The sequence below is a fragment of the Rahnella sp. CG8 genome, assembly GCF_023701875.1.
In the GTDB taxonomy this organism is placed as follows: domain Bacteria; phylum Pseudomonadota; class Gammaproteobacteria; order Enterobacterales; family Enterobacteriaceae; genus Rahnella; species Rahnella aceris.
Window position 1 is genome coordinate 70,212 of record NZ_JABAED010000001.1, and the last position, 57,257, is coordinate 127,468.

Here is a 57,257-nt window from a genome sequence, read left to right on the forward strand (position 1 = left end):
TAACTCGAATAACTCGAATAACTCGAATAACTCGAATAACTCGAATAACTCGAATAACTCGAATAACTCGAATAACTTAAATGACTTATATCTTATGATTTAGCTCAAGGTTTATGGTTTTATATTTATTGTTCGTTGTGGGTGTTTATTTTAGCTGATTATCATACCGGCGAAACTCACCTCAATGGACGGAAAATAAATATGGAAATGCAATTCACTAATGAACTGAATCAGGAATTACTGGATGTCATCAATACCCCACCTTTCACGGCTGAACAACTGGCTGAAATGGATGAAAGCGCGAGGGCAGTTGTTGAGGAACAGGCAGCGTTTGCCCGTCAGCATCCTGTTATTGCGATTTACCGGCTGGCAGTTCCAGGCAGCCTGACTGCCCGCGGTGGCAAAGTCACCAAAGCCAGCAGTACGGGTAAAGTCACCCTTGAGAATGGCACTGAAGCGGCGTTTGCCCTTGAGCAGGATGAAGTCACTTATGCCGATGGCAGCACGGCAAAGATTACCACCAGCGCAGGCCAGCAGTTTTGTGAGGGGAATCGTGGATTTGCCTTAGTCGGCAGCATGCTGGATAACGGCGATAAAATTATCAGTACGCCGCAGGGCAGTTGCTACCTGGTTGCCCGAAAAGATGTCCCGATGGCAGTAGATTTTCTTGCCGTTACCGGCGCGTAACGGATGGGGTATCGCTCAAATTGTTATGGTCGCGGGCAGGCGCTGCACGGCGACAAAACCACGACAGGCGCGGTGTGCCTGACCTCTCTGCCCAATGCGACGGAACACGGGCTTGGCGTGATCCGCATCGGTGATGCTACGACCGACTGCCCGAAATGCGGTCGTCGCGGAAAAATCACCAGCGGAGAACCGCATTCCACCTATGACGGCCTCGCTTCTGCCGTGGACGGTTCGGATGTTTTATGTGGTTGCCCGCCGGGGACGAACCGGGTTATCGCGCCAGCCGGACAGTGGATGGGGAGAGGTAAATCACCTGCCGAACTGGCGCGTGAAAAGTGGGAAGCAGAGCGTGCCGCGGTATTGCTGGTTCAGGCTGAGAAAGAAGCGGCAGAACAGGCCAGACGTTCGATGCCGGTGTTTGCAAAATCGGCTGAATGTGGCGCAGGGAATACCGAAGCACGAACCTGCGAGGAGCAGCATCATAACTTCGGGCGATTGTCTTACGGGGTGCCGACGCCGGTCGCAGGCATAAAGCCCGAAGTTGAGCAGCACGCGCAGGCGACGAAGCGCAAGAAGCCAGCCGGTGATAAAAAGCCCTGGTACAAAAAGATATTTGGCGCGAAGGCTGATGCACCCGCTCAGTCTGGTATGCCGCTGGCAATACCCGTAGCAACGGGCGGTGGCGCTGAGCTCATTGCGTCGGGCATGAGTGCACTGCGCGGGGTGACGTCGATCCGCCTCGGCAGCCTGTTCGTGAATCCGGTCACCGTCGGTGTTATCGGGACGTTTTACTCGAACAAGCTGAACGCCGGTGAAGAGGATATTTTAAGCGACAGCCAGCTTGCGGCGCTGGCCGGAAAGTCCGCCCCGACGCGGATCCGTTTTCAGTGGGTGAAGGATAAATATGGCCGGTTAATTCCCGTGGCTTATCACACCGGCGCTGACAGCGGTCTGGATCAGGTTCGTGTACGCGCCATGCGGCGGAACATATTCACGGGTAACTATGAGTTCTGGGCGGATGGCGCGGAAAAGCCCGCCATCATCTGGACGCCCGACGAGCTTGAGTTTAAAGCGCCAGGCAATACCGGTAATCGTGATGAGCCGTATTTACCTTCGACCATCACCGTATTACCGTTACCCGGCGCGGAAGAAATGGGCAGCACCTCAACCTCGCTACCGATCCCGGATGAACAATCATTTGATGATTACATCCTGGTCAATCTGCCGCACGGCATGCCGCCGATTTATATTTATCTGAGTAATGACCACAAATACCATGTGGCACCAAAAGGAAATCCTCCATTGCCAGCATTTCCTGATGCTAAGAAAGCAGTAAGTAAGACCCTAATCAAGGGCGGAGGAAAGTTCCGGTATCGTTGGAAAGACTCAAAAAAGACGATCTACGAATGGGATTCTCAACATGGAATTGTCGAAGTTTATGATAAAAGCGGGCGTAATCATTTAGGTGAATTTGATCCCGTAACCGGCAAACAAACGAAACCTGCAGATCCAGCAAGAAAGGTAGAAAAATAATGATTATTTACACGATTGATTTGTTTGATAAGCAAACAGAAGACTTGATTTTAGAGGTAAACATCCCGAAAAAAAAACTGGACCCTATTTCAAAAATAATGGGTTGGGATGAAGAGGATAAAATGGATTTCATCAATGGTGTTGCGGTGTTTAACGTGAATAAGGTGCAAGCTGCATCCCTCGGTATACTATTTGAAACAATATTTGATACTGATAATTACGTTATTCAGATGTCTGCAGGTGAAGACAATGACTGATGACTATCCTTGCCCATGCTGTGGTGAAAAGGTATTCGAAGCTTTGGGTGAGCATGACATCTGTCCCACCTGTAATTGGGAAGATGACCCTTTTCAGTCTAAAAATCCTGACAGGCGTGGTGGAGCGAACAAAATGAGTTTGAATGAAGCTAAGGAGGCTTTTAAACAAGGTAAAATAATACAGTAGCCACAAAAAGCTAACGGTATAAAGCCCTACTCTTAGCACAGTATTACCGTTACCCGGCGCGGAAGAAATGGGCAGCACCTCAACCTCACTGCCGATCCCGGATGAACAATCATTCGATGATTACATCCTGGTTAATCTGCCGCACGGCATGCCGCCGATTTATATTTATCTGAGTAAACCGCTGGTGAGGTTTTTGGATGTTGAGTTATACAGTGACTTTAAGCGGCGTTCGAAAAAAGGAAAGTTTGAGGCGGATCATATGCCGTCTAAAAAATAATGAATATTCAGGCGGCAGATCATATCTCTGTCGCCTGTGATTTATCACTACTACGTTATATTCCGATAACCTGCACTTACCCTCGTAGCCCTTCCACGCTTTCCGGCGTCAGTTTCATCACTGTTTTAATGCTGGTTTCGATACTACGAATGATGTTTTCGCGTGGACCGTTGCGCCAGTCAGCGCTTGCATAAAAGGCATCAAGAGCCGTAGCCATGCTTTCAGGGCTGTCAAAGGCACGGATCAGATAGTAGCAATCCGGGTCATGCAGCGAGTTGCCGAACGAAACAACGTCGATCCCGTGGCATTGGTGCAGGGGAACACTGATTTCCTGCATGATGGCGTGAAACGTGGCCCCGGTGCCTTTGTGTAATGTGTATTGCAGTATTTCGACGGTTCTCAACGTGTTGTCTCCGTTTATTTGTCAGCGGCATAGAATTCATGGCGTTTTTGAGATCGCGACACATTATTACTGGATAGACTCAGTGAAGTGGCTCACATCTCGCCATTTCATTTCCATCGTCAGTTTTGTAGTTATTGTGGGATGCCACCTGGCCGTTAACGAGTCCTTTCCTGATAAACCTGCTGATAATTCAGACTTATTTCCGATGCCGATACAACATCAATTATCATTATTGTCAGTAACGGGGCTAAAATGATTGTGTTTATGAATACCCTTCATGAGTGAACTATGGGGGGAATGCTTCAATAAGGAAACCGCTAATGCTTAAAGAAAACTTCAACGAACTCCAAATCTTTCTGATGGTAGCAAGAGAGCGAAGTTTTACCAAAGCCGCGGGCAAACTCGGTGTTTCTCAGTCAGCACTCAGCCACGCGATGAAAGCGCTGGAAGAAAGGCTGAACATCCGTCTTCTGACGCGAACTACCCGAAGTGTTGCCCCCACAGAAGCGGGTGAGAGAATTATTGCCTGCCTTGAGCCCCGTATTGCTGATCTCGAGCAGGAGCTGGAATCGCTTGTTCAACTGAACGGCACCGCCTCCGGTAATATCCGTTTATCTGCCGGGGAGCATGCCGCGCGAAATCTGGTGTGGCCGAAGCTAAAACCCTTCCTCAGGGAATACCCGGAAATTAATCTCGAGCTGGTGGTAGATAACGGCTTTGTCAATATTGTTGAGGGGCGTTTTGACGCCGGGATCCGTCTGGGCGAAAGCGTGGATAAGGACATGATCGCGGTGAGAATTGGGCCGGACATGCGAATGGCAGTCGTTGGCGCACCGTCATATTTTGCTGCTAACCCCGCGCCTGAAACGCCTCACGAGCTACAAAATCATCGGTGCATCAATATGCGTCTGCCCACTGCCGGTGGACTTTACCACTGGGAGTTTGAGAGGGAAGGGAAACCGTTACGGGTCAGGGTTGAGGGGCAGGTAACGTTTAATCTGCAGGCGGAAAGGATTGATGCGGCTTTATCTGGCTTTGGCATCGCCTGTATACCTGAGGATAGGGTGCTGGATTATATAAAGTCAGGAGAGCTGATCCAGATTCTGCAGGACTGGTGTCCGTCTTTCCCCGGATATTATCTTTACTACCCCAGCCGTAAGCAGCATCCGCCCGCTTTTGCGCTGATGATCGATGCACTTCGCTACCAGGAATAACGGGTCCGCCAATCGCAGCGGACCCGTCCGGGTATTAACGGCCTGTGCGAGCCTGATGCTCAGGAGAGTAACGTTCGCCGACGATTTTAATCGTTTCAAGCGCCTGGGTTATCTGCTGCGAGTCATCCTGCGAAAGAATGATGTCTGCAGCCCCCAGGTTTTCCTCCAGCCGGTGTAGCTTAGTTGTGCCAGGGATAGGAACAATCCACGGCTTTTGTGTCAGCAGCCATGCCAGCGCGATTTGTGCAGATGTCACGCCTTTCCCGGCAGCCAGTTCACCTAATAAAGAGACCAGCTTTTCATTGGCTTCAATCGCTTGCGCGGCGAAACGCGGCACGGTGCTGCGGTAATCATCCTTGCCAAACGTCGTTCCTGGTTTAATCGACCCCGTCAGGAAACCTTTACCCAATGGGCTGAAGGGGACAAAACCAATGCCCAGCTCCTCCAGCAACGGCAGGATCTCCTGCTCAGGCTCGCGCCACCACATGGAGTATTCGCTTTGCAGCGCAGTGACCGGTTGTACAGCATGCGCACGACGAATGGTTTGTGCGCCAGCTTCGGACAGACCGAAATGTTTAACTTTGCCTTCTGCAATCAGATCTTTCACCGTTCCCGCAACATCTTCAATCGGGACATCCGGATCGACACGGTGCTGATACAGCAGATCAATAACGTTTGTTTTAAGACGGCGTAATGAGCCTTCAACGGCTTCACGGATATGCTCCGGACGGCTGTTTAAAATCTGCTGCTTGTTGTCGTCGCCAAAAGTAAAACCAAATTTGGTGGCGATAACGACGCGATCGCGAAAAGGTTTTAAGGCTTCGCCGACAACCTCTTCATTCAGAAATGGGCCATACACTTCGGCGGTATCGAAGAACGTGACGCCACGTTCAACCGCAGCACGAATGAGTTCGATAGCCTGACGGGTATCTGTCGCCGGGCCGTAGCCGTGACTGAGCCCCATGCAACCGAGTCCAAGAGCGGAGACTTCGAGTCCGGATTTACCCAGATAACGTTTTTGCATTGAATGAATACCTCTTTTATCGCGGTTTAAACGTCAAGTTTGCGACCAGTCAGCCATTCCACCCTCGCCGGGTCGCGGTGAGAGAAGAAGGCGCTGGTTGCGGTATCAAGGGCGGCAATCTGCAACATATCCTCAGGACTAAGTTCAAAATCGAGGATGTTGATATTCTCTTCCATACGTTCTTTTCGCACCGATTTGGCCAGAGAAACGATGCCTCGCTGGAAGATCCACCGCAGGACAACCTGGCCCACGCTTTTGCCGTACTTCTGACCAATTGCAGTTAACACGGGATGCTGGAACAGGCCATTTTTACCCTCAGCAAACGGTGCCCAGGCTTCTGGCTGAATGCCACGGCTTTGATTCCATGGAACGGCATGCAGCTGCTGGTTGAAGGGGTTAACTTCAATCTGGTTTACCGCAGGGGCAACCTTGTTGAAGGCGATAAGGTCGGCCAGTCGGTCTGGATGGAAGTTGCTGACGCCAATGGCGCGAATTTTGCCTGCCTCATGCAATTCTTCCATGGCTCGCCATGCCCCATGGACATCACCGTAAGGCTGGTGAATCAGGTACAGGTCAACGTAATCAAGTTGCAGCCGATTCAGAGAGCGTTCGAACTGTGCTTTAGCACCTTCGTAATGGGTATCCTGCAGCCACAGTTTGGTCGTTACAAAGAGGTCGCGACGTGCGATACCGGTCTGTTTCAGAGCGTTCCCGACCTGGGTTTCATTCTGGTAAGAAGCAGCGGTATCGATCAGGTGGTATCCCGTATCAATGGCATCAATAACGGCTCTTTCGCATTCAGCGGCATCAGTCATCTGAAACACACCAAAGCCCAGCAGGGGCATTTCAATACCGTTGTTCAGATTTACAGTTTGCATGACGTAATCCTTCAGCTGTTGTGTAGAAAAAGGATAACGCAAAGTGATTTATTCAATTAGAGGGGGTAATTAGCTAGGGTTTATTAGATTTATTCATTAATTTGAGGGGATCTGATGCTCGGCTTTGTGCCAGCAGCGGACATAATCACCCGCCATATTGCGGGTGTGTTTTTTCGACGGTTCACTCTCAGCCGTCCGTAGCTGAGCTACTTTTTGCTAACAAGATAGGTAGCAATGGCCGTTAATCCATCTATAAGGGGCATAGACCCGGCGCCTGCCATGAAGTCATCGTGATCTATCTGGTTATTTCGGCGAATGTCAGCAAAGCGTGCAAGCGCATTTTTTTCATTTGTGGCACTGATCTCTTCAAACTGTTTTTCGTAGCCATGTTCAATCAGCTGAGAAGCTTTGCCCACGTCCGAGCTTTCCAGTACAACAATTTGCTTACCCTTTTGAAAAAAAAAGTAATTCAGCATTTCGTGCTCCACATAGAAAAGGTGATATTTAAAAGAATATATCCAGTCTGAGAGGATCCTGAAAACAATTTCAAGTTTATTTTTTAATCCGGTAAGAACTTCCTTTTTTACTGGCGATCCTTTGGCCTCGTGAGCGTTATTCACTCATAACCGCCCCTGCTCGTAGCCTCGGCAGCTTTTTTGCCGGGAGCGGATATTGCTGACACATGGGTGGACTAATTAACGGAGGCGGTTAATTTAACTGATTAATTTCCCAATAATTAATCCTTTTACCTGTCTCTTTAGGGATCGAACGGCCCTGTATTCGGGGTCATCTGGCGGAAATAACGATCCTCGCCTATGGCAAATAACCCCATACCGATGAACAGCGGCAGACGTCGCCCGAAGCGATCGCACAATTAGTTAATGATCGTTAAATAAATTGCTTGCACAACCTCCCGGCGACGCTTAGTATTTACTTATCGAACGTTAATTAATAAGTGACGTTGACCTTAAACCGGGGCACCTGCAAAAGGTTTCCCAATCAAAATTCGAAGAACAGGAATTAACCTCATGAAAACTATCGCAATGACTATCGCCGCTCTGACACTGGCAACAGCTTCTTTCTCAACCCTGGCAGCGACTGAAGTGCAGTCAGCGCCGGCAGGTCAGCAATCCATTGGTGTAGTCGGTGCATCAACCACCGGTTCACTGTCAGGCCTGCAATCAGAATTGAATGCAAAAGCCACCCAGGCGGGTGCAAGTTCATACCGTATTATCGGTGCATCCGGTAATAACCAGCTTTACGGTACAGCAGAAATGTACAAATAAGCTGAGCAGTAACAAGCAGTAAGCAGAAGAGGCGGCGGTTGCCGCCTTTTTCGTGTCTGCGATTAGCGGTATTTATGGAAGTGATTATTGCGGATCTTTCGGTTGATATAACCATGCAATCCGCTGCCAGCTTTCGCCATGGCGATCATATGGTCAACGTCTGTCACCCCTGGCCGGATGGAATTATAGATGTAATGCCAGCCATCTTTGAACTTCACGGTAATTGAATCTTCCGTAGTCGTGAAAGCGACGATACCCGAATTGCCCCCCCGGTTTTGGTACTTTTCCATATTCCCCTTCCTGATTGATGAAGCCATTCACGACCTGAATAATAGTAGCCATAAATTTTTGCCGGTTGTGTGAGTAGAAAAGCTTTTTTTAAGCTGTTCTGGCAAAACGTCCCGGCGGAGCTGATGCCGTGGCCCTTTCCTGAAAGTTTAACGCCTGATAAACGAAGTAAAAAGAAGAAGCTTTTTAAGAATATGGGAGTAGGTCACGGAAAGCGACGGGGAATAGAATTCCCCGTCGTTTTTACTCTCATTACGAAGGTGCAGAATGAAAAAGTTCTTCCTCATTATCATGGTCTCAGCGCTGGCAGGTTGCGCGGGTTATCACCATAAACCAGAAAGACACCAGAGCGGGATGGCAAATCCGGCTGCGGTATATTGCCATGAAAGAGGCGGAAGATCGGTGAGTGTGCAAACACCACACGGCGTTCGTGCAGACTGCGTATTCCCTGATGGACGCGGTATCGACGAATGGGAGTTATACCGTCGGGATCATAACTAAAATCCGTTTCACGCAGGCTGAAAATAACCCCGTGCGTATCACCAGTCCTTTATAAAATTTACGACGACCTGCGCTTTTCTCTTTTACCTGTTTGCGGACTTAGTCTTTTCCAAAGGATGTAATGGCGGGAAAAACACCGATCCGGCGCGGGTTTTTCATTCAGGCAATAGTGAAGGGTTCAGCCAATATTGGGTAAATTCCGAAAGTGTGCTCACCGCCGAAATCTCACTCACGATAAAGGGCAAAGGAAGCCGATTTCCCGTTTATCGGTTCACTGCGGGATGTGATACTTTGGAGCAGTAACGTGCCGGTGAGAGCATTTCACCGTGTTGAATTCAGAACAGCACAGAGGGTTTATGGCGGTCATTTCCGGACAGATTATCGAGCAGGCGAAGCAGTGGCGTCGCGACTTTCACAGGCGACCTGAACTGGGTCTGAATGAGCATGGCACCGCAAAAATAATCAGTGAACTGCTACTGTCTTTTGGTCTTGAAGTGTATACGGGCATTGCCGAAACCGGCGTTATTGCCACACTGCGAAACGGCGAAGGCCCTTCAATCGGACTGCGTGCAGATATCGACGCATTACCCATTCAAGAACTGAATGAATTCGAGCACCAGTCACAAAACCCGGGCCTGATGCATGCCTGCGGGCACGATGGTCACACCTCCATTTTGCTGGGCGCGGCAAAACATCTGAGTGAGAACCGTCATTTTCGCGGCACTGTCCATTTCATCTTTCAGCCTGCTGAAGAAAACTTAGGCGGTGGCGAAATGATGGTGAAAGAAGGGCTGTTTGACCGTTTTCCGATGCAGGCGGTTTACGCGCTGCATAACTGGCCGGGATTGCCGGTTGGCGAGGTGGCGGTCAGCGAGGGGCCGATGATGGCGTCGCAGGATAATTTCTATATCACCCTGACCGGCAAAGGTTGTCACGCGGCGATGCCGGAACAGGGTGCGGATCCCGTGGTGGCTGGCGCGCAGCTGATTTTGTCATTGCAAAGCCTGATTTCGCGCCACCTGTCGCCGCTGGAACAAACGGTGATCAGCCTGACGCAACTTCATGCGGGCGAAGCCATTAACGTCATTCCTGAAACGCTGCATATGTCGGGCACGCTGCGTTGCCTGAGCAACAAAACCCGTGAGACCTGCTGGCGGCTGATTGAAGAATACGTCCATGCGGTGCCGTTACCGTACGGTGTGAAAGGGGAAGTGCGCTGGGAATTGGGTTATCCGGTCACGCAGAACCATGCAGCGCAGGCAGAGATTGTGCGCGACGCGGCGAAAAACACGCCGGGTATTCAGAAAGTGCATTTCAATAATGCGCCGTCGATGGCTGCAGAAGATTTTGCTTATCTGCTGCAAGCGTGTCCGGGGGCCTATTTCTGGCTGGGTGCCGATGGTGCCACACCTTCTGACTCACTGCATAGCCCGCGCTACGACTTTAATGACGACATTATTCCGCTCGGCATCGGTGTGCTGACCACGCTGGTGGAGCGCGAGCTGAAAGCCTGATCGCATTTTTCATGGCATTCCTGACCGGACAACAGAGGCGTTACGCATTGTCCGGTCTGGTTTTTTATATTTCTGCCAGCTCTTGCGCAATATTCACCACTTTATAGTGATGTTCGCTGATGACCTTCCGGCGTATTTTATCTTCCATCTCATCGGCGAATTTTACAATATCATCAGCCGCTGCGAAGTCGGGTAAATCAGTAATTTTATAATTCCACCATTGAATAGATTGTAAACGATTAATAATACTTTTCTCAAACCGGTATTTAATCACTCTGGCCGGAATACCCGCGACAATCGCGTACGGAGGAACATCAGACGTGACGACGGCATTGGCGGCAATAATTGCGCCATTGCCGATAGTGATGCCGCCTTTTAATACGGCGTGTTCGCCCACCCAAACATCATGACCTAATACCGTCGCCTCCGGCATATAGTCGAACCCGGCAATATTCAGCGTTTCTCCGAATTGTTCCTGCGCCACTTTGGGGAAGAAATCATGATACGTCAGCGGACTGGTCGTAAACCGGTGTATGGGATGTTGCGGCCCCATAACCCGCACTCCTGCTGCCAGGCTGCAAAATCTGCCAGTTTTGAGGTTATTGGGTAATTTACTGCACGCGTAAGAATACGCGCCCATTGAACAGAAACTTTTTCGTGGCATTGAGGCGTACTCTTCAACCCAAACATCCTCGGTAAATTTTATTCTCTCCCCTTTTTTAAAAAGGAATATATTTCTCTTTTTATATATTCCTTTCACTATTTCCGGGAATTTAAGATGGATCTTATGGCGTAAACAATAATCCTCATGTTTTTGAGCCCATCGAAAGTTAACGGGATACTTCATTCATTGCTCCTCAAAGGTGACATGCTGTTTTTATATATTCTTGTCTAAATCCTAGCATAAAACAGACATTACAAAATCTGAGGTCGGCGGAAAATACGTGAGGAGGCGATGAAGTAAAGCAAAAAACGCCCGGAGGATAAAGTCCGGGCGCTGTGATGAACATCTTACTCAGGCGGCGCGATCAGACCCGGAAATGCCCGACGGCAACCGCCAGACCGGTGGCTTGTTCCTGCAACGCCGACGCCGCACCCGTGGATTCCTGAACCATCGCTGCGTTCTGCTGCACCATGCCGTCGAGCTGGGTAATGGCACGGTTGATTTCGTTAATACTCAGCATCTGCTCTTCAGATGCATGGGTGATTTCCAGCATGACACTGCTGACGTTCGACACGTTGCTGACGATTTCGCTCATGCTGTCGCTGGCGAGGCGCACCTGCGCTGAGCCGGACGCCACGCTGCTCACCGTTGATTCGATAAGCACTTTGATCTCTTTCGCCGCCTGCGCACTGCGTTGTGCGAGGCTGCGCACTTCGCTGGCGACGACCGCAAAACCGCGCCCCTGTTCACCTGCGCGCGCGGCTTCGACTGCGGCGTTCAGCGCCAGGATATTGGTCTGGAAGGCAATACCGTCGATCACACTGGTAATGTCTCCGATTTTCGATGACGCGGTTTCGATGCTTTCCATCGTTTTAATGACTTTAGTCACCACTTCGTCACCGCGTATGGCCGCCGCAGAAGCGGATTTAGCGGTTTCGGATGCTTGTTTCGCCGAGCTGGCCGACTGGGAAACCGTCGCCGTGATCTGCTCAAGGGATGCGGCGGTTTGTTGCAGGCTGGCTGCGGCAGAGTCTGTACGACCGGACAAATCGTTATTCCCTGCGGCGATTTCATCGGCCGCGATTTTAACGGATTCACTGGTGGTGCGGATTTCAGACATCACTTTGCTGAGCTTATCAACGAAGGTGTTGAAGGCGTGCGCGATTTGCGTCACTTCATCATGTCCGTCAGCTGGCAGGCGCTGCGTCAGATCATCCTCACCGGAACTGATCGCATTGAGCGTATCGCGCACCACCGACAGGCGGTGGAACGATTTGCTGATAATCAGCCCGATGACGACGGCTGAAATCAGCACGATCACAATCAGCGTAATCACCGACGAGGTCAGCAGGGATCGCATACCCGCAGTGGACTCTTTCTTATCCTGCGCCACCAGCGTGAACCATTCCGTGCCTGCTACCGGCATCGCACGGACGCGCTTGACCGCACCGTTCAGACGGATATCCACCGGTGCATTGGCGGCAAACACATCCTGCAAATTCACCCCTTCCGCCAGTGCGGTAATCGGCTTCAGTGCCAGGCTGGTATCCGGATGCGCGATGATCACACCGGATTTATCCACCAGCATGCCGAAACTGCCCGGCGTCGGATGAATGGTATTAACGTTGCTCACGACGCTGTCCATCGAGACATCGCCCGCCACAACCGCTTTCAGCGTGCCTGCTTCCATCACCGGTACGGCGAAAGTGACCACCAGTTTCCCGCTACCGGCATCAATATAAGGCGGTGTGGCCACCGGATGTCCGGCGGCTTCAGCCTGCTTGTACCACGGGCGGCCGGTCGGATCGTAATCCGCAGGCACACCGGTCGGATCGGAGAACTTCGCGCTGCGGTTTGCATAACCGACATACACGTTGGTAAACCCACCTGCACTGGCGATCTGCTTGAGAACCGGGATCGGATCTTCTGACATCGCGATCTGTTGCAGTGAAACGATCATCCCTGTTTTCGAGCTTACCCAATCGCTGATCCCTCGCGTGTGGCTGGCCGTCAGCGCGTTCAGTGTGCTGTCTGTCGCCTGACTGTTGTACTTGTTGGCAACGGTATAACTCAGGAAGGTATTGATAATCAGCGAACAGGCCACGATGACGATACAGGCCGTGATAATGCGCGAACGGATGGTTTTAAGCATGAGCGTTTCCCTGGAAGGAATCTTAAGTTTTAGTTATCGGCAGGGAAGGGAAAAACTTGAGACCCGTCACAAAAAACAGAGGCTTGTCGGGGCGAAAGGACGTCCCTGTTTATTTCAGCGCGAAATTAAAGGCCTTCCTAAACCAACCCGCTGCTCATTGTAACGTCCGCCGCGCTTTCTCTAAATTTCGTGAAACGCCTCCCAAATCTGATCACAATTCCACCAGGGGATCTTGCGGCTTTTATCCGTGGGTGATAGTAATGCACTACTTCACAAAATAAAGTGAAGAAGGAAAGTACATCACGAATCAGTTTACAAAGGACATCCCATGTCAGAACTTAAATTTGCCACACGTCTGAACTCGTTTGCGTCGGGGGCACATCTTTACTGGCCTGAACAGAAAGGCAAACCTTCAGTGCTGCAAATGATCGAACGTGCAGCTACGGTTAAAGGATTGACGCATCTGGACCTGAATTATCCGCAGCACATGACCGGCGATATCACTTTGATGCGCCAGAAAATCGAAGAAGTCGGGCTGGCGGTGAACGGGATGCAAATGCGCTGGGATGCTCCGGAATTTAAAATCGGCGCATTTACTCACCCGGATCCAAAAATTCGTCGTCAGGCGATTGAATTGACCAAACGCGGGATCGACGCCGGTCGTGAGTTTGGTGCCAGCATTATGACGTTGTGGATGGGACAGGATGGCTTTGATTACTGTTTCCAGGCTGACTACAAAAAAATCTGGGAAGACGCAGTCAGCGCTGTGCGTGAAGTGGCGGAATACGCCCCGGATATCGACGTCAGCATTGAATACAAACCCAACGAACCACGCGCTTACAGCATTTTCCCAAATGCCACTACCTGTCTGCTGGCGGTTGAAGAAGCCGGTTGCAAGAACTTAGGTATCACACTGGATTTCGCGCATGTGTTGTTTGCCAACGAAGTACCGGCGTTTGCGGCGGCGATGGTAGCCCGCCGTTCGCGTTTGCTGGGGCTCGATCTCAATGACGGCTGGGGCAAACGCGACGACGGCCTGATGGTCGGCTCCGTCAACCCGCGTGCCACGCTGGAATTCCTGTTGCAGATGAAACGCGACGGCTATAAAGGCGCGTATTACTTCGATACCTTCCCGGACGCCAGCGGATTGGATCCGGTGCGTGAAGCAGAAACCAATATCGCGACCGTGATCCGTTTACTCAAACTTTGCGAAAAACTCGAGAATAACCCGGCGCTGAATGAAGCCATCAGCAGGCAGGACGCCGTAGCCACACAGCAAATCGTCAACGACGTGATGTTGGCGCAGTAAAGCGACCCGCCACAGCGCGTGTCGCTGTGACACCATAAAAATAACAATCGAAGGCCAGATGATGAAAAAACTCTTACTGTCTGTACTCACCTCTACACTGCTTTGCACCAGCGTTTATGCCGCCGATCTGCCACCGTTGCAATCCGATACCGAACCGGATCGCACTGACTGGACGCAACTCACGGCCAAATATGGCCCGCTGCCGGCAATCGACAAATCCCTCAAAATCGGCGGTGTGTCTAAAACGCTGACCAATGAATACTGGCGCTCACTCGGCCAGGGATATAAGGAATTCGGTGATAAGCACGGCATCACCGTCGAATATCAGGCTGCGGCTAACGAAGACGACCAGCTCGGTCAGCTTTCTATCGCCGAAACCCTCATTTCACAGGGCTTCAACGGTTTGCTGGTGTCGCCGCAAACTGACGCCAACCTGCAACCGGCGTACGAATCGGCTAAAAGCAAAGGCATTGCTGTCGTTAACGTGAATGATGCGGTGATGCCGAATGCGGCGCATTACGTCGGTAACGTACAGAAAGACAACGGCGTACGCGTCGCCAACTGGTTTATCAAAAAACATCCTGAAGGCGGCAAAGTGGCCGTCATCGAAGGCCAGCCGGGGGTGTATGCCGCGGCGCAGCGTACCAGAGGCTTCAAAGAAACGATTCAGACCAGCGGGAAATTCACCGTAGTCGCCAGCGTTCCGGCCAACTGGAGCCGTGAAAATGCCTATAACGCAGCGGCGACAATTTTACAGCAACATCCTGATCTGATTGGGTTCTACGCCAACAACGATGGCATGGCACTCGGTGTGGTTGAAGCCGTGGCGGCTGCCGGAAAATCCAAACAGGTGGCGGTATTTGGCACTGACGGTATCTCCGATGCTTATGCCTCTATCAAGCGTGGCGAGCTGACCGGCACGGTGGACAGCTTCCCGGTGCTCACAGGGGAAGTGGCGATGGAAGTGGTCGTACGCCTGATTAACGGACAGAAAATCTCCCGCGTGGTCTCCACTCCGCAGGCGCTGATTACCCAGGACAATGCTGATGCGTTCTCCACCAAAGATAACGCGAAACTTCGCCAGCTGCTGGCTCAGCAACAATAAGTCAGACGTGTGAAAACGGGTCAGGAGAGTGTATGGAACAGTACAGTTTGACGATGCGCGGCATCAGCAAAAGCTACAGCGGCGTGGCAGCAGTTCAGGGCGTTGATTTCTCTGTGAGGCCGGGCGAAGTCCATGCGCTGATTGGAGAAAATGGCGCGGGAAAATCGACACTGCTGAATATTTTGTCCGGTGTGCGGGCGGCAGATTCCGGTGAAATTCTGGTGGAAGGGCAGGTTATTCAGATGAAGAATCCGCTGTCTGCCCGTCATGCCGGTATCGCGATGATCCACCAGGAATTGCAGCACGTTCCTGAACTCTCCGTGGCACAGAATATGTTTCTTGGCCGCCCGTTAACGAAACTCAAAGGGTTGTTTGTCGACAGAAAGGCTCAGTACAAAAGGGCAGTGGCGATCCTGCGTCGTCTTGATCCCAGCATTGATCCCGATGAGCCGATCAAGAACCTGAAAGTATCTCAGCAACAGATCGTTGAAATCGCCCGCGCTTTGCTGGATGAAGCGAAGATCATTGCAATGGATGAACCGACTTCCAGCCTGACGCCGACGGAGTTTGAGCGCCTGGCAGAGCTGATTTCAGATCTCAAATCGATGAATGTGTCGCTGATTTATGTCTCACACAAAATGAACGAGATTTTCAAAGTTTGCGATCGGGCGACGATCTTACGTGATGGTAAACAGGTCGGCGTGGTCAATATCTGCGATGAAACCGAAGAAACTATTGTCACCAAAATGGTCGGACGCAAAATCGAAAAAATGCACCATCACTCTTATGCGACCGGCAGGGAAGTGCTGCGCGTCGAAGGATTGAGTCGTGATAATGCCGTGCGGTCGGCGACTTTTTCCGTCGGAGCAGGTGAAGTGCTGGGAATTGCCGGACTGGTCGGTTCCGGGCGTACAGAGTTGCTGAAACTCATCGCCGGCATTGATGCCAAAACCGGCGGCAGCATTGAGGTGGAAGGCGTCGCGGTGAAAAATCACAATGTCAGTTCTGCTATCCGCGCCGGGATCGGACTGGTGCCGGAAGATCGTAAAAAAGAGGGCATCATTAAAGAGCGCGCAGTCAAAATGAATATGGCGTTGCCGTCAATGGGGCGATTTACCCGATACGGTTTACTGAAAAGAAATCAGCTGGATAAAACGGCGCTGGACGTGATGACCGATCTGCGGTTGCGTCCGCTTAACATAGAAAAACCCATTGGAACACTCAGCGGCGGAAACCAGCAAAAAGTCATTATTGGTCGCTGGGTCGCAGCGGACAATAAAGTCTTTCTTTTTGACGAGCCAACCCGGGGAATTGATATCGGAGCAAAGTCTGAGATTTATAATCTGATAGAAAAACTGGCGCAGCAGGGAAAAGCCATTGTGGTGGTTTCTTCCGAGATGCCGGAAATAATTCGTATCTCAGACAGAGTCCTGGTGATGCGTGAAGGGAAAATCACAAAAGAACTTAACGGTGATGAGATTACTGAAGAAAACATTGCCCGTTATGCGATTAACGATGTGAATTAAGCGGTCTGAAAACTATTTCTCCGACACCTACAAAGATTAAAGGCCATTATTATGACGACTCAAGGTAATGTTCAGCCCAAGGTTATGCCTTCGGCATTATTTAAATTCAACGTACGCGATGCCGGTACGCTGATTGGCTTAGTGATTATTGTGATCACCTTCTCTTTTTTGTCGCCGGTATTTTTTACCGTCCCTAATTTACTCAATATATTACAGCAGTCCTCCATTAACGGAATTATTGCGCTGGGTATGACGCTGGTCATTATTTCCGGCGGTATCGATCTCTCCGTCGGGCCGACGGCGGCACTTTCGGCGGTGCTGGGTGCCACGCTGATGGTGTCCGGCGTCCCGGTTCCACTGGCAATAATGGCGACGCTGGGTGTCGGCGCACTGTGCGGCGTGTTCAGCGGCATGCTGGTCGCGTATGCCGGTTTACAGCCGTTTATCGTCACCCTCGGCGGACTCTCGCTGTTCCGCGCGCTGGCGCTGATTTTTACCAACGGCAACCCGATTTTTGGTATCCCGATGGAGTTTCGCACCGTCATTAACAGCACGATTTTCGGGGTTCCGGCACCAATCGTGATTGTTATTGCTATCGCGGCGATACTCTGGACGGTGATGAACAAAACGCCGCTGGGGGAATATATTCTGGCCGTGGGCGGTAACGAAGAAGCCGCACGAGTCGCGGGGGTTCCGGTCAAAAGAACCAAGGTCACGGTCTTTGTGATCTCCGGTGTGCTGGCCTCTTTAGCCTCACTGATTTTGATTGGTCGCCTGGGTGCCGCTGAACCGACCATGGGGAATTTATGGGAGCTGGATGCTATTGCTGCGGCGGCAATTGGCGGGGCTTCGCTGATGGGCGGGAAAGGCAGTGTGATCGGCACACTGATTGGCGCGGTTATTTTAGGTTCATTGCGTAATGGTCTGACACTTCTCAATATTCAGGCGTTTTATCAATTGCTTGCTACTGGCCTTATTATTATCATAGCGATGTTGATTGACAGAGCGACACGAGGCAAGTAATGAATCAGGATCCGCGAGCCATTGGTGCTCAAATTCGTATGAAATTGCCACATCTGACGCCGCTGGAAAGAAAAGTCGTCGAAGCGATTACGTCTAAAAATGATTTTTCTGAGCAAACTTCATTAAAAGAAATTGCGCTGGAAAATAATGTTTCTGAGGCGATGATTGTTAAACTGACCAAAAAATTAAACTTTTCAGGATTCAGAGATTTCAGAAGCAGTTTGATTTATTACAACTATTCTGAAGTGGCAAATTTACATGCGGAAATTGAGCCGGGAGACTCGTCGGAACAATTACTTGAAAAAGTATTCCGTACTTCTATTCAGGCAATAGAAGAAACATTATCTATTGTCGATGTTTCGGAATTTAACCGGGCTGCTGACATTTTATTTAAAGCCAGGCACATCGATTTATATGCTGTCGGCGGCTCTGCTGCCGTCGCCAGAGATTTGTCGCATAAATTGCTGAAAATTGGCATTAAAACGACGGTCTACGATGATGCGCATATCATGCTGATGTCGGCAGCGGTCTTATCGGACGATGATGCGGTGGTGGCGATCAGCCATTCCGGTGCCACCCGCGCGGTGAATGATCCGATCAAACTGGCGGCGCGCAATGGCGCCAAAGTGATCGCCATCACCAATTACGCCGAGTCGCCCATTGCGCGCAATGCGCATGTGGTTCTCAATTCAACCTCTCAGGGATCGCACTTGCTCGGGGAAAATGCTGCGTCGCGGATCGCTCAGCTGAATATTCTGGACGCCTTATTTGTGGCGATTGCCCAGAAGGATCTGAAGACAGCAGAAAAAAACCTGATGAAAACCCAGCAGGCGGTTCAGGACCTTCGGGAATACTAAAATGGGTAAAATTTTAGTCACGGGCAGCCTTCATTATGACATCGTGATCCACGCGCATCATCGTCCGGAAAAAGGCGAAACGGTGATCGGCAGCGGCTGTTCATATAAATTCGGCGGCAAGGGCGGGAATCAGGCCGTTGCCGCTGCCAGAGCGGGCGCCGGTGTTCGTTTTGCCGGTGCCGTGGGCGCCGATACGCAGGGGGAATTCCTGCGTGGTGTGCTAAATGAAAACGCGGTCGACAGCAGCTTTATCGCGGTTAATGAAAGCGTACCTTCCGGCATGAGCGTGGCGCTGATGGATGCAGAAGGGGATTACGGCGCAGTGGTCGTTTCCAATGCAAACAACCACATTGATGCCGCGCAGTTTGATGATGATGCCTTGTGGCAGCAGGTTGACATGCTGTTGTTACAAAATGAGGTGCCGGAGGCGGTGAATCTGGCGGCAGCGAAACAGGCGAAACAGCGCGGGATCCGCGTTTGTCTGAATGCCGCACCGGCGCGGACACTTTGTGCTGAGATGCAGTCTGCTGTCGATTTGCTGGTGGTGAATGGCGTCGAAGCCCGTGATCTGAGCGGTATTCCGGTCAATGATTTGTCCGATGCTTGCGTGGCAGCCGAATTACTGAGCCAGCATTCTCCGGCTGTTATCGTGACGGCGGGTGAACACGGTGTGGCCTGGTGTGCAGCTGGCAGACGCAGCCAGTCGATGCCCGCCGAAAAAATAGAGCTGGTCAGTACCCACGGTGCCGGTGACTGCTTTATGGGCACGTTGTGCACATCGCTCTTGCAAGGGAAAACGCTGGCAGATTCCGTCGCAAAAGCCAACCGTGCAGCCGCCGAACACGTCTCCCGCAAAGCCTGACTTTTAATGCCAGTCTTTGTTAAAACGCCAAAAGGCAGGATGAATGTCCTGCCTTTTTTGCGTTTAGCGCACCCTCAGGCCTCACCGTTCTCATCAATCTTCTTCTTATCCACATGCCCCAGTGAACGTTCCGGGAAACAAATATCGCGCACACGCTGTTTAAGCAGTGCGGCGTCCGGGAAACCGCCATCGCGTTTGCGTTCCCAGATAATCTCGTCATCGACTTTGATTTCGTAAATGCCACCGGTGCCGGGGACAAGCGTTACCGACGCCAGATCGGTACTGAACGAATTCAGCAATTCCTGCGCCATCCAGGTGGCGCGCAGCATCCAGTTGCATTGAGAACAATAGGTGATGGTGATGGCAGGTAATTTTTCCATGGTACGACCCTTTTAAGAGGATTTTATCGACGTTTCAGAAATCGGATATTACTGCCCGCTACAGACCTGCGCCAGTTGTTGTCTCAGCCACTGACGGGCGGCGGGGCACCGATTGAGTTATAACGAAAATTGATACGCACTATAATATTTCTACACTTCTGCTTATAGCTCTTTGGCAGCACTCTGTGTGCTCAATGCGCCAATCCACCGAGGAAATTTTATGTCTGCACTATTTACGCCGTTTACGTTGAAAGACGTCACCTTAAAAAACCGCATTGCCGTTCCGCCTATGTGCCAGTATTCCGCCACTGATGGCGTGCCGAATGACTGGCATCAGGTGCATTACGCCACGCTGGCACGCGGCGGCGCGAGCCTGGTGATTGTCGAAGCGACGGCGGTTTCGCCGGAAGGGCGTATCACCCCGGGATGTCTCGGGATCTGGAACGATGAACAGGCTGCTGAACTGGCGAAGATTGCCAAAGCCATCAAAGCCGCAGGCGCAGTACCGGGGATCCAGATCGGTCACGCAGGCCGTAAAGCCAGCGCCAATCTGCCCTGGGAAGGGGACGATCATATTGCTGAAGGCGATCCGCGTGGCTGGGCAACCATTGCGCCATCCGCAGTCGCATTCGGCAAACACCTGCCGAAAGTGCCGAAAGAAATGACCAAAGCCGATATCCAGCGTGTGATGGCCGATTTTGTCGCTGCCGCGAAACGTGCCCGCGATGCCGGTTTTGAATGGCTGGAGCTGCATTTTGCCCACGGCTATCTGGCGCAAAGCTTCTTCTCCGTGCATTCCAACACCCGCACCGACGAATACGGCGGTGATTTTGCCGGTCGCAGCCGTTTCCTGATTGAAACTTTCGACGCCGTTAACGCCGTCTGGCCGAAAAACCTGCCGATTACCGCGCGTTTTGGCGTGATCGAATACGATGGCCGCGATGAAGAAACGCTGGCGGAATCTATCGAACTGACCCGTATTCTGCGTGAGAAAGGGCTGGATATGCTCAACGTCAGCGTCGGTTTCTCGACCTGGGAAGCACAGATCCCATGGGGAGCCGGTTTCCTGGCACCAGTGTCGCGCCGCGTGCGTGCTGAAGCCGGCTTGCCGGTGGCGAGTTCATGGGGCGTTGCGTCGGCAGACGTGGCCGAACGTTGTATCAGCGAACAAGATATGGATCTGGTGATGATTGGCCGCGCCATGCTCGCCAACCCGCATTATCCGTATGCGCTGGCGAAAGAACTGGGCGAGGACAATCCTTCATGGGTTCTGCCTGCGCCTTACGCGCACTGGCTTGAGCGCTACAGCATTCAGTGATCCTAAAATATCTCTGGAAAGAAGCTCGTAAAACGCGCGGGTAATTTTCAGCGCGTTACATTTTGCTACGAGGCAGGCCGCAAGCCCTGCCTCTTTTCTTTTCTGTCCTTTCAATCCTTTCCAAATCAACGCAAAATCTCAACCCTGACAGGCGAAAAAAGGGATGCGGGCGTGAATTCAGGTTTGATGGTATTACACGGAAATCACTCAGAAACGCTGAGGGACGTGCTGGTCTCGTGGATGGCAGCGCATCCGCTGTCGCCGCTGGAAAATGAAGTGATTCTGGTGCAGAGCAACGGCATCAACCAGTGGCTGAAACTGGCGCTGGCGCGTGATGTGACCGACGGTGGCTGCGGAATTGCGGCGGCGCTGGATATCAAACTTCCGGCACGTTTTTTCTGGCAGGTGTACCGCGCGGTGCTCGGCAAAGAACAGGTGCCGGAATCGTCGGCTTTTGACCGTCCGCTGCTGCCCTGGCGCCTGATCCGCCTGTTACCCGAACTGCTTGCCGAACCCGTTTTTGCGCCGCTGGCCCGTTTCTTAATAGATGACGGCGATATGCGTAAATTGCATCAGCTGGCGCAGCGTCTGGCGGATTTATTCGATCAGTATCAGGTTTACCGTGCTGACTGGCTGGAAGACTGGGGCAACGGTCTGGACGTTCTGCGCACCAGCCGTAAAGGCAGCGAGCCCTTGCCGGAAACCCTGCTGTGGCAGCCGCAACTGTGGCGCGCGCTGCTGGCGGATGTACCTGAAAACGAGCGCAACACCAGCCGTGCGGCGCTGCATCAGCGTTTCCTGCACTATGCGCAAACTATTCCTGAAGACCAGCGCCCGGCCGGTTTACCGGCGCGGCTGGTGGTTTTTGGCATCTCCTCGTTACCGCAACAATCCCTTGAAGTGCTGGCCGTGCTGGGACGCTGGACACACATCTTTATGTGTGTGCATAACCCGTGCGAGCACGACTGGAGCGATATCATTGCTGATAAAGATTTGCTGCGCGCAGAGCGGATACGTCAGTTGCGTAAGCCGGGCATGCCGCAGGTCATTGCCGAAGATGAGCTCCATCAGCATGCGCATCCGTTGCTGGCGGCATGGGGCAAGCAGGGGCGTGACTATATCGGTCTGCTGAATGAATACGACAACCACGAATCCTATGCGGCGCAACTGGCGCCGGTGATCCCGCGCATCGACCTCTTTACCTCAAACGGCACCGATACCCTGTTGCATCAGTTGCAGGAAGACATTTTGCAGCTGCGCCCGCTGGCTGAAACCATCGATGAATGGCCTGCCGCTGACGTTCAGCATGACGATTCCCTGCGTTTCTTTATTACCCACAGCGCCCAGCGCGAAGTGGAAGTGCTGCATGACCGCCTGCTGGCGGCGCTCGCCGCAGATCCGACGCTGAAAGCGCGCGACATTATCGTGATGGTGCCGGATATCAACGGTTATGCGCCGCACATTCAGGCGGTGTTTGGCCTGATGGAGCGCAGTGATCCGCGTTATATCCCGTTCACCGTTGCCGATCAGGGACCGCGCCAGAATAATCCGTTACTCGGTGCGCTGGAAAGTTTGCTGGAACTGCCACAGTCGCGTTTTGCGGTCAGTGATTTGCTGGATTTACTCGATGTGCCGTCGGTGCGTCAGCGTTTCGGGATTGAAGAAGAACAACTGCCGCTGCTGCACCGCTGGATCAGAGCCGCCAACGTGCGCTGGGGGCTGCATGCCGAGCAGCGCCAGAGCCTCGAACTGCCGTTATCACCGGAGCAAAACAGCTGGTTCTTTGGTCTGCAACGCATGTTGCTGGGCTATGCGGTGGGCAGCGGCGAAGCCTGGAAAAACATCGAGCCGCTGGATGAAATCGGCGGGCTGGATGCGGCACTGATTGGCCCGCTGTCACATCTGCTGAACTGCCTGGATGACACCTGGCGTCAGCTACGTGAACCTGCGCCTCCGCAGGAGTGGGGCAGGCGTCTGCGTCATATCCTTTCTCAATACTTTAGCGAGGATGACGGTGAAGATGGCTTTATTTTAGTGCGTCTGCACGGTGAGCTGGAAATCTGGCTCGAAGCCTGTGAAAGCGTAGATTTACAGGCCGAACTGCCGCTGTCGGTGGTTCGCGATCACTGGCTGGCGCAGTTCGACCAGTCGGGTCTGACCCAGCCGTTTTTCGGCGGCGCGGTGACGTTCGCCACGCTGATGCCGATGCGTGCCATTCCTTTCCGCCACGTGCATCTGCTGGGGATGAACGACGGTGATTATCCGCGTAACCGCGTGCCGATGGATTTCGACCTCATGGGGCGCGATTACCGCCCGGGCGACCGTTCACGCCGTGAAGATGACCGTTATCTGTTCCTCGAAGCCCTGCTTTCTGCGCGTGAACGCTTACACATTAGCTGGGTGGGGCGCAGCATTCATGACAACACCGAGCGCCCGCCTTCGGTGCTGGTGGCGCAGTTGCGCGACCATCTGGCGGCAGGCTGGAAAGCACAAAGTGGCGAAGATTTACTGCACGCCCTGACCACCGAACATCGTCTGCAACCGTTCAACCGCGACTATTTCAGTCAGGGCAGCCCGCTGTTCAGTTATGCGCACGAATGGCGCGCCGGGCTGGAAGCGGAAGCCGCTGCCGTGGCAGCGCAACCGCTGCAACCGGTGGAACAGGAAAGCGCACTGACGCTGCGTCAGTTGTCGGATTTCCTGTCGGATCCGGTGCGCAGTTTCTTCCGCCAGCGGCTGAATATCTACTTTGAGCTGGAAGATCCGGGCAGCGAAGATCAGGAGCCGTTCGACATCAATGCGCTGGAAAACTGGCGGTTGCAGGATGAGCTGATCCGCGCGCAAAAATGGGCGCTGGAAGCGGGCGTTTCGCGTCAGGACGTTTTACGTCAGCAACTCGAACGTATTGAACGACGCGGCGAGCTGGCACCGGGCGAATTTGCTGCGGTGCTGAGTGACGATCTGGCCGAACCGATGGATACCTTGTTTGCCAGCTATCAGCAGGTTCTCGATGCATGGCCTCAGCCGCTGGCGAATGAGGCGCTGGAAGATAAAACCGGTGGTGTGATGTTCTCCGACTGGCTGAGCGAACTGCGGGCAAATGCTGCGGGCGGCCGTGCCCGCGTGGTGCTGGAAAGTACCGGCATCATAAAAGATCGCGCTTACCGCTTTGACCGGCTGCTGCCTTACTGGGTTGCGCATCTTGCGGGGCATCTTGACGGACAGCCAATGCACACCTTTATCGTCAGCAAAAACGGCACCGCCGAATTACCGCCGCTGGAGATCGCTTATGCGCGCGAACTGTGGGACACGCTGATTGAAACGTGGAAAATCGGGCAGTTGCGGCCGTTGTCGCTGGCGGTAAAAACCGCCTTTGTCTGGCTGAAAAAAGAGGGCACGGCGCACAGCGCAACGGACAGCGATGCCTGGCTTGCCGCCCGCGACAGCTACGAAAATCACGATCCGGCCAACATGAAATTTGGTGAGCGTGACAGCAATGCGTACCTGGCCCGCGCGTGGCCGGACTTTGCCGCACTCTGGTCTGACGGTGAATTTGCCCGGCTGGCCGATGTGCTACTGGCACCGCTGATCAATTATCTTTCCCGCAGTAAGAAAGGAGACAAGGAATGACGGAACAACGTCTGCCATCAGCATTGAATGTGCTGAACTTTCCGCTGACGGGAAGCCGCCTGATTGAAGCCAGCGCGGGTACCGGCAAAACTTTCACCATCGCCGCGCTGTATGTGCGGCTGGTGCTCGGGCACGGCGGCGATAACGCCTTCAGCCGCCCGCTGACGCCGCCGGAAATTCTGGTGGTGACCTTTACCGATGCGGCAACCAAAGAACTGCGCGATCGCATACGTGCGCGTTTATCGCAAGCGGCGGGGTATTTTTTAGGAAATCCTGACGCGGAAAATGACAGCGACGAATTTTTGCAAAATTTGCGTGCGGAATATACGCCTGAGCAATGGCCGGGCTGTGCCCGCAAGCTGCAACTGGCGGCGGAATGGATGGATGAATCTGCCGTTTCCACTATTCACGGCTGGTGTAACCGCATGCTTGGCGAGCACGCATTCGACAGCGACAGCCTGTTTACCCAGACGCTGGAAACCGACCAGACCGAACTGCTGATGAACGTGGTGCGCGATTACTGGCGCAGTTTCTATTTCCCGCTCGGTGAGCAGGAAATCCGTATGTTGCGCGGCTGGTGGCGCTCACCGGAAGACTTACACCGCAGCGTGATGCCGCTGCTGGAATATGCCGGAGAGTTAGGCTCAGATCAGACGCCTGCCGAAGTATGTGAAACGGTGAATAACCTGAAAGCGGCGGAACTGGCTGCGCTGAAACAAGACTGGCCGCAATGGACGCAGGAACTGCGCACAATGCTCGAAGGCGCTGTAGCGGCGAAAGCGGTGAATGGGAAAATTCAGGCGCGATATTTCAATCCGTGGCTGGATAAACTCCACGCCTGGGCGACCAGCGACGAAATAATCCCGGATCTCAAAACCGGCTGGACCCGCCTGACACCGGCAGGCCTAGACGAAGGCTGGAAGCAGGGCGTTGCGCCCGTCCATCCGGCCATTTCGGCAATGGAAACCCTGAAAACCCGGCTGGAAAGTTTGCCGGATGCCCGCAGCGGTTTACTGCAACATGCCTGCCGCTGGATAAAAAATCGTTTTGACCTCGAGCAGCAAAAGCGCGCGCAAATGGGTTTCAACGATTTGCTGACCCGTCTGGACGCTGCGCTCAGCAGCGACAACGGCGCACGACTGGCGGAGATCATCCGTACGCAATTCCCGGTGGCGATGATCGACGAATTTCAGGATACCGATCCGCTGCAATACCGCATTTTCGACGCCGTTTACCGCGTGGCGGAAAATGCGCCGGAGCAGGGGCTGATCCTGATCGGCGACCCGAAACAGGCGATTTACGCCTTCCGTGGTGCCGATATTTATACTTATCTGCGCGCCCGTCGTGATACCGGTGGCCGCCACTACACGCTGGCGACCAACTTCCGTTCTACCCGTGCGATGGTGGCGTCAGTGAATCAGGTGTTTGAACTGGCCGAAAATCGCAAGTCCGGCGAGGGCGCGTTCCTGTTCCGGCGCGGCGCTGAAAATCAGGTGCCGTTCCTGCCGGTAGAAGCCAAAGGACGCGCCGATACGCTGGTAATTGATGATGCCGAAGCCGCTGCGCTGACGCTGTGGTATCCGGAGAATCAGGCGGAAGTATTGCCGAAAAACCAGTATGTCCAGATGATGGCCGACGGCTGCGCCACGGAAATTGTTCGCCTGCTGCGCCTCGGCCAGCAAGGTTCTGCCGGTTTTGGCCTGCCCGGCGAAACGCTGAAGCCAGTAATGCCCGGCGATATCGCGGTGCTGGTGAACACCGGGCGGGAAGCGACCGCAGTGCGCGTTGCGCTGTCGAAACGCGGCGTGCGCAGTGTGTATCTTTCCGATAAAGAATCGATTTTTGAAAGTGCGCAGGCGGGCGAATTGCAATACTGGCTGGCGGCTTGTGCTGCGCCGGAAAACGACCGGTTACTGCGCGCGGCCCTCGCGACACCTTCGCTGAACCTGAGCTGGGAAGCGCTGGACCGGCTCAATCAGGATGAAAGCGAGTGGGAGCGCTACGTTCAGCAGTTTCAGGCGCTGCGTACCTGCTGGCGCAAACAGGGCATTCTGCCGATGCTGCGCCGTCTGATGTGGGAATTCGACGTGCCGCGCCGTCTGCTCGGCCGTGGTGACGAACGTGCGCTGACCGACCTGCTGCATCTTTCTGAACTGCTGCAACAGGCCAGCGTTCAGCTCGACGGCGAGCACGCGCTGATCCGCTATCTGGCGGAACAGTGTCAGGATGAACATCAGGGGGGCGATGCGCGCAAACTGCGTCTCGAAAGCGATGCAGAACTGGTGAAAGTGGTCACGGTGCATAAGTCCAAAGGGCTGGAATATCCGCTGGTATTCCTGCCTTTCGCCTGTGCTTTCCGCGCGGTGAAAAAACAGGACTCACCGCTGAAATGGCACACGGCGGAAGGTGAACTGGAAGTGGCGCTGAGCGCGACGGATGAACAACTGGCGCAGGCCGATCGCGAGCGTCTGGGGGAAGACCTGCGTAAGTTCTACGTCGCGATGACCCGCTCGCGTTACGCGCTGTGGCTGGGCATGGCTCCGCTGAAAGAGTTCGAAAAGAGCGCCTCCGGCTATCTGTTCCACGGCGGCGACGCGATCGATGCGGATGCGCTGCCCGCCAGTTTGCAGGCACTGGAGACAGACACTATTCGCGCCTGGCCGCTGCCTGTTACGGACGGCGCAATCTATCGCAGTGAGCAGTTGCTGCCGGAACTCGGGCCGCGTCCTCCGCTGCGAACGCATAAAGGGCCGCGCTGGTGGGTGTCGAGTTTCTCCGGCCTGCAAATTGCACCGGCAGGCACCTACATGGTGCCGGAGACCCTGAACCGGGAGCCTCGTGGTGAGATCGAAAGCGCAGCGCAGGACAGCTATTTAGAAGATCAGAAAGTATTTGTGGAAGACAAAGAGCCGGTGCCCGGGCTTTTGCAACCGATGACCGGTGAGAATTTGTATGCGTTTCCGCGCGGTCCTGCGCCGGGTAATTTCCTGCACGGTTTGCTGGAATGGGCGGGCGACGAAGGGTTTGCGGCACTGGCGAAGGATCCGGCGAAAATCGCCGATCAGGTCGCGCGGCGTTGTAATACGCGCGGCTGGGAAAAGTGGATCGTACCGCTTTCCGGCTGGCTGACCGCGTTACTGACGCAGCCGTTAGCCCTGCCGGACGGTGAAACCTTCACGCTGGCGGAACTGCCGCCTTATCAGGTTGAAATGGAGTTCTGGTTCTCGCTGACAAAGGTCTCAACTGTTCGCCTCGACAAGCTGGTTCAGCAATACACGCTTGAGGGCGCGGAGCGTGCGCCGCTGCTGGCGGAAGATCTCAACGGCATGCTGAAAGGCTTTATCGATCTGGTGTTTGAACATGACGGGCGTTACTACGTGCTGGATTATAAATCCAACTGGCTCGGAGACGATGCCAGCGGTTATGACCAGGAAAATATGACGCAGTCAATGCGCGAGCACCGCTACGATTTGCAGTTCTCGCTGTATCTGTTTGCGCTGCATCGTCTGCTGAAATCCCGCATACCGGATTATGACTACGACCGGCATATCGGCGGCGCGGTGTATTTATTCCTGCGCGGCAGCCACGCGCCGGGTAACGGCGTCTGCGTTCAGCGGCCGGACAAAGCATTAATGGAACAACTCGACGCTCTGTTCAGCGGCACGGAGGAACACGCATGAAAATCAACAGCCGTGAAGATATCGCACAACTGCTCGCGAGCTGGGTGGAATGTGGCTGGCTGCGCGAACTCGATCGCGCACTGGTGACGTTTCTGGCAAAAGAAGCGCCGGACGCGCATCCGTTATTGTTGCTGGCGACCGCACTGACCAGCTATCAGTTAGGGCGCGGTCATGTGTGTCTGGATTTGCAGGCCACGCTTGATGACAGCGCATTCTCACTCTCGCTGCCACCGGAAGGCGATCACGCTGACGGCGCGGTGATCCGTCCGGCGGCCGTGCTCGACGACCTGAGTTTGCAGGAATGGCTGGCGGCGCTGGTGCACCCGACACTGGTCGGACACCACGAAGGTAATTCGCCGCTGGTGCTGACCGGCCAGCGCCTGTATCTGCGCCGTTACTGGCAGTACGAACAGAATGTGCGGGCGGCAATTGAACAACGTCTGGCGCGCAGTGCGCTGCACACTTTGCCGGTGGAATCTTTGCGTGCGCCGCTGACGGCGTTATTCCCGGCGGATGCGAAATCTGATATCGCCAACTGGCAGAAACTGGCCTGCGCGCTGGCGGCGGGCAGTGCGTTCAGCATTATTACCGGCGGGCCGGGCACCGGTAAAACCACCACGGTGGTGCGTCTGCTGGCGTTGTTACAGACGCTGGCGCTGGAGGAAAATGGTCAGCCACTGCGCATCAGACTGGCCGCGCCGACCGGCAAGGCGGCAGCAAGACTCAATGAATCAATTGCCGGTGCGGTATCGAAGCTGGATCTCAGTGCGCTCGGCAACGGTAATGCGGTGCGAGAAAGTATCAACACCGATGTGGTGACACTGCACCGTCTGCTCGGCAGCCGCCCGGATACGCGGCATTTTCGCCATCATCCGGGCAACCCGCTGATGCTGGATGTGCTGGTGGTTGATGAAGCGTCAATGGTCGATCTGGAAATGATGGCCGCGTTGCTGGCGGCACTCCCGGAACAGGCGCGTCTGATCCTGCTCGGCGATAAAGATCAACTGGCGTCGGTGGAGGCGGGGGCATTACTGAGCGAGTTATGTCAGCGCGCCAACGGCGGCCATTATCTGCCGCATACCCGCGACTGGTTGCAAAGCGTGACCGGCGAACAGGTCCCGGATTCGCTGGTTGATCCCCAGGGTACGGCGATGGATCAGGCTGTAGTGATGCTGCGCCACAGTTACCGTTTTGATGCACAAAGCGGCATTGGTCAGTTAGCGGAAGCAGTAAATGACGGGGATGTGAAAGCGCTGAAACAGGTCTGGAAACATGGATACGCTGACCTGGCGCAACTGACATTGAGCACTGACGATGATGCTGAACTGCGCGACTGGGTGGTGAAGGGCGGCACGAAGCAGTTCCCGGCGGCGGCCAGACGCGAAGGCGTAGAACCTCCGGTCGGCTATCAACATTATCTCAACGTGATGATCCAGGCGCGACCGGCAGACAATGAACCGCCGGAAGCCTTCAACCGCTGGGCGGCCAGAGTGCTTCTGGCCTACAGCCAGTTCCAGCTGCTGTGCGCCTTACGTGGCGGGCGCTGGGGTGTGGAAGAACTGAATCAGCGCATCGCCGACATCTTGCGAAAGGAAGGGTTGCTTAAGGCGTCGATCGGCTGGTATCCGGGGCGTCCGGTGCTGGTGACCCGCAATGATTACAGCCAGCGTCTGATGAACGGCGATATCGGCATCACGCTGGAGATCCCGCATCGTCTTGCCGATGGTACTGTGGTGCCGACCCTGCGAGTGGCGTTTCTGGCCGGAGACGGTACGCAGGATATCCGCTGGGTGATGCCGGGGCGTTTGCAGGCGGTGGAAACCGTATTTGCCATGACGGTGCACAAATCACAGGGATCCGAATTTACCCATACCGCGCTGCTGCTGCCGGAGAATCTCAGTCCGATCCTCACGCGCGAGCTGATTTACACCGGCATTACCCGTGCGCGTCACTGGTTCAGTCTGGGATGTGTCGGGGGAATGAATGCCGTTTTACCGGATGCGGTGAAGCGTCGGGTGTTACGTGCCAGCGGATTAATCGAAAGCGCGTAACGCATACCTGAAGACGAAAATCAGCATTCGTGCTCATGAATTCTGACGAGTTTATGTAGCGTGCGGGCCTTGTTGCCCGCCACTTTGGTGGCTTTGTCCGGATCGCCAGCCACAAATTCCAGCGTCGGTGAGTAATAAAAAGGCAGCCAGCCACCGTAGCCATTCTCCCACTCCCAGCGAACCGGGCAGGGCCACAGAATGTCTTCATGCATGATGTAATAAGTCCATCGCCCATGCGGACGACGAGGTTTTAGTATTTTCATAAACGGGAGAACGGGCTCTTAAAAATCACTCAGGATATTCTGGCTCGCGTAGCGGAAGGTTTCAACCCTCTGACTGGAATGATGCTTATTTAAGCAGTTTTAAGCGGGGTAATTTGCAATACTTTACCCCCAGATCATCGCCGCCCAGCGTAACAGCATCAGTGCGCCACAGATACACAGCAGTACTACGACCATTTTCCAGTGCTTGGTCATCATCCGTTTGGTTACCATTTCTCCTCCTGCAATCCGGACATTGAGTGCGCCATGTGCTGATCAACATAGTGGACAACATGTTCTTTCAGTTCAGGAACGGTCTGATCGGTGAGCCATTCAAACGCCATCAACAGTAAGGCTGCGATGGCAATAACTGACAAAAGTATAACGGCTTTATTGCGTACTTCCATGATTCCCATTGATTCTGAATTGCCTGATTTTTACTTTGCGAGAATAAGCCGCATCGGGAGCGGCTTCAGCATTCTGGTTCCGGAAAGGTTTAGAGATTATACCTTTTCCCCTGATTCGAAACTTTGATCCCGTTTCTGCTCCTCCGGCATTAGTGCTATTTCTTCATGACGGGCTCCCGGGCGGAAACCGTTCTTGCGGGCGCAAACGGCAATAATCAGCCCGGCGACGATAAGCAACTGCATGGCCCACGGAAAGACTGCAATGCCCGCGGTTTCCAGCAGGATCCCACCGGTTACCCCGCCACTGGCAATCGCCAGATTCCACGCCACGACCACCATCGATTGCGCCATATCGGCATGTTCACCGGTAGCGTCAGCAATCGCCGTTTGCAGCAAGGTTGCTGCACCACCAAACGTCAACCCCCACAGCGCGACACACAATGTCACGGTCAGCGGCGAAAAGCGGCTCAGCGCCAGCACGAGTGATAGCAGGGCAAAGGCTATCAGGCTGACCAGCAGGGTGCGCCGCAAATGTTTATCCACCAGCATGCCGGTGATACCAATGCCTGCCAGCGCGCCGAGGCCGAAAACCAGCAATATCTGATCGGCCCGTGCATCAAGCCCGGACAGGCGCAGGAACGGCACGATGTAGGTATAAAGCAGGTTGTGCGCCAGCATCCACAGCAGGATCACCATCAGAATACTGCGCACGCCGGGCATCATCATTACCTGTCTTAAAGGCTGGCGTTCCCCTGCGGCCTGCCCCGGATAGTCCGGTACTTTTTTCACCACCCAGACAATCAGCAGCAACGTGATGGCGGACATCACGCCGAATGCCATGCGCCATCCGAGCGCGGAACCCATCCAGGTGCCCAGCGGAACGCCGACAGATAGCGCCAGAGGTGTGCCGACCATCGCCACCGACAACGCACGCCCTTGCTGATGCACCGGGACCATCCGCCGTGCATAACCGGCCAGTAACCCCCACGCCAGCCCTGCCGCCGCGCCGGCCACCCAGCGGGCGAAGAGCGTCAGGACATAATTCGTCGAGAAGGTGGTGAGGGTATTAAAAATCAGAAAGCCAAAGATTGCCGTCAGCAATGCAGTGCGGCGGTTCCAGCCCCGTGTCAGTGCCGCCAGCGGGATGACGGCCATCAGCGAACCGGCGGCATACAGCGTCACCAGTTGCCCGGCCATCGCCGGTGACACATTAAGATCCGCTGCAATTTGAGGTAGCAATCCGGCGGGCAAGGTTTCGGTCATGATGGCGATAAAGCCGGTCAGTGCCATCGCCAGTAAAGCTGAAAGTGGCAGGGGAGATTTCAAGGCAATGGAATTCATGACTGCGCTCCATACACCGCATCGCGCAGTTCAGTGACGAACGCACCTGACATGCCTTCATACAGGGTATTGGTCAAGGCAACGACGCTCAGTCCGGCGGTACGGTCAACGAACCAGGAATGACCGTAAGCCCCGCCCCAGCGCCACGTGCCGGTTGATTCCGGTGAAGCGGCAGCCTGCGGGTCACGTAATACCGAAAAACCTAAGCCAAAGCCCAGACCCGGGGATTCCGGCAGTTCGGCTCCGCGAGTTTGATCCCGTCCCATTTCATCGACCAGCGCGGACGAGATCAACGGAGCGCCGCCAAGACGCAACATTTCCAGCATCTTCAGTACGTCAGCCGCGCTGCTGACCATACCCGCGCCGCCGGAAGGATAAGCCTGAGCATCGAGTGCGCGCGAAGGTGAGTATTCAATTCCCACGGTATTGTCGAAAGCGGCGACTTTTTCGCCTTCACGCAGACGATGGGGCTGTGGCACATCACTGACATACGGCGTAGCCAGCCGCGCCGGGTCATGTGCGAAGAAACCGGTGTCATGCATGCTCAGCGGGTCGGTCAGTTGCGTTTTTACCACTTCAGCGAGCGGTTGTTTGCAGACCTGTTCCAGCACTGCGCCCAGCACATCCACGGCCAGCGAATACCCCCACGACGTGCCCGGTGTATACAGCAAAGGCACATCCGATAAACGTCGCAGATTTTCCGCCAGCGAAATGCTGCTGCTGTCCATTCCGTCAGAAACCCCTGCGCGGGCATAGGGGCCGTTTTCGTCCGGCTCAAAAAAGCGGTAACTCAGCCCGGCGGTATGACTTAATAACTGCCGTACCGTGATGCGTGCCGGTTGTCCGTCTGGCAGGGTAGGGCGAAACTGCGGCAACCCTGTCTGAATATCGTCATCCAGCGCCAGCTTCCCCTGGGTGATCAGTGCCATTGCCACGGTGGACACAATCGGCTTGCTGACCGATGCCAGACGGAAAAGCGTATTTTCAGTCATCGGTTGGTGGCTTTCCCGGTCGGCAAAACCGGCAGCCTGGTGGTAAACCACCTCGCCGTGAAGGGCGACCATGACAACGGCACCGATCAGTCTTTGTGACTGAATAGCCTGAGCGATAACGCAATCAAGTCGGGATTTCAACGCAGTGGAATTCATGGGATATCTCAGCTTCAGAAAGTGTTAAATCACGATAGAGATCTCCTCAGTGAGGAAAAAGTAGGGTAGGTTTCCATAATATACGGACGATGATGTCCGTAATCGGGGGCAGTAATGGAAAATCTCAGTAGCCTGAATACCTTTGTACAGGTGGCAGAAACCCGCAGTTTTGTGGCAGCCGGGCGAATTTTAGGCGTATCGGCGTCGGCGGTGGGTAAAAGCATTGCGCGCATGGAGACCAGGCTGAATGTGCGGCTGTTTCACCGCAGCACCCGCAGCGTGACGCTGACCGTCGAAGGGACGCTGTTCCTCGAACGCTGCCGGCGCATCGTGGCGGAACTCGAGGCGGCAGAAAGCGAGCTGTCGCAACTGGCGGAAAGTCCGCGCGGCAGGTTGCGGCTGAGTTTGCCTCAGGTCAGCACGCTACTCTTGCCGGTGCTGGGCGAGTTTATGCGTCGTTATCCTGATATCGGGCTGGATCTGGATTTCACCGACCGCATCGTTGATGTGGTGGAAGAGGGGTTTGATGCCGTGGTGCGCACCGGCCAACTGGCTGATTCGCGATTGTCGATGCGCAAGCTGGGTACTTTTCATCATTTACTGGTCGGCGCGCCGGATTATTTTGAACAGTATGGTACACCTGCGAAGCCGCAGGAACTGGTTGAACACCGTTGTCTGCATTTTCGCTTTCCTAATAGCGGAAAGCTCGAACCATGGCCGCTGCCGGAATATCAGGATTTATCGCTGCCGGTATCGATGGTTTGCAATAATATTGAAACGCGCCAATGTTTTGCCCTGCAGGGGCTGGGCATCGCCTGTCTGCCTGATTTCAGTATCCGCAAGGAGCTGGCGGGCGGGCAACTGGTGACCGTGCTGGATGATTACGTGAAGCGCAGCGGTGATTTTTACATTTTATGGCCCTCCGGCGGTTATATGACGCCGAAGTTGCGGGTGTTTATTGATTTTCTCAGTGAACGGGTTTTCCCTGAAAATCCCGAGCTGGCGCTGCTATGTCCTCATTAAATCTGTTGTTAACTAAGGGAGTGTGTGATGAGTCATTCTGTCTTAATTGAACGCTTTTCTGCCGCCGATCAGCGCGGTGTGGTGGATGTGATTTTACCGATCCAGAATCAGGAATTTGGCATTGTCATCACCGAAGAACAGCAGCCTGATCTGCATGACATTCCGCAATTTTATCAGCGCGGCGCCGGGGATTTCTGGGTTGCCCGCTATGAAGGGAAAGTCGTGGGCACGCTGGGACTGAAAGATATCGGCAATGCGCAGACAGCACTGCGCAAAATGTTTGTCAGCGCGCCTTTTCGTGGCAGGGAGTACGGCGTGGCCACATTGTTACTCAACACGTTGCTGCATCATGCCCGGGAGAAAAATGTGAAAGATATTTTTCTCGGCACGACAGACAAGTTTCTGGCGGCGCATCGCTTTTATGAAAAGAACGGTTTTAAGGAAGTCACGGTGCCGGATCTGCCGCCAGCCTTCCCGCTGATGGCGGTAGACAGTAAATTTTACCGGCTAACCTTCTGATTTTTAATACTGTCAGTTTGCTGTCGTGTCCGTGTCAGGTTGCTGTCGTGTTGATTTCCGATCCTGCGTTGCATGCTGATTGGGTGTTCAACATTCACTCTACAGGTAAAAATTATGAATCAGAGCAAAATCAGGCAACTTCGCATTTCCCGTGCATGGTCTCAGGAACAACTGGCAGAACTTTCCTCACTGAGCGTGCGCACGGTGCAGCGTATCGAAAATGGTGAGCAGGCCAGCCTAGAAACCCTCGGCGCTATCGCAGCAGCCTTTGATATCAAGGTTTCTGAACTGACAGAAAACGATGCGAAAACGGGCAGTGCTTCAGGGCAGGCGCTTGACGACCAGATAGAAAAAGCCAGATATCAGGTAGCGGAAGAAAGCAGTTTTTATCGTTCCGTTCTGTTGTGGGCGGTGATCAACGCCGGTCTGTTCGCGATAAACCATTACACCTCGCCGGATTCAGTCTGGTTCGTCTGGCCCCTGTGTATCTGGGGCGGCATTGTGTTGTTGCGGGGGTTACGCATTTTTGTTTTTCGCGGATCAGTGGAGCGCTGGCAGAAGGCGCGTTTACAGAAGTTAATACGCAAGCTCTGATCCGGAAAAAATGCTACTAAAGCGCCCGTGTTAATCGTAAGCAAAACTGCCCTGACTGAGACATATCAAAACCCTTGCCGGACATACTGCTATCCTCTGTAATATTCAGGGTCATTAGCTCAACGGACAGAGAATGGATCAGCAGCGGCGGTTTGCATTTAATCTTAAGAGACTGATATTGCTTCTTGCACTGGTGAGTACGCTTGTCACCTTGCTCAGCAGTTATCTGGCAATTTTTCAGGTAGAGAAGAAGCTCCTTACCGAATCCTCCCTCAGGGCGAGTCAGTCGTTCGCCACACGACTGTCGCTGACGGCTGATTTGTTTTTCAATGCCGCAAACAAGCAGGTGGCCTATAGCGCCGATTTACTCGGCGAGCGGTTTAACAATGTTGATGCACTGACTGAAGAAGCCGATCGTTTGCAGTTGCAAAGTAAGCGCTTCAGCTCGGTGCTGGTGGTGGATACCACCGGCGTCGTGCGTGCGGCTTCACGAAACTCTGCGGCGATGGTCGGTTTAAAACTGGTGTCTGATGCCAATACCGCTGCGTTGAAAACGCAAAATCCAGTGCTCAGTTCCCCCTTTCTCACTCCACAGAATAATCACATCATTGTGCTTTCCTCACCCATCCGTAATGCGCGTGGCGGCTATCTCGGGTATCTGGCCACCGAAATTGACCTGAGCAAAGGCAGCATTGTGGATACGCTGATTAATGCCCGCAATTACCGTAAAGACGCCTATATCTATGTTATCGACCGTGAAGGCGACGTGTTGTATCGCGACGCGTCAGGCTGGAGTGAAAGCGCGCCACAGGGGCATGTGAACAAGGCACTTTTGGGCGGACGGGAGCAGGGTTTTTTGCGTATGGAAAACCTGCAAGGCGAAGAGTCTCTGGCGGGTTTCTCTACGGTGGAGGTGGCGGGCTGGACGGTGCTGGTGCTGCATCCGGCGAAAGCCGATGTGATGCTGCTGTATCACGTAATGATGCAGGTTTTGATCTACACGTTGCCGATCGTCATTCTGGTGTTCATCTGCATCTGGCTGCTGACGCGCTATATTTCGCGGCCGCTGCGACAGCTTGCCTCAAAGGCTGACACCATGGACTCACATGATGTCTCCGAGGAAATTCAGCAGATCAATGCCTGGTATTACGAAGCATCGAAGCTGAAAACGGTGATGTTGCAGGGGATCCGGTTGTTGCATCAGCGTATCGAACAACTGAGTACCGAAGCCCATACCGACCCGATGACCGGGCTGCTGAACCGGCGCGGTTTTTATGAGGCGGTGGATAAACAGCTAAAGGAATCGTCGCGCGTTGCAGTCATCACCCTCGATATCGATCACTTCAAAAAAGTAAACGACACTTTCGGACATGACGTGGGCGATAGGGTGATCACTCAACTGGCGCGCCATATTCTGAGTAATTCGCGGGAAGGCGATCTGCTGTGTCGCATGGGTGGCGAGGAATTTTTACTGCTGCTGCCCGGCGCGTCACTGACGCAGGCCACCGGGCTGGCCGAGCGTTTGCGCAAGCAGGTTGAAATGCAGCAGTTTGAGGGGGCCGGTCAGGTCACGATTTCACTCGGCGTTACCCTGTTCTATCCCGGAAAAGCCAATATTGACGGGGCATTGAAAACTGCGGATAAAGCGCTGTATCAGGCCAAAAATAAAGGGCGTAACTGCGTGGTGAATTTGTAGATTGGATGAGGCTAAACGGTCAGCCAGAAGGATGAGAAAAGGCTCAGGCATCGCGCCTGAGCTTTGACTTAGCGTGAACCCGGCAGCAGGGATTCAGTGCATTTGAAGACATCTTCGCGGAATTTGCGTGAGGCATCATCCAGATCAGCCTGATTGGCGACATCTGCACGGTTGGCTTCCAGCGCCTGATTGACCGCGAGGGTGAACGCATTTTCCTGGCTGGCATTCAGCACATTCCCCACGCTGCCAAACAGCAGACGCATGGCGGAAATCTGCACCAGCAGCTCACGGTTTACGCGCTCAAGCTGGTCAACACGTTTGTTCAGGGTCTCGTCATTCATAGGTGTCTCCTTATTTAATTGCCGCACACCATAACAAAAGCACCGCAATGAAAAAACCGTCTTACGGCGGGCGGGTCTTTGTCTGGTGGATTAACGCACCATTTGCTGCATCTGACGGCTGAGTTGCATCAGTTGCGCATTCAGCGGAACCAGTTGTTGCTGGATGGCGTTGTATTTATCCAGTTGTTTCTGGTTGGCGAATTGCAGACGGTTGCCGGTGATGGTGACGTTTTTGCCCTGACTTTTGATGAAGTCGGCCTTCGCTACAATCAGGTTCAGCACCTGCGGCAATAAATCAAACACCTGCTCAGTGATGGCTGACGGTTTAACGATGGTTTTCTCATACACCTGATCGTAAACCTTCTTCAGGTCTTCCGGCTGTTTCAGCGCTGCATGCTGCGTATCGGCCTGGGTTTTCAGCAGCACGATTTTCTCTTTCCATCGTTCACTGCTGTCAGCCATTTTCTTCAGATCATCGCGCTGCTCAAGCAGGTTACTGACGCTGTTTACGCCGTTCATACCGGCAAAAACCGGCACCAGCGAAGAATCCAGTTCGATATTCATCTGATGATGAAAACCGGTGATAATCGCGTAATCTTTAGTGTAATCGCCAAAATCTTTTTTCTGCGCTTCGGTCAGTTGCGGGACGGCCAGCACGGGTTTATCGAGGATCCGCGACTGAAGAAAATCTATAAAGGCTTTGCGTTGTGCGGGTTCTTTATCACCGCAGCCGCTGAGGACAACAATCATCAGCAACATCATAAAAGGGAGCAAAAATACGCGGTGTGAGGTCTGTAAGCGGGGCGCTGAGTGCATCATTTCCTTGTTCCTTTATCTCCATCATCAGAGCCTTAACCTTAACGCATAAAGATAATTTTTTGCTAGATCAGCATAGCTATCTTCGCTAACGTCACTCTCAGAGTCATTTATTCAGGGAATGTATCACTTTGAAGCATAAGTCATTTTCGATAAAACAGTTTGCGCCGGTGCTGGCCATGATGATCCTCGCGGGGTGTACCTCGACGAAAAAAAGCGCAACGCCGGTGCAAAATCCGCATGACGTGAAAGCGGATATCGTGCGGCTGATGCCGACATCAGCCCCCGACAGAAAAGGTTGGGCGACCGATATTACCGCCGCTTTGACTACGCAGAACATTCCGGCAACCACCGAAAATATCTGTTCTGTGCTGGCGGTGGCGCAGCAGGAATCCAATTTCAACGCCGACGCACCGGTGCCGGGATTAAGCAAAATTGCGTGGAAAGAGATTGACCGGCGCGCCGATGCGGTTCATGTGCCCAATTTCTTGGTGCACACCGCGTTGTTGCTGAAATCCCCGAACGGCAAATCCTACAGCGAGCGGCTGGATAACGTAAAAACCGAGAAACAGCTGAGTGCGATTTTTGATGATTTCATTGATATGGTGCCGATGGGGCAGAAGCTGTTCGGCAATCTGAATCCGGTGCATACCGGCGGGCCGATGCAGGTCAGCATTGCGTTTGCCGAGCAAAACGCCAAAGGCTATCCGTATAAAGTTGAGGATTCAATCCGCAATGAAGTGTTTAGCCGCCGCGGCGGCGTGTATTTTGGCGTCAAACATCTGCTGGGGTATCCGGCGAATTACACTCAGCCGTTATACCGCTTTGCCGACTTTAATGCTGGCTGGTATGCCAGCCGCAACGCCGCATTCCAGAGTGCGGTAAGTAAAGTGTCCGGCATTCCGCTGGCACTGGACGGTGACCTGATTAACTACGGCACTGATAAACCGGGCGGCACAGAGCTGGCGGTACGCACACTGAGCAAACGTCTGGACATCAGCAATTCGGCCATCCGTAAGGCACTGGAGAAGGGCGAACAACTGGAGTTTGAAGAGACCCGGCTCTACAAGCAGGTCTTCGCGCTGGCGGATAAAACCACCGGAAAAAGACAACCACGGGAAATGCTACCGGGCATCACGCTGGAAAGTCCGAAGATTACCCGCAAGCTGACTACCGCGTGGTTTGCTAAGCGGGTAGACGGTCGTCGTGCGGATTGCATGAAAAGAGCGGGAGGATGATTCTTAAAGCCTGCCGGAACCGGGCAGGCTTTCTCATTATTTAATCGGGCTACAGCCGTTGTCACGGGCGGCCTGAGCGATATTTCCGGTTGGAATAAATCCGCCGGTAATATAATCCCGTTGAAATAAAAGCTTGCTTAATAAATCCGCCTGTGTGTAAATAGCGTCAACGGTTTGTGGTTAAGACCTATTTATGTAAGACATTTTAGTAAAGCAGTTCCTGGTTCAAGTGATGTAGCAAATCCTTTCTCCGACGAATTTCCTTCTCTGATGCATCCATAAGTATTTCAAATAAAAACAGACCTATATTGCCCTATGGCATCATAAAATAAAAACGAAGAAGGTATTTTCTATGTCTAATAAAATGACTGGTTTAGTAAAATGGTTTGACGCTGGTAAAGGTTTCGGTTTCATCTCCCCTGCAGACGGCAGCAAAGACGTGTTCGTTCACTTCTCTGCAATCCAGAGCAATGATTTCAAAACCCTGGACGAAGGTCAGAACGTTGAGTTCACCATCGAAAATGGTCAGAAAGGCCCATCAGCGGGTAACGTTGTCGTTCTGTAATGTCGCCTGATATTGAAGGCAAACACTCTGCAATAGCGAAGATGGGTTAAACCCGGAGCAGCCAGAATAATTGTTTCAATATCGACATTATCAATGACAAAAATAAACCCTGGCCAACGCCGGGGTTTATTATATATAAGCTTCTGAATTTATTTCCGGGAGCCATAACAGAAAAGCCAGTTGGATTATTTCACCTGTTGTTTTTTCTGTTATGAAATGGCCGTGCTCAGGCCGCGCAATGTCGGAGTGTTCGATGGACGCTTGCGCCATAATATGACGGCCGGGAAAGCACCGGCAAATTCCCTTTATCCTTTGGGCTGGTTCTGCGTTGGCCGCCATCACTCACCCCAGTCACATACTGATGTATGCTCCCGGGGACGTGTTCTGTTGCCGCCTTCCTGCAACTCGAATTATTCGTGAATAAGCTTTGTGTTCAATCCCGATCCCAATCCAACCTCAATTGCTGCCTTTGCCGAAAAACAGGCAAAAAAAAGCCCGCACGCGGCGGGCAAAATAACAGGGTTCTACAGGGGTATTACACAGGGACATCACACAACATTTGATGGATTTAAGATATCAAACCTTGTGTATGGTTTTGTCATCGCCCGGTAAGGTTAATCCAGCAGATGTAAGCCTTATTTGTCCGCATAATGCGTAATCACCTGATCAATTTTGCTGTCCGCCAGCGCAATGCCCTTCTGTATCAGAGACTCAGAACCGATGCTTGCCAGCACGATAACCACGGCAACAATCATTAATCCTTTGTATGTCATGATGAATCCTTCCGCATAGCTTAATGAATGGCAGCATTATGCGACGATACGGCAAGTATCGCCACAGGAAGAGAAAGCAGAGGGAAAGGCGTTATGCGCCTAAATGGCCGACAGTGAAATACGTGACCAAACCAACGATCACCAGCAGCGCAATCGCAGAGGCAGTATAAAGAATGATGCGTTTAGGGCTGTAAAATGCCATGAAATGTCCTTATTTATCCGTCGTCGTTAACGCTGTTTACTCACAGAAGTTCCATCATCAGGGCCATCACATAACCGATCCCGACAGAGCCTCCTGCCATCATTAACCAAAAAGCAGTGGCCTTCATTTCACACTCCTTGTGCGGGACGAATTGTCCCAATCATTTGTTTCATGATGCAATTATAACAAACATATAATCCATATGGATAAATATGTGCTTTTATTTTAAGCAATGTGTCTGAGAAATCCCTTTCTGAACTGTGAAGCATCTCGCTAATCTGCCCAAAAGCAATGACGAAGCAGGGGAGATGATTGTGCTTATGCACATCGTTTAATGCATTGATAATATGCGGTAATAAGGCCAGTGAGTCCTTGCGGGTGATCAAAGCTTGGGCGACTGCACAATGGTAAATCCCGGTGTACACATCTTACTTAGTGTTGCAGTTGTTCATAATTTCAAAGCTAAGGGAACACCATGAACGGTCATGAAAACAAAGCGGTACGCAGTGCAAACCGCAAATTCTTTGCCCGCACCATTCCGATGCTCATCCTGATGTTGATCATTAACCAAATCGACCGCACCAATGTCGGATTCATCAAGCATAGCCTGGAAACCGACGTAGGCATCAGTACGGCAGCGTTCGGCTTCGGTGCCGGGCTGTTCTTCGTCGGTTACGCGCTGTTTGAAATTCCCAGCAACATGCTGATGGACAAGTACGGCGCGCGTGTCTGGCTGACGCGCATCATGATCACCTGGGGTGCGGTGGTCTTTGCCATGGGCTTCGTCACCACACCGATGCAATTCTACGTGCTGCGGTTTCTGCTCGGTGTCGCCGAAGCCGGTTTCTTCCCGGGGATCCTGTTCTATTTCCGCAAATGGGTGCCGAATGTTTACCGCGGCCGTGCCACGGCGTTGATCCTCACCGGTTCAGCAGCCGCGTACTTGCTCTCCGGCCCGGTTACCGGTGGCCTGCTGGAATTGCATGACTTTATGGGATTGCCGGGCTGGCAGTGGGTGCTGTTTATCGAAGGTGCGCTGTCGGTGCTGGTAGGGATCGTGGCGGCATTCTTCCTGGTGTCGAAACCTGAAGAGGCAAAATGGCTGACTGCTGAAGAGAAACTTGCGCTGAGTAATGCGCTGAGCACGGAATCCAGTTCGCGTGATTTACATACGCAGGGGCAGTCGCGCTGGAAGCTGATCACTGACGGCAAAATGGCGTACCTGTGTTTCCTGTTCTTTGTGATGTGCATGACCGGTTACACGCTGGTGTTCTGGCAGCCGGAGATCATCGGCCGCATTCAGGGGCTTTCCCCCTTCCAGATCGGCATGCTGAATTCCGTTCCGTGGATTTGCGCCATTATCGCCATCAATATTCTTGGCCGCGTCAGCGACCGTTTCCGCGGCAGTCGCGAAACCATTCTGGCGCTGGCGTTGATTGTGGCTGCGATCGGCACCTGCCTGTGTACGGTCGGCAGTCCGTGGTTTGGTTTATTTGCGCTATGCGTGGTGTGTATCGGGACGAAATCCAGCGCGGTATTGTTCTGGCCGATCCCGCAAAGTCAGCTACCGTCATCCATCGTGGCGCCGGGGATTGCGCTGATCAATTCACTGGGCAATCTCGGCGGTTTCTTCGCACCGGCGGTGTTTGGTTATCTGCAACAAACCACCGGCAGCACCACTGCGGGTTTGTATATCCTCAGCGGAATTTCGGTTTTCGCCGCTATCACGCTGTTCTTCACCAAAACTCACCGCACGCCAACGCAACCTGAATATCACGCCCCGCAGGGAATGGAGCCAAAACGTCATGTCTGATACGCCTAAAATTGTCGAAATGCAGGTCATTCCGGTCGCCGGTTACGACAGCATGCTGCTGAACATTGCCGGTGCACATAACTGTTATTTCACCCGTATTTTGCTGGTGCTCAAAGACAGTGCCGGACATACCGGCGTGGGCGAAGCGCCCGCCACCGGCGTGGTGCTGAAGATCCTCAATGATGCCATCCCGCATATCGTCGGGCAGAAAATTGGCATCATGAATCAGCTGGTGAGCGATTTGCACAAACGGGATCTGGAGGAAAACCGTCAGCCGAAACCGGTGCTGCCGGGCTTCCGGCCGTGGGATCTCGAACGTCATCACAATGCCGTCGCGGTTCTGGAAACCGCACTGCTGGATCTGATGGGGCAGTTTCTCAATCAGCCGGTGGCGCAACTGCTCGGCCCCGGTAAACAGCGCGATGAAGTGCCGGTGCTCGGTTATCTGTTTTATATTGCAGACCGGCAGAAAACCGATCTGGATTATCAGCCAGGAAAGGCGCTGGCGGGGCAGCATCTGTGGTATCACCTGCGTCATCAGGAGGCCATGAGCCACGAAAAAGTGGTGCAACTGGCGGAAGCGGCACAGGATAAATACGGTTTTAAAGATTTCAAACTTAAAGGCGGCGTGCAGGCGGGTGAAGTCGAAATAGAAACGGTCAGGGCACTGAAAAAACGCTTCCCGCAGGCGCGTATTACTGTGGACCCGAATGCGTCCTGGTCGCTGGATCAGGCGATTTCTCTGTGCAAAAACATGCACGGGATTTTGTCTTACGTTGAAGATCCGTGTGGCGCGGAGCAGGGGTTTTCCGGACGTGAAACGCTGGCGGAATTTAAGCGCGCCACCGGATTACCGGTCGCGACCAATATGATTGCCAACGACTGGCGGCAGATGAGCCATGCGCTGCAACTGAATGCGATCGATATCCCGCTGGCTGATCCCCATTACTGGTCGATGCGCGGGGCGAATACCATCGGCACATTATGTAATGCGTGGGGGCTGACGCTTGGCTGTCATTCGAACAATCACTTTGATGTGTCGCTGGCGATGCTGGCGCATCTCGGGGCGGCCGCGCCCGGCGAGATCACGCCATTTGATACACACTGGATCTGGCAGGAGGGACAGCATCTGACCAAAAACCCGTTGCAGATTAAAGACGGTAAACTGGCGCTGAATGAACTGCCGGGGCTGGGCGTTGAACTGGATATGGATGCCGTCGGCATCGCCCATCAGCGTTACAACAACCTGCGGCACAAAGATCGCGATGATGCGATCGCCATGCAGTATCTGATCCGCGGCTGGGCGTTTGACGGCAAGCGCGCCACTTTGGTTCGCTGACGTCGGGCTGACTGGCGTGTGGTGACTTAAGCGAGTTTTATTTCAAATAATCGGTGCGGGCGTTCAGTTTGTTATGCGCGCTGGCATCGATAGTTGTGGAAGGTCTGGTGCTGCTTTCGCTGGCTTTACGGTTCAGTTCAGAAGCCACTTCCTGAGCGCTGGAAGGGTAAGCCTGAGCGAAACTGTTGAACGTGGTCATTGAGATCATCAGGCCAAAAAGAGCGAGGGTAATGCGTTTCATTTTGCAGGTGTCCGGTCTGTTCACATTTTGTCATAAGGGTACGTGATTCAGCGGCCGATTTTATATGCTTTCTTCATAAGAAACGGGAGCTAATTGTGCTCCCGTTCATCATTTATGCTGTGCTCAGCTGCTGTGTTACACGTGCTGGAGCGTATTATGCGCTTCTTCTGACTTATTCGGTAAGCGAATTGTGGCAGAAAGAACCAATGACACAATCAATAATACAGTGATGATGCTGAAGGTCACTGCGAAGCCACCGAACAGGGAAGCCACCAGTGAGGCAAAGATGCTGCCGATACCGAAGCCCAGATACAGCAGGCCGTAGTTTTTGGTCATGTTGTTCAGGCCGAAGAAGTCGCTGACCAGTGAAGGGTAAACGGTGATGGTTCCACCGAAGCTGAAAGCGACGCAGGCCACGGAGAGGAAGAACATCATTTCGTTCATCTGGGTGAACAGCATCATGCTCATACCGGCCAGCGACACAATCTGCGCGATAGAGATAACGCGGATACGCTGCATTTTGTCAGACAACACACCCAACACCAGGCGGCCGCTCAGGTTAGCAATCGCAATCACGGTTACGGCGTTGGCGGCGGTCAGCGCATCCAGTTTAACCAGGCTTTGACCGATATCTTTCGCCACACCAATCACATACAAACCACTCATGCAGGCGGTCAGGAACATCAGCGCCAGCATCCAGTATTGCGGTGCACGAATGGCTTCGGCCAGGGTGAAATCACGGCTGTCGTTGCTGTTATCGTTCAGGGTGTTTTCCTCACGGGTGACGGCTGATGTTTCCTGTTTCGGCGCATCTTTCATCATCAGTGCGCCGGCAATCACCATCACCATCGCCACACCACCCCAGATCATGAAGGTGTTTTGCAAACCTTCTGTCGCCAGCAGATGACCGCAGACGAATTTGAATAACAGACTGCCCAGCCCGTAAGCGCCGATTGAACAGGCTGAAATCATGCCTTTACGCTCAGGGAACCATTTCACGCAGTTGGTGAGGGTCAGCAGGTAACCGGCACCGTCCGCCAGACCGACCAGCACGCCGGCGCTGATGTACAGCATGATGACGTTATCGGAATGGGCGGTCAGCGCGAAACCGGCGGCCATCAGTAAACCGGCGGCGATGGTGACGGCACGCACACCAAACCGTTCCTGAAGTTTACCCGCAACGGAAGAGGCGAGAGCCAGACACAGACTCAGGATACCGAACGTCAGCGCAACGCGGCTGATCGGTTCGCCGAGTTTTTCGGACAACTGACCGTTAAAGAGACTCCAGGTATAAACGGAACCCAGTGCAAGCTGAGTAAGAATGGTACCGGCCAGTGTCAGCCAGCGGGTACGGTTGTCGTTCTGCATGCCAGATTTGTCACTCATAGTGGGTTCTCCCGAGCGAAGTAGATTCAATTAACTGTGGCTATGATAAGTCCGCGGAATGGATGCGGATGATTTGTGGAGTGAGATGCATGAGTTGCGGAATGAAATGCATCCATGACGGCATGAGTCGCCATTTTCTGGCTAAAATCAGCTCAAAATTGGACTTAAAACACCGCTGCAGGCCTTGCGGGGCGCGGGTTTTAGTTGATCTGGATCACTAATCTGTTATTTAGTTTTTTCAGGCAGGGTTACAAAGGTTTCGTTGTGTCATTGGCTGCATCAGAAAGATTCTGACCGGGGGAGTTTTAAACGATTAATTATTAATAAGGTGAAAAAAACGAGCCGTTTGAGCTCGTTTTTGTTTCTGCGTTCCGGTCTACAAGGCCCCGGTATTCAGCGCGGCATTAATCGCGGCCGCGACGCCGGTCGGGTTTTCCCACATCATCGAGTGACCGGCTTGCGGCACAATGGCGGTCTGAACACCATGTTGCGGCAAAACGGCGACATCCGGTTCAGGCAGTGAAAACTCACCAAACAACACCGTCGCAGGCATTTCAAGCTGATAAAGCTGTTCGCGCCATGATACCGTTTCCCCCTTTACCAGCCCGACCGCCTGACGGTGGATGGCCAGCGGCGAGGCGATGCTCATACATCCTGCCCAGATGTGATTATTCCCGCGTACGGCGACATCAATCAGATGTGTATGGCCCTCGCGCAGATATGCTTCTTCTGAATACTGAGTCACCGCGCGGCTGAAGGTGCCGCCGCCGGCATCCAGATTTGGCTCGGCGACAATCAGGCGCTGGATCAGATCAGGGCGTTGCGCTGCCACCATAATGGCAATGCTGCCGCCCATGCTGTGACCGATTAAATTGACCTGTGGCACACCCAGGCTTTCCAGCCAGGCAATCACACAATCAGTATGCGCCCGGAGGCTGTAGCTGAAATCATCGGGTTTATCGCTGTAACCTGAACCGGCGAAATCCAGCAGCAGCGAGCGACGCGGGCGCAGGGAAGCATCTGTCGCCACCCGTGGAAAATCGCAGGAAGCTGCACAGCCGAGACCGTGTAAAAAGACCAGCGGCACACCCAGCCCTGGTAACTCGTGGAAACGTAACTGCATTTCCATACCGGGTACTTTGAACGATTTCATCTCAATCCTTTGTTAATCACTTAAGTGCAATCTGCGGATTATAGGCAGGATTTTTCTTAGCGGCAGTATAAAAAAGGGGTGAACACGCATCCGGGACTGGCGGCATCATCAATGATGGTGGATTCCCGTTAAGTCATTCAGCATGTGAATATTTTTTTTCCGGACTCTTTCTATCAGCCAGACAAGTGATAGCATGGAACTCTTGCTCACTTTATGGATTTATCTGATGGTCAGGTTAGGCAGTTTTGTGGCGGTTACCCTGGTGCTGGCGTCGTTTTCAGCATCTGCTGTCACTCAGTATCAATGTGTATTAACGCACCACACGCAGTCTGATGATGGCAACGATGTTTCTGAAGTCGTCAATAAAAACGCACAGGTCTATGATGCGGGTAATACGTTCAGCTTTTCTCCGGATGGTAGCAAAATGGTCACCAGCCCGGAACTGACGGACATCATCGGCAAAGACAATCAGCCCATGAAAGCCGGTGCACAAGATAACCTGATGTATATTCACGTAAAAGACAGTTTTGTTGTCGCCACGCAAACCGAAGGTTATGTTTACGGAGATTGCAAAGTGAATACCGCGAAGTAAAAATCCTGGCCACAGCATTTTCTGAATCCGGGCGTTACGTCTGTCCGCAACGCCCTGCAATAAATAGAAACACTCCTGCCAGTTCATTAGCACACTTCTTATAGTCGCCTGTTGCACGACGGGCTATCCTTGCGCACTTTTCCGGTCCCCACTTTTTTTCATTTTCGCCCGCTTCAAGAAGCAGACAAAAAAGGTATTTGCCCGCTTATGGCCTTACTTAACGACGAAATCCGCGACCATACTGCCGAGTCCGTCCTTTTCGTTCGTCGTGCCGTGATCGCATTTATGGTGGTGATCCTCCTGTCGTCTGCGCTGGTGTTTAACCTGTATCACCTGCAGGTGGGCATGCATGATTTTTATCAGACCCGCTCGAATCAGAATGACATCAAAATGCTGCCGATCGCGCCCAGTCGCGGGTTGATCATGGATCGCAACGGTGTCGTGCTGGCGCAAAATATCACCCTGTACCAGATTGAAGTCATCCCGGGAAAAGTGCCTGATCTCAACGCCACGCTGAATGCGCTGAAACCCATTGTCGATCTGACACAGGACGATCTGGACAGTTTTCACGATGCGATGATCCACGGACGTCGCTTTGCGCAGATCCCTCTGAAGCTGGCGCTGACGGATGTTGAAGTGGCGCGTTTTTCCGTCAATCAGTTTGATTTCCCCGGCGTCTCTATCAGCACCTATCAGCAGCGCCGTTATCCGTACGGTGCGGAACTGGCGCATGTTGTGGGTTATGTTTCGAAGATAAACGACAGAGATGCCAAACGCCTCGAGGCGGAGGGTATCGCTGAGAATTACGCGGCTGACCACGATATCGGTAAGCAGGGCGTTGAAAAATACTATGAAAACATTTTGCATGGGCGCACCGGATATCAGGAAGTCGAGGTCGATAACCACGGTCATGTGGTGCGTTTACTGAAAGAGGTTCCGCCGCAGGCCGGGCAAAATATCTATCTGACGCTTGATCTGGATTTGCAGCAGTACATCGAAAAAGTGCTGAAAGGGCAGCGTGCGGCAGTGGTGGTGATGGATCCGCGTGACGGCGGGATCAAAGCGATGGTCTCCAGCCCGAGTTATGATCCGAACCCGTTTGTGAACGGCATTTCCAGTAAGCAATACAGCGCGTTACTGAAGAACCCGGATCTGCCGCTGATCAACCGTGTGACCCAGGGGCTGTATCCGCCGGCCTCGACGGTGAAACCGTTTATGGCAACATCGGCGCTGTTTGAAGGGGTGATCACGCCACAAACCACGTTCTTTGGTGCGCCGACCTGGACGCTGCCGGGTACAGAACGGCATTACCGCGACTGGCTGAAAACCGGTCACGGCCTGCTGAATGTCACCAAAGCTATCGAAGAGTCCGCTGATACTTTCTTCTACCAGGTGGCCTATGAAATGGGCATCGATCGTATTCATACCTGGCTGAGTAAATTTGGTTACGGGCAATCGACCGGTATTGATCTGGATGAGCAATATAACGGTGTGCTGCCGAGTCGTGAATGGAAACTGAAGGTACATAAAAAGGGCTGGTATCAGGGCGACACGGTGTCTGTCGGTATCGGTCAGGGCTACTGGGTGGCGACGCCGATCCAGATGGTGCGGGCGCTGAGCGCACTGGTGAACAACGGTAAACTGGAAACGCCTCACCTGTTATATTCCGCCAAAAGCGGCAAAGTGATCACGCCGTATAAAATGCCGCCGACGCAGCAAATCGCTGACCCGAAATCGCCCATCTGGGGCATCGTGAAAAACGGGATGTTCGGGATGGCTAATCTCCCGAATGGTACCGGTTATAAACTTTTCCACACCGCGCCTTATCAGATTGCGGCAAAATCCGGAACATCACAGGTATTCAGTCTGCGCGAAAATCAGGTGTATAACGCCAAAATGACGCCGGTACGTTTGCGCGACCATATTTTCTATACTGCGTTTGCGCCTTATAAACACCCGACGGTGGTGATGGCGCTGATCATGGAAAATGGCGGCGGTGATGGTGTGGTGGCCGGGCCGACCGCGCGGGCGATCCTCGACCATATTTTCCTGCCGCCGCAGGCGGTGATGTGTGATCCGGCCAAAGCGGATAATCCGGCAGACTGCGAACAACCGGTGCCGGCGCCAAATTCACTCGGTTTCAGTGAGCATTGATCCGGGCGTGTGATCAGAGCATTTCAAAGGGCACGTTGTTGAGCCGGGCAACGTGTTTTCCAATCTCTTCCGTGGTCTTCATGTGACCAGCAGGGACTTTACTGTAGTCAGGAGACTGCCTCTTATCGGCGCCTAACACTCTCGTCACCCGGATGCTTTGAGTTGCGGGGAGCCCGTCATAGAGATTCAGACCCTGGCGGCCGATAATCAGTATTTCATTGTGGGTAAATTGATTACGGATCACTTTATCTTGCGTCATGAGAGCCGCGGGGGTCAAAAGTTGCTGATAGCCACCCTCGCATCTGAAGTCACCTACCCCTCTTCCGCTCTGAATGCACTCCACAAGTCCATAGGGCTGGAGCACCCGCCCTTGGGGGTTACATCCTTCCCGTCCGGCATGGTTCATAAACCACACGTCACGCGGGAATGTCCCGAGGATATTTTGTCGGGGGACGTCAAGAACCAGCGCGATGTTGTGATACATCCCTGTGTAACGAAAAGACTCTGTCGTGAATTTTTTAATATCGTTTAAATCAACCAATGATGTGCTGAAGACATCCCAACTATTAAACAGGGAGGCTGCGTCCTGACGGCAGAACGGGCTTTCTTGCAGTTCAAAGGTATGGACCAAAACATGGCGCTCAGGCAGTACGGCCCAGCTTTGCAGTATGGCTGCTTTTTGCAGATTCCGCGCTTTTATTCTATCGCCCCGCTTTTCCCGCTCAGCTAAATACATTGCATGCGGCGATAATGTCGGGGTTTTCTTTTTGAAAAATGGCATGATATCAATCCTGAAATAGTCAATATTTTATTAAGTCTGCTTTCATCGTTATGGTGTTACATCAGGCGGGATCCTGTACTTATCGAAATTCCTTCAAACTATTTCGTATTCTAATTCGTTGATTTCCGCCACTTTAGCGGCGACTGTTTCTGGTGAGCCTGCATAATAGTCATACATGCTGTTACTCTCTGTCGGTTCGGCAACGACTATTTTGCGCACCCGGATCCTTTGTGTTGCCGGCAGACCTGCATATAACTTAACTCCCGGGCGACCAATAATGAGTACCTCATTATGTGATTCGATAGAGCGTGTTTTTTTATCTTCTGACAGAAGCGACTGAGGTGTCAGCAGTCGTTGATATCCACCTTCACAATGGTAATCTTCTTTGCCTTCTCCCCGGAATATCGCCCGACTCAGGGCTGAAGCATCGATAATTCTTCCCGCTGCATAGTCATTTTCACGCCCGATATGATTAGGAAACCAGACGTCAGTCGGATGCGTCCCAAGAATATTTTGCACCGGGACATCCAGAATTAAGGCTGTGGTGCAATACATCCCGGTATAGCGTTTAATTTTGGTTAAGGGTTTAATATCTTTTAAGTCAACCAACGAGGTGCTGATAATATCCCAACTGCTTAAAATAGACTCTGCGCGGTGCTGGCAAAAAGGACTTTCTTCACCCTCAAAGGCATGAACCAGCAAATAGTTTTTCGGCAGGGAACGCCAACTGTTGAGTATTTTTTCCTTATCTCCAGATGAATATTTAATATCCTGCTTTTTAATAAAATGAATTCCTGATTTTTTATGTGAAAACATAATAATCTCGCGGGTAAATTTTAGGGGAATATGGTGGGGAATATAACATATGAGTTTTTTTTAATGACTTAATCACTTCTTAAGAATAATGATATTGCAGCTTCTCTTTAACGGGAGGTATAAGCGGCCGTGAAACCGGCAGATTTTTTCATTGCGTATATTTTCTGCGACGGAACGCCGTCATCCCCCTGCGAAACAGCGTGTGTCATAAAATGGCGACAATCACGTTATGTGCTGTCGTCATTTGGAGACATTTAAGATATTGATAATTAATCGTTTTAATTACTTCATCGAATACTGTTGGGTTTCGGCGACACTCCGGGTGTTTTTTAAACGGGTTATTGCGCGTCTTGCAGATGCCTGAAAACACATTTAAAATAAAAAACCTTTAAATTCATCTGCTTGATAATTAAACTTTAAAGTTGGCACGCATCCTGCTAGAATCGGGCAGTTGCTCATTCACCTGATTATGATTGGCTCACGCGAAAGCGTTGATATGCTCATAATGTCCGAATGACGCCAAAGAAACGGTGCCTATCGTTCACCCGACCGATAATCGTTGCGCAAGCACGTTATCAAACATCGAACGACACGTTGAGTGAGGCACCACCTCTTCCGGTTTGCAGAACATCCGTCAGGATGTTCTGCAACACCAACCCCTCTGAAGTCTGCCTTTTTGTTTCCCAATCCTTTTACATATCCTCTCTGACACTGGCTGTTCAAACCGTTGTCCGCTAGCATGACGTTATCGGTGGTCAATGAGATGAATGCGTTGAAAAGAGGACGTTTATTCCCCGGCTCGTTACGTCAGCTGGTCTTAATGGCTTTCCTGCTGGTGATGCTGCCGTTGCTGGTGCTGGCCTATCAGGCCTATGACAGCCTGGATCAGCTCAGCCGGCAGGCGGCGCGTATCAACCGCACCACGCTGAGTGATGCGCGTCGCAGTGAATCGATGTCCGGCATCGCGCTGGAGATGGAGCGCAGCTACCGCCAGTATTGTGTCCTTGACGATCCGACCCTTTCCCGCCTTTATCAGAATCAGCACAAGCAATATGCCCAGTTGCTGGATGCCCATGCGTCTGTGCTGCCGGATTTACGCTATTACCAGACGTTGCGCACCTTACTGACTCAACTGACACAACCGGCCTGCCTGAATAACTCGCCGGATAAAGATTCCTCTGCACGGCTGGAAAATTTCTCGCGCACCAATGCCGAAATGGTTCAGGCGACGCGGGAAGTGGTGTTCTCGCGCGGACAGCAACTCCAGCGCGCGATTGCCGAACGTGGTCAGTTCTTTGGCTGGCAGGCGCTGGTACTTTTTCTGCTCAGTGGCGCGCTGGTGGTGCTGTTCACCCGCATGATCATCGGGCCGGTGAAAGGTGTTGAACGAATGATCAACCGGCTGGGCGAAGGGCGTAATCTGGGCGATGTGACCCGTTTTAAAGGGCCGCGGGAGATCCGCTCGCTGGTGCAGCGCATCGTCTGGCTGAGTGAACGTCTTGCCTGGCTGGAATCACAGCGCCACGAATTCCTGCGCCATATTTCTCATGAACTTAAAACCCCGCTCGCCAGTATGCGTGAAGGCACCGAACTGCTGGCAGATGAAGTGGCCGGGCCGCTGACGCCGGATCAAAAAGAGGTGGTGGCTATCCTCAATAGCAGCAGCCGTCACCTGCAAACGCTGATTGAACAACTGCTCGATTACAACCGCAAGCTGGCTGATGCGCCGACGCTGAGTGTGTTTGTCGATCTTAAAGCGCTGGTGGATGACGTCGTAACGGCTAACAGCCTGCCCGCCCGCGCCAAGAAAATCCGCAGTGAAGTGATGATCGGTGCACCCCGGTGTCTGGCGGAACCGACCTTACTGAGGCGGGTGCTGGATAATCTCTATTCCAATGCGGTGCACTACGGGGCTGAATCCGGTACTATTTGGGTCCGTAGCCGGCAGGAAAACGGACGGGTGATAATCGAGGTGGCGAACACCGGAATACCGATCCCGCAGGCCGAGCGCACGATGATTTTTGAACCTTTTTACCAGGGTAGCCAGCAGAGGAAAGGGGCTGTAAAAGGCAGCGGTCTGGGGTTGAGTATTGCTCAGGACTGTATTCGCCGCATGCATGGAGAGCTGCAACTGGTTGCCGTTGAGGATGCGGACGTCTGTTTTCGTATCGAATTGCCCCTGACGGCTGAGAAGAATGAATAATGATGAAATTTTCAGGCTGGCTGCATGTGCTGTTACGCTGCCGGGTAATCTTATTGAGCATACCGCTGGTGCTTGCAGGCTGCGCGCCGCATTCCGCCAGTAATCCCTATTATCAGCAAGTTTCCGATCAGGTCGTGCCTGACAGCAAAGTGATCGACTTTCGCATTGCGCCCTGTGAAACCCTCTGGGCGCTGGATGACAGCGACGCGCTGACCAATTCGCTGTACTGGTTACGGGCGATGGACTGCGCTGACCGGATGAGTGATGCGCAGGCGCGTTACCAGGCGCAGCAGATCCCGGCCACAAGTTGGGAACAGGTGTTTAAACAAAGCATCCTGCTTGCCGGCGCGGATCCCGATCAGCAACAGCGTCGCGCATTGCTGGCGAAAGTGAGCGAGTACCGTGGCCAGATGCCGGGTTCGATTCGCCCGCTGGTGCAGTTATGGCGTGAACGTCAGAATTTGCAGGTGGTGCTGGGGGATGAAAAAGCCCGCAACGCCCGTCAGCAGGTGATGAATGAAGAAAAACTTCAGACGATGATCGCCGGACAGCAGGTGCTGGAAAACAATCTTGCGGATACGCGGCGTAAACTGGAAAACCTGACCGACATTGAGCGTCAGCTTTCCTCGCGTAAACAAATTCAGGGAGATTTGCCGGATAACGACGCCAGCGTACCTGCGAAAGCGACATCCGGTAAGCCGGTCAAACCTGCCGAAACCTATGCGCCGCCCGCTAAGGATCAGAACGCCAAATGACGATACGTAAAGCTGCCAGCTTATTGCTGGTTGATGACGATCCCAGCCTGTTAAAACTGTTGGGCATGCGCCTGACCAGCGAAGGTTTTCGCGTCACCACGGCGGAAAGCGGCGCTGAAGCGTTGCGTTTGCTGCATCGCGAACGTATTGATCTGGTGCTGAGCGATTTGCGCATGGATGAAATGGACGGCATGGCGCTTTTCGCCGAAATCCAGAAATTCCAGCCCGGCATGCCGGTGATCATTCTGACGGCACACGGTTCTATTCCCGATGCGGTCGCCGCCACCCAGCAGGGCGTATTTGGATTTCTCACCAAGCCGGTTGACCGCGATGCGCTGTATAAAGCTATCGATGAAGCGCTGGCGCAGTCCAGCCCGTCAGTCGATGAAAGCTGGCGCGAATCGATTGTCACCCGCAGCCCGATTATGTTGCGTCTGCTTGAACAGGCCAATATGGTCGCACAGTCTGATGTCAGCGTGCTGATTAACGGCCAAAGCGGCACCGGTAAAGAAGTGCTGGCGCAGGCCATTCACGGTGCCAGCCCGCGCGGCAAGAAAGCCTTTATTGCCATTAACTGTGGCGCATTGCCGGAACAGTTGCTGGAATCCGAATTATTCGGCCATGCCAAAGGGGCGTTTACTGGCGCGGTGAGCAGCCGTGAAGGTCTTTTCCAGGCAGCGACCGGCGGCACGTTATTCCTTGATGAAATCGGCGATATGCCCTTGTCGCTGCAGGTGAAATTGCTGCGCGTGTTGCAGGAACGCAAGGTGCGCCCGCTGGGCAGCAATCAGGATGTCGATGTGGATGTGCGCATTATTTCTGCGACGCACCGTGATTTGCCAAAAGCGATGGAGAAGGGTGAGTTTCGCGAAGACCTGTTTTATCGCCTCAATGTCGTCAGCCTGAAGCTGCCGACGTTGAGTGAAAGATCAGAAGACATTCCGCTGCTGGCCAATCATCTGCTGCGTGTTGCGGCGCAGCGACATAAACCTTTTGTGCGCAGTTTTTCGACGGATGCGCTGAAACGGCTGATGGCTGCCAGCTGGCCGGGCAATGTGCGCCAGTTAGTGAACGTCATCGAGCAATGTGTGGCGCTGACGTCTGCACCGGTGATCAGCGAAGCGCTGGTGCAACAGGCGCTGGAAGGTGAAAATACCGCGCTGCCGACGTTTGCCGATGCACGTAATCAGTTCGAGCTGAATTATCTGCGCAAGTTGCTGCAAATCAGCAAAGGCAACGTGACGCAGGCAGCACGTATTGCCGGGCGTAACCGCACCGAGTTTTACAAGTTGCTGTCCCGTCATGAATTAGAAGCGACGGATTTTAAAGAGTAACGGGAATTTACTTTCAGAGGCTTGAGGTACATTCCTGCCGCTGAACTATGATACCTTTAGCGCCTTCGCATGCCTCCGGCATCCGAAACCAGATTGTGAACCATGCTGCCGCTCAGGAAGGCGGAGAGCAAACGAATGATTATAAGGGTCCGCCATGAAAAAGATTGATGCGATTATCAAGCCATTCAAACTCGACGATGTCCGTGAAGCACTGGCTGAAGTCGGGATTACCGGGATGACCGTGACCGAAGTGAAAGGCTTTGGCCGTCAGAAAGGTCACACAGAACTGTACCGTGGTGCGGAATACATGGTCGATTTCCTGCCAAAAGTGAAAATCGAAATTGTCGTGGCGGATGACATCGTGGATACCTGCGTGGAAACTATTATGACCACCGCGCAGACCGGTAAAATCGGCGACGGTAAAATCTTCGTGTTTGATGTGGCGCGTGTGGTGCGTATCCGTACCGGCGAGCAGGACGAAGAAGCGATTTAATGTTTCATCAGGGCGGGTAATACGATGTTACCGGCCCTGAGTTTTTCCTCTGTTATTCCCCGTTTCCTCCTTCCTGTCTTGTTATACCAATCTTTTTTTAACCACATCACTTCTCAACTCTTTGTTTATCCAGTTCTTAGCGGTTAATTCTGTTCATCAGCCCCCAAAGTTCCTCTCCGCCAATAACCACAAAAAATGCTATTTGTTAGTTTTGTGTGAAATTTGTGGGGTTTTTATTGTGACTTCATTGAAAAAGTGAGAGTAAAATCACGTTTGTTGTTATACCAGTTCAGATAACCTGTCAGATACGTTGTAATCACCCACTAAAACAATTCAGGGTGAAAGTATCAGGCGGCCGGAACTGGTGTGGATTGATCTCCGTTGATCGTGGTTTTCACACCCATTCAGAAGGCTTTGCAATGTCACAACCAGAAAAACCCATACGCATTTCCCGGCGCGTATTTTTAGGGGGCGCACTGGCGGCGCTTTCCGTTCCGTTGATGAATAAGCTGCTGCTCAGCCCGGTCTATGCCGCGCCGGTTGCCGGTTTGTCACAGGCAAAACAGGATTTCACCCAACTCTCGCGGTATCTGACCGGTCACGACCGGCTGGACCTGGCCCTTTCTGAACGTTATTACCAGACGATGTTAGCGCTGTATCCGGACTTC

General features: G+C 53.0%; 54 protein-coding genes and 1 pseudogene (1 of these 55 only partly in view). 34 read left to right on the plus strand and 21 right to left on the minus strand.

Annotated features, from left to right (window positions below; genetic code table 11):
• Positions 1–201 precede the first annotated feature (201 nt).
• From HGO41_RS00385 to HGO41_RS00405, 5 genes and pseudogenes are all read left to right on the plus strand, one after another.
• On the plus strand, positions 202–687 hold the full coding sequence (locus tag HGO41_RS00385; RefSeq protein WP_013574299.1) for a hypothetical protein: 486 nt from the start codon (positions 202–204) through the stop codon (positions 685–687).
• A 3-nt stretch (positions 688–690) separates the two neighbouring features.
• Positions 691–2,220, plus strand: coding sequence for a colicin E3/pyocin S6 family cytotoxin (locus HGO41_RS00390; protein WP_250980673.1), 1,530 nt, complete (start codon positions 691–693; stop codon positions 2,218–2,220).
• Positions 2,220–2,477: a DUF7683 domain-containing protein gene (locus tag HGO41_RS00395; protein ID WP_013574301.1), complete on the plus strand. Its 258-nt coding sequence runs from the start codon at positions 2,220–2,222 to the stop codon at positions 2,475–2,477. Before HGO41_RS00390 ends, HGO41_RS00395 begins: the two co-directional genes overlap by 1 nt.
• Positions 2,470–2,664 carry a CPCC family cysteine-rich protein gene (locus HGO41_RS00400; protein WP_013574302.1) on the plus strand — a complete coding sequence of 65 codons (195 nt, stop codon included), beginning with the start codon at positions 2,470–2,472 and terminating at the stop codon, positions 2,662–2,664. The genes HGO41_RS00395 and HGO41_RS00400 overlap by 8 nt, the downstream gene beginning before the upstream one ends.
• 43 nt (positions 2,665–2,707) lie before the next feature.
• Positions 2,708–2,941: pseudogene (locus HGO41_RS00405) on the plus strand (S-type pyocin domain-containing protein); the annotation flags it as partial.
• 76 nt (positions 2,942–3,017) lie between these two features.
• Here HGO41_RS00405 and HGO41_RS00410 read toward each other — a convergent pair.
• A complete protein-coding gene (locus tag HGO41_RS00410) occupies positions 3,018–3,344 on the minus strand; it encodes an NIPSNAP family protein (protein ID WP_013574303.1) in 327 nt (108 codons plus the stop codon).
• A gap of 320 nt (positions 3,345–3,664) precedes the next feature.
• Between HGO41_RS00410 and HGO41_RS00415 the strand changes: the two genes are divergently transcribed.
• Positions 3,665–4,558, plus strand: a complete 894-nt coding sequence (locus tag HGO41_RS00415; RefSeq protein ID WP_013574304.1) for a LysR family transcriptional regulator — start codon at positions 3,665–3,667, stop codon at positions 4,556–4,558.
• Between the two features lie 34 nt (positions 4,559–4,592).
• Here the strand turns inward: HGO41_RS00415 and HGO41_RS00420 are convergent, their stop codons facing one another.
• From HGO41_RS00420 to HGO41_RS00430, 3 genes are all read right to left on the minus strand, one after another.
• Entirely contained in the window at positions 4,593–5,582 is a 990-nt protein-coding gene (locus tag HGO41_RS00420; RefSeq protein ID WP_153374810.1) for an aldo/keto reductase, read from the minus strand.
• A gap of 26 nt (positions 5,583–5,608) precedes the next feature.
• Positions 5,609–6,460: an aldo/keto reductase gene (locus HGO41_RS00425; RefSeq protein ID WP_250980674.1), complete on the minus strand. Its 852-nt coding sequence runs from the start codon at positions 6,458–6,460 to the stop codon at positions 5,609–5,611.
• A 206-nt stretch (positions 6,461–6,666) separates the two neighbouring features.
• Positions 6,667–6,936 carry a hypothetical protein gene (locus tag HGO41_RS00430; RefSeq protein WP_013574307.1) on the minus strand — a complete coding sequence of 90 codons (270 nt, stop codon included), beginning with the start codon at positions 6,934–6,936 and terminating at the stop codon, positions 6,667–6,669.
• Between the two features lie 552 nt (positions 6,937–7,488).
• Between HGO41_RS00430 and bhsA the strand changes: the two genes are divergently transcribed.
• Positions 7,489–7,746, plus strand: coding sequence for a multiple stress resistance protein BhsA (gene bhsA / locus HGO41_RS00435; RefSeq protein WP_112151311.1), 258 nt, complete (start codon positions 7,489–7,491; stop codon positions 7,744–7,746).
• A gap of 62 nt (positions 7,747–7,808) precedes the next feature.
• On the opposite strand, the gene HGO41_RS00440 is transcribed toward bhsA, so the two are convergent.
• Positions 7,809–8,036, minus strand: a complete 228-nt coding sequence (locus HGO41_RS00440) for a hypothetical protein (RefSeq protein WP_013574309.1) — start codon at positions 8,034–8,036, stop codon at positions 7,809–7,811.
• A gap of 265 nt (positions 8,037–8,301) precedes the next feature.
• On the opposite strand from HGO41_RS00440, the gene HGO41_RS00445 reads away from it, so the two are divergent.
• Both HGO41_RS00445 and HGO41_RS00450 read left to right on the plus strand, forming a co-directional pair.
• On the plus strand, positions 8,302–8,535 hold the full coding sequence (locus HGO41_RS00445) for a putative hemolysin (protein WP_013574310.1): 234 nt from the start codon (positions 8,302–8,304) through the stop codon (positions 8,533–8,535).
• Between the two features lie 356 nt (positions 8,536–8,891).
• Positions 8,892–10,049, plus strand: coding sequence for a M20 aminoacylase family protein (locus HGO41_RS00450; protein ID WP_250980675.1), 1,158 nt, complete (start codon positions 8,892–8,894; stop codon positions 10,047–10,049).
• A gap of 64 nt (positions 10,050–10,113) precedes the next feature.
• Here the strand turns inward: HGO41_RS00450 and HGO41_RS00455 are convergent, their stop codons facing one another.
• Together HGO41_RS00455 and HGO41_RS00460 are read right to left on the minus strand one after the other, a co-directional pair.
• Positions 10,114–10,896, minus strand: coding sequence for a CatB-related O-acetyltransferase (locus tag HGO41_RS00455; protein ID WP_041673024.1), 783 nt, complete (start codon positions 10,894–10,896; stop codon positions 10,114–10,116).
• A 181-nt stretch (positions 10,897–11,077) separates the two neighbouring features.
• Positions 11,078–12,865, minus strand: a complete 1,788-nt coding sequence (locus HGO41_RS00460; protein WP_250980676.1) for a methyl-accepting chemotaxis protein — start codon at positions 12,863–12,865, stop codon at positions 11,078–11,080.
• A gap of 328 nt (positions 12,866–13,193) precedes the next feature.
• On the opposite strand from HGO41_RS00460, the gene HGO41_RS00465 reads away from it, so the two are divergent.
• From HGO41_RS00465 to HGO41_RS00490, 6 genes are all read left to right on the plus strand, one after another.
• Positions 13,194–14,174, plus strand: coding sequence for a TIM barrel protein (locus HGO41_RS00465; RefSeq protein ID WP_013574314.1), 981 nt, complete (start codon positions 13,194–13,196; stop codon positions 14,172–14,174).
• Positions 14,175–14,235: 61 nt separating this feature from the next.
• Entirely contained in the window at positions 14,236–15,279 is a 1,044-nt protein-coding gene (locus HGO41_RS00470; RefSeq protein WP_013574315.1) for a sugar ABC transporter substrate-binding protein, read from the plus strand.
• 32 nt (positions 15,280–15,311) lie between these two features.
• Complete coding sequence (locus HGO41_RS00475; RefSeq protein WP_013574316.1) at positions 15,312–16,805, plus strand: sugar ABC transporter ATP-binding protein; 1,494 nt, start codon at positions 15,312–15,314, stop codon at positions 16,803–16,805.
• A gap of 51 nt (positions 16,806–16,856) precedes the next feature.
• Positions 16,857–17,828 carry an ABC transporter permease gene (locus tag HGO41_RS00480; protein ID WP_013574317.1) on the plus strand — a complete coding sequence of 324 codons (972 nt, stop codon included), beginning with the start codon at positions 16,857–16,859 and terminating at the stop codon, positions 17,826–17,828.
• Positions 17,828–18,685, plus strand: a complete 858-nt coding sequence (locus HGO41_RS00485) for a MurR/RpiR family transcriptional regulator (protein WP_013574318.1) — start codon at positions 17,828–17,830, stop codon at positions 18,683–18,685. The genes HGO41_RS00480 and HGO41_RS00485 overlap by 1 nt, the downstream gene beginning before the upstream one ends.
• Position 18,686: 1 nt before the next feature.
• The gene (locus HGO41_RS00490; RefSeq protein ID WP_119261329.1) at positions 18,687–19,547 is read left to right on the plus strand and encodes a ribokinase; all 861 of its coding nucleotides are present in this window, start codon (positions 18,687–18,689) and stop codon (positions 19,545–19,547) included.
• A 74-nt stretch (positions 19,548–19,621) separates the two neighbouring features.
• Here HGO41_RS00490 and HGO41_RS00495 read toward each other — a convergent pair whose 3' ends face one another.
• Positions 19,622–19,927 carry an Rdx family protein gene (locus HGO41_RS00495; RefSeq protein WP_037036451.1) on the minus strand — a complete coding sequence of 102 codons (306 nt, stop codon included), beginning with the start codon at positions 19,925–19,927 and terminating at the stop codon, positions 19,622–19,624.
• A gap of 220 nt (positions 19,928–20,147) precedes the next feature.
• Here HGO41_RS00495 and HGO41_RS00500 point away from each other — a divergent pair, with 220 nt between their 5' ends.
• From HGO41_RS00500 to recD, 4 genes are all read left to right on the plus strand, one after another.
• On the plus strand, positions 20,148–21,245 hold the full coding sequence (locus HGO41_RS00500; protein ID WP_121019592.1) for an NADH:flavin oxidoreductase/NADH oxidase: 1,098 nt from the start codon (positions 20,148–20,150) through the stop codon (positions 21,243–21,245).
• 171 nt (positions 21,246–21,416) lie between these two features.
• On the plus strand, positions 21,417–24,875 hold the full coding sequence (recC, locus tag HGO41_RS00505) for an exodeoxyribonuclease V subunit gamma (RefSeq protein WP_250980677.1): 3,459 nt from the start codon (positions 21,417–21,419) through the stop codon (positions 24,873–24,875).
• Positions 24,872–28,555, plus strand: coding sequence for an exodeoxyribonuclease V subunit beta (gene recB, locus HGO41_RS00510; protein ID WP_250980678.1), 3,684 nt, complete (start codon positions 24,872–24,874; stop codon positions 28,553–28,555). Before recC ends, recB begins: the two co-directional genes overlap by 4 nt.
• On the plus strand, positions 28,552–30,606 hold the full coding sequence (recD, locus tag HGO41_RS00515; protein WP_112197203.1) for an exodeoxyribonuclease V subunit alpha: 2,055 nt from the start codon (positions 28,552–28,554) through the stop codon (positions 30,604–30,606). Before recB ends, recD begins: the two co-directional genes overlap by 4 nt.
• A 20-nt stretch (positions 30,607–30,626) precedes the next feature.
• Here the strand turns inward: recD and HGO41_RS00520 are convergent, their stop codons facing one another.
• The 5 genes from HGO41_RS00520 to HGO41_RS00540 form a co-directional block, all read right to left on the minus strand.
• Entirely contained in the window at positions 30,627–30,818 is a 192-nt protein-coding gene (locus tag HGO41_RS00520) for a hypothetical protein (RefSeq protein WP_013574325.1), read from the minus strand.
• Positions 30,819–30,992: 174 nt separating this feature from the next.
• Positions 30,993–31,100, minus strand: coding sequence for a small membrane protein YniD (gene yniD / locus HGO41_RS00525; RefSeq protein WP_013574326.1), 108 nt, complete (start codon positions 31,098–31,100; stop codon positions 30,993–30,995).
• The gene (locus HGO41_RS00530) at positions 31,094–31,273 is read right to left on the minus strand and encodes a hypothetical protein (RefSeq protein WP_223509705.1); all 180 of its coding nucleotides are present in this window, start codon (positions 31,271–31,273) and stop codon (positions 31,094–31,096) included. Before HGO41_RS00530 ends, yniD begins: the two co-directional genes overlap by 7 nt.
• A gap of 96 nt (positions 31,274–31,369) precedes the next feature.
• Positions 31,370–32,614 carry an MFS transporter gene (locus HGO41_RS00535; RefSeq protein ID WP_112151303.1) on the minus strand — a complete coding sequence of 415 codons (1,245 nt, stop codon included), beginning with the start codon at positions 32,612–32,614 and terminating at the stop codon, positions 31,370–31,372.
• Positions 32,611–33,762 carry a serine hydrolase domain-containing protein gene (locus HGO41_RS00540; RefSeq protein WP_037036440.1) on the minus strand — a complete coding sequence of 384 codons (1,152 nt, stop codon included), beginning with the start codon at positions 33,760–33,762 and terminating at the stop codon, positions 32,611–32,613. The genes HGO41_RS00535 and HGO41_RS00540 overlap by 4 nt, the downstream gene beginning before the upstream one ends.
• Before the next feature lie 114 nt (positions 33,763–33,876).
• Between HGO41_RS00540 and HGO41_RS00545 the strand changes: the two genes are divergently transcribed.
• The 4 genes from HGO41_RS00545 (at position 33,877) to HGO41_RS00560 (ending at position 37,594) form a co-directional block, all read left to right on the plus strand.
• A complete protein-coding gene (locus tag HGO41_RS00545) occupies positions 33,877–34,785 on the plus strand; it encodes a LysR family transcriptional regulator (protein ID WP_013574330.1) in 909 nt (302 codons plus the stop codon).
• A gap of 27 nt (positions 34,786–34,812) precedes the next feature.
• Positions 34,813–35,304, plus strand: coding sequence for a GNAT family N-acetyltransferase (locus tag HGO41_RS00550; protein WP_013574331.1), 492 nt, complete (start codon positions 34,813–34,815; stop codon positions 35,302–35,304).
• A 114-nt stretch (positions 35,305–35,418) separates the two neighbouring features.
• Positions 35,419–35,898, plus strand: coding sequence for a 2TM domain-containing protein (locus HGO41_RS00555; protein ID WP_112151302.1), 480 nt, complete (start codon positions 35,419–35,421; stop codon positions 35,896–35,898).
• 133 nt (positions 35,899–36,031) lie between these two features.
• Positions 36,032–37,594: a sensor domain-containing diguanylate cyclase gene (locus HGO41_RS00560; protein WP_013574333.1), complete on the plus strand. Its 1,563-nt coding sequence runs from the start codon at positions 36,032–36,034 to the stop codon at positions 37,592–37,594.
• A 68-nt stretch (positions 37,595–37,662) separates the two neighbouring features.
• Here the strand turns inward: HGO41_RS00560 and HGO41_RS00565 are convergent, their stop codons facing one another.
• Both HGO41_RS00565 and HGO41_RS00570 read right to left on the minus strand, forming a co-directional pair.
• Positions 37,663–37,935: a hypothetical protein gene (locus tag HGO41_RS00565; protein WP_015689466.1), complete on the minus strand. Its 273-nt coding sequence runs from the start codon at positions 37,933–37,935 to the stop codon at positions 37,663–37,665.
• A 90-nt stretch (positions 37,936–38,025) separates the two neighbouring features.
• Positions 38,026–38,754, minus strand: a complete 729-nt coding sequence (locus HGO41_RS00570; protein ID WP_119261334.1) for a DUF3053 domain-containing protein — start codon at positions 38,752–38,754, stop codon at positions 38,026–38,028.
• Positions 38,755–38,930: 176 nt separating this feature from the next.
• On the opposite strand from HGO41_RS00570, the gene HGO41_RS00575 reads away from it, so the two are divergent.
• On the plus strand, positions 38,931–39,989 hold the full coding sequence (locus tag HGO41_RS00575; protein WP_250980716.1) for a DUF1615 domain-containing protein: 1,059 nt from the start codon (positions 38,931–38,933) through the stop codon (positions 39,987–39,989).
• Between the two features lie 352 nt (positions 39,990–40,341).
• Positions 40,342–40,554, plus strand: a complete 213-nt coding sequence (gene cspE, locus HGO41_RS00580) for a transcription antiterminator/RNA stability regulator CspE (protein WP_013574336.1) — start codon at positions 40,342–40,344, stop codon at positions 40,552–40,554.
• A 635-nt stretch (positions 40,555–41,189) separates the two neighbouring features.
• Here the strand turns inward: cspE and HGO41_RS00585 are convergent.
• Positions 41,190–41,327, minus strand: a complete 138-nt coding sequence (locus HGO41_RS00585; RefSeq protein WP_013574337.1) for a hypothetical protein — start codon at positions 41,325–41,327, stop codon at positions 41,190–41,192.
• A 677-nt stretch (positions 41,328–42,004) separates the two neighbouring features.
• On the opposite strand from HGO41_RS00585, the gene HGO41_RS00590 reads away from it, so the two are divergent.
• Together HGO41_RS00590 and HGO41_RS00595 are read left to right on the plus strand one after the other, a co-directional pair.
• Positions 42,005–43,342 carry an MFS transporter gene (locus HGO41_RS00590; protein WP_013574339.1) on the plus strand — a complete coding sequence of 446 codons (1,338 nt, stop codon included), beginning with the start codon at positions 42,005–42,007 and terminating at the stop codon, positions 43,340–43,342.
• Positions 43,335–44,681, plus strand: coding sequence for an enolase C-terminal domain-like protein (locus HGO41_RS00595; RefSeq protein ID WP_153374826.1), 1,347 nt, complete (start codon positions 43,335–43,337; stop codon positions 44,679–44,681). The genes HGO41_RS00590 and HGO41_RS00595 overlap by 8 nt, the downstream gene beginning before the upstream one ends.
• Before the next feature lie 37 nt (positions 44,682–44,718).
• On the opposite strand, the gene HGO41_RS00600 is transcribed toward HGO41_RS00595, so the two are convergent.
• The 3 genes from HGO41_RS00600 to HGO41_RS00610 all read right to left on the minus strand — a co-directional run bounded on the left by HGO41_RS00600 (position 44,719) and on the right by HGO41_RS00610 (position 47,461).
• On the minus strand, positions 44,719–44,922 hold the full coding sequence (locus HGO41_RS00600; RefSeq protein WP_013574341.1) for a hypothetical protein: 204 nt from the start codon (positions 44,920–44,922) through the stop codon (positions 44,719–44,721).
• Positions 44,923–45,057: 135 nt separating this feature from the next.
• Positions 45,058–46,308 (minus strand): L-lactate MFS transporter, encoded by a 1,251-nt coding sequence (locus HGO41_RS00605; RefSeq protein ID WP_013574342.1) that lies wholly within the window; start codon positions 46,306–46,308, stop codon positions 45,058–45,060.
• Between the two features lie 376 nt (positions 46,309–46,684).
• Positions 46,685–47,461, minus strand: a complete 777-nt coding sequence (locus tag HGO41_RS00610) for an alpha/beta fold hydrolase (RefSeq protein ID WP_013574343.1) — start codon at positions 47,459–47,461, stop codon at positions 46,685–46,687.
• A 193-nt stretch (positions 47,462–47,654) separates the two neighbouring features.
• On the opposite strand from HGO41_RS00610, the gene HGO41_RS00615 reads away from it, so the two are divergent.
• Positions 47,655–48,053 (plus strand): hypothetical protein, encoded by a 399-nt coding sequence (locus HGO41_RS00615; protein WP_231576090.1) that lies wholly within the window; start codon positions 47,655–47,657, stop codon positions 48,051–48,053.
• Positions 48,054–48,260: 207 nt separating this feature from the next.
• On the plus strand, positions 48,261–50,207 hold the full coding sequence (gene mrdA2, locus HGO41_RS00620) for a peptidoglycan DD-transpeptidase MrdA2 (RefSeq protein ID WP_013574345.1): 1,947 nt from the start codon (positions 48,261–48,263) through the stop codon (positions 50,205–50,207).
• 13 nt (positions 50,208–50,220) lie between these two features.
• On the opposite strand, the gene HGO41_RS00625 is transcribed toward mrdA2, so the two are convergent.
• Together HGO41_RS00625 and HGO41_RS00630 are read right to left on the minus strand one after the other, a co-directional pair.
• Positions 50,221–50,988: a hypothetical protein gene (locus tag HGO41_RS00625; RefSeq protein WP_013574346.1), complete on the minus strand. Its 768-nt coding sequence runs from the start codon at positions 50,986–50,988 to the stop codon at positions 50,221–50,223.
• A gap of 93 nt (positions 50,989–51,081) precedes the next feature.
• Positions 51,082–51,804, minus strand: a complete 723-nt coding sequence (locus HGO41_RS00630; RefSeq protein WP_013574347.1) for a hypothetical protein — start codon at positions 51,802–51,804, stop codon at positions 51,082–51,084.
• A 763-nt stretch (positions 51,805–52,567) separates the two neighbouring features.
• On the opposite strand from HGO41_RS00630, the gene HGO41_RS00635 reads away from it, so the two are divergent.
• From HGO41_RS00635 to HGO41_RS00655, 5 genes are all read left to right on the plus strand, one after another.
• Positions 52,568–54,007, plus strand: coding sequence for a sensor histidine kinase (locus HGO41_RS00635; protein WP_112151350.1), 1,440 nt, complete (start codon positions 52,568–52,570; stop codon positions 54,005–54,007).
• Complete coding sequence (gene qseG / locus HGO41_RS00640; RefSeq protein ID WP_013574349.1) at positions 54,007–54,762, plus strand: two-component system QseEF-associated lipoprotein QseG; 756 nt, start codon at positions 54,007–54,009, stop codon at positions 54,760–54,762. Before HGO41_RS00635 ends, qseG begins: the two co-directional genes overlap by 1 nt.
• Positions 54,759–56,096 (plus strand): two-component system response regulator GlrR, encoded by a 1,338-nt coding sequence (gene glrR, locus HGO41_RS00645; protein WP_250980679.1) that lies wholly within the window; start codon positions 54,759–54,761, stop codon positions 56,094–56,096. Before qseG ends, glrR begins: the two co-directional genes overlap by 4 nt.
• 154 nt (positions 56,097–56,250) lie before the next feature.
• Complete coding sequence (glnB, locus tag HGO41_RS00650) at positions 56,251–56,589, plus strand: nitrogen regulatory protein P-II (protein ID WP_013574351.1); 339 nt, start codon at positions 56,251–56,253, stop codon at positions 56,587–56,589.
• A gap of 419 nt (positions 56,590–57,008) precedes the next feature.
• Positions 57,009–57,257: the beginning of a sorbitol dehydrogenase family protein gene (locus tag HGO41_RS00655; RefSeq protein WP_015689471.1), read on the plus strand. 273 nt of this gene lie beyond the right edge of the window; only the first 249 of its 522 coding nucleotides appear in the window; the start codon lies at positions 57,009–57,011; its stop codon lies beyond the right edge, outside the window.

Coding starts and splice junctions, on each gene's coding strand:
- HGO41_RS00385 (WP_013574299.1), top strand. CDS start 202: ATGGAAATGCAATTCACTAATGAACTGAATCAGGAATTACTGGATGTC.
- HGO41_RS00390 (WP_250980673.1), top strand. CDS start 691: ATGGGGTATCGCTCAAATTGTTATGGTCGCGGGCAGGCGCTGCACGGC.
- HGO41_RS00395 (WP_013574301.1), top strand. CDS start 2,220: ATGATTATTTACACGATTGATTTGTTTGATAAGCAAACAGAAGACTTG.
- HGO41_RS00400 (WP_013574302.1), top strand. CDS start 2,470: ATGACTGATGACTATCCTTGCCCATGCTGTGGTGAAAAGGTATTCGAA.
- HGO41_RS00415 (WP_013574304.1), top strand. CDS start 3,665: ATGCTTAAAGAAAACTTCAACGAACTCCAAATCTTTCTGATGGTAGCA.
- HGO41_RS00420 (WP_153374810.1), bottom strand. CDS start 5,582: ATGCAAAAACGTTATCTGGGTAAATCCGGACTCGAAGTCTCCGCTCTT.
- HGO41_RS00425 (WP_250980674.1), bottom strand. CDS start 6,460: ATGCAAACTGTAAATCTGAACAACGGTATTGAAATGCCCCTGCTGGGC.
- HGO41_RS00430 (WP_013574307.1), bottom strand. CDS start 6,936: ATGCTGAATTACTTTTTTTTTCAAAAGGGTAAGCAAATTGTTGTACTG.
- bhsA (WP_112151311.1), top strand. CDS start 7,489: ATGAAAACTATCGCAATGACTATCGCCGCTCTGACACTGGCAACAGCT.
- HGO41_RS00440 (WP_013574309.1), bottom strand. CDS start 8,036: ATGGAAAAGTACCAAAACCGGGGGGGCAATTCGGGTATCGTCGCTTTC.
- HGO41_RS00445 (WP_013574310.1), top strand. CDS start 8,302: ATGAAAAAGTTCTTCCTCATTATCATGGTCTCAGCGCTGGCAGGTTGC.
- HGO41_RS00450 (WP_250980675.1), top strand. CDS start 8,892: ATGGCGGTCATTTCCGGACAGATTATCGAGCAGGCGAAGCAGTGGCGT.
- HGO41_RS00455 (WP_041673024.1), bottom strand. CDS start 10,896: ATGAAGTATCCCGTTAACTTTCGATGGGCTCAAAAACATGAGGATTAT.
- HGO41_RS00460 (WP_250980676.1), bottom strand. CDS start 12,865: ATGCTTAAAACCATCCGTTCGCGCATTATCACGGCCTGTATCGTCATC.
- HGO41_RS00465 (WP_013574314.1), top strand. CDS start 13,194: ATGTCAGAACTTAAATTTGCCACACGTCTGAACTCGTTTGCGTCGGGG.
- HGO41_RS00470 (WP_013574315.1), top strand. CDS start 14,236: ATGAAAAAACTCTTACTGTCTGTACTCACCTCTACACTGCTTTGCACC.
- HGO41_RS00475 (WP_013574316.1), top strand. CDS start 15,312: ATGGAACAGTACAGTTTGACGATGCGCGGCATCAGCAAAAGCTACAGC.
- HGO41_RS00480 (WP_013574317.1), top strand. CDS start 16,857: ATGACGACTCAAGGTAATGTTCAGCCCAAGGTTATGCCTTCGGCATTA.
- HGO41_RS00485 (WP_013574318.1), top strand. CDS start 17,828: ATGAATCAGGATCCGCGAGCCATTGGTGCTCAAATTCGTATGAAATTG.
- HGO41_RS00490 (WP_119261329.1), top strand. CDS start 18,687: ATGGGTAAAATTTTAGTCACGGGCAGCCTTCATTATGACATCGTGATC.
- HGO41_RS00495 (WP_037036451.1), bottom strand. CDS start 19,927: ATGGAAAAATTACCTGCCATCACCATCACCTATTGTTCTCAATGCAAC.
- HGO41_RS00500 (WP_121019592.1), top strand. CDS start 20,148: ATGTCTGCACTATTTACGCCGTTTACGTTGAAAGACGTCACCTTAAAA.
- recB (WP_250980678.1), top strand. CDS start 24,872: ATGACGGAACAACGTCTGCCATCAGCATTGAATGTGCTGAACTTTCCG.
- recD (WP_112197203.1), top strand. CDS start 28,552: ATGAAAATCAACAGCCGTGAAGATATCGCACAACTGCTCGCGAGCTGG.
- HGO41_RS00520 (WP_013574325.1), bottom strand. CDS start 30,818: ATGCATGAAGACATTCTGTGGCCCTGCCCGGTTCGCTGGGAGTGGGAG.
- yniD (WP_013574326.1), bottom strand. CDS start 31,100: ATGGTAACCAAACGGATGATGACCAAGCACTGGAAAATGGTCGTAGTA.
- HGO41_RS00530 (WP_223509705.1), bottom strand. CDS start 31,273: ATGGAAGTACGCAATAAAGCCGTTATACTTTTGTCAGTTATTGCCATC.
- HGO41_RS00535 (WP_112151303.1), bottom strand. CDS start 32,614: ATGAATTCCATTGCCTTGAAATCTCCCCTGCCACTTTCAGCTTTACTG.
- HGO41_RS00540 (WP_037036440.1), bottom strand. CDS start 33,762: ATGAATTCCACTGCGTTGAAATCCCGACTTGATTGCGTTATCGCTCAG.
- HGO41_RS00545 (WP_013574330.1), top strand. CDS start 33,877: ATGGAAAATCTCAGTAGCCTGAATACCTTTGTACAGGTGGCAGAAACC.
- HGO41_RS00550 (WP_013574331.1), top strand. CDS start 34,813: ATGAGTCATTCTGTCTTAATTGAACGCTTTTCTGCCGCCGATCAGCGC.
- HGO41_RS00555 (WP_112151302.1), top strand. CDS start 35,419: ATGAATCAGAGCAAAATCAGGCAACTTCGCATTTCCCGTGCATGGTCT.
- HGO41_RS00560 (WP_013574333.1), top strand. CDS start 36,032: ATGGATCAGCAGCGGCGGTTTGCATTTAATCTTAAGAGACTGATATTG.
- HGO41_RS00565 (WP_015689466.1), bottom strand. CDS start 37,935: ATGAATGACGAGACCCTGAACAAACGTGTTGACCAGCTTGAGCGCGTA.
- HGO41_RS00570 (WP_119261334.1), bottom strand. CDS start 38,754: ATGATGCACTCAGCGCCCCGCTTACAGACCTCACACCGCGTATTTTTG.
- HGO41_RS00575 (WP_250980716.1), top strand. CDS start 38,931: ATGATGATCCTCGCGGGGTGTACCTCGACGAAAAAAAGCGCAACGCCG.
- cspE (WP_013574336.1), top strand. CDS start 40,342: ATGTCTAATAAAATGACTGGTTTAGTAAAATGGTTTGACGCTGGTAAA.
- HGO41_RS00585 (WP_013574337.1), bottom strand. CDS start 41,327: ATGACATACAAAGGATTAATGATTGTTGCCGTGGTTATCGTGCTGGCA.
- HGO41_RS00590 (WP_013574339.1), top strand. CDS start 42,005: ATGAACGGTCATGAAAACAAAGCGGTACGCAGTGCAAACCGCAAATTC.
- HGO41_RS00595 (WP_153374826.1), top strand. CDS start 43,335: ATGTCTGATACGCCTAAAATTGTCGAAATGCAGGTCATTCCGGTCGCC.
- HGO41_RS00600 (WP_013574341.1), bottom strand. CDS start 44,922: ATGAAACGCATTACCCTCGCTCTTTTTGGCCTGATGATCTCAATGACC.
- HGO41_RS00605 (WP_013574342.1), bottom strand. CDS start 46,308: ATGAGTGACAAATCTGGCATGCAGAACGACAACCGTACCCGCTGGCTG.
- HGO41_RS00610 (WP_013574343.1), bottom strand. CDS start 47,461: ATGAAATCGTTCAAAGTACCCGGTATGGAAATGCAGTTACGTTTCCAC.
- HGO41_RS00615 (WP_231576090.1), top strand. CDS start 47,655: ATGGAACTCTTGCTCACTTTATGGATTTATCTGATGGTCAGGTTAGGC.
- mrdA2 (WP_013574345.1), top strand. CDS start 48,261: ATGGCCTTACTTAACGACGAAATCCGCGACCATACTGCCGAGTCCGTC.
- HGO41_RS00625 (WP_013574346.1), bottom strand. CDS start 50,988: ATGCCATTTTTCAAAAAGAAAACCCCGACATTATCGCCGCATGCAATG.
- HGO41_RS00630 (WP_013574347.1), bottom strand. CDS start 51,804: ATGTTTTCACATAAAAAATCAGGAATTCATTTTATTAAAAAGCAGGAT.
- HGO41_RS00635 (WP_112151350.1), top strand. CDS start 52,568: ATGAATGCGTTGAAAAGAGGACGTTTATTCCCCGGCTCGTTACGTCAG.
- qseG (WP_013574349.1), top strand. CDS start 54,007: ATGATGAAATTTTCAGGCTGGCTGCATGTGCTGTTACGCTGCCGGGTA.
- glrR (WP_250980679.1), top strand. CDS start 54,759: ATGACGATACGTAAAGCTGCCAGCTTATTGCTGGTTGATGACGATCCC.
- glnB (WP_013574351.1), top strand. CDS start 56,251: ATGAAAAAGATTGATGCGATTATCAAGCCATTCAAACTCGACGATGTC.